Raw genomic sequence first — 56157 nt, 5'->3', positions numbered from 1 at the left:
GGTCGGCCCGGTCACCTACCTCCTGCTCGCCAAGCCCGCACCGGGCGTGGCGGCGGACTTCGAGCCGCTGACCCTCCTGGACCGGCTGCTGCCGGTGTACGCGGAGGTGCTCGCCGACCTGCGGGCCGCCGGCGCCGAGTGGGTCCAGCTCGACGAGCCGGCCCTCGTGCAGGACCGCACGCCGGCGGAGCTGAACGCCGCCGCCCGGGCCTACCGCGAGCTGGGCGGCCTCACCGACCGCCCCAAGCTGCTGGTCGCCTCCTACTTCGACCGGCTGGGCGAGGCCCTGCCCGTCCTCGCCAAGGCACCCGTCGACGGGCTCGCCCTGGACTTCACCGGGCCCGCCGCCGCCAACCTCGGCGACCTCGCCGCCGCGGGCGGGCTGCCCGGCAAACGGCTCGTCGCCGGCGTCGTCAACGGCCGCAACATCTGGCTCAACGACTTCGAGAAGTCCCTGGCGACCCTCGGCACGCTCCTCGGCCTGGCCGGCCGGGTCGACGTAGCGGCCTCCTGCTCCCTGCTGCACGTCCCACTGGACGCCGCGGCCGAACGGGACATCGACCCGCAGATCGCCCGCTGGCTCGCCTTCGCCCGCCAGAAGACCACCGAGGTCGTCACCCTGGCCCGGGGAATGGCACGGGGCACCGGCACCATCGCGGCCGAGCTCGCCGCCAACCGCGCCGACCTCGCCTCGCGGACGGGCTCCGCCCTCACCCACGACCCGGCGGTGCGCGCCCGCGGCGCGGCCGTCACCCCGGCCGACGCCCGCCGTCCCCAGCCCTACCCGGAGCGGGCCGCCGACCAGCGCGCCCACCTGCGGCTCCCGTCGCTGCCGACGACCACCATCGGCTCGTTCCCGCAGACGACCGAACTGCGCACCGCCCGCGCCGACCTGCGCGCCGGCCGCATCACGGACGCGGCGTACGACGAGCGCATCGAGGCGGAGATCCGCGAGGTCCTCGCCTTCCAGGAGAAGGCCGGCATCGACGTCCTGGTGCACGGCGAGCCCGAGCGCAACGACATGGTCCAGTACTTCGCCGAGCGGCTCACCGGCTACCTCGCCACCCAGCACGGCTGGGTCCAGTCCTACGGCACCCGCTACGTCCGCCCGCCGGTCCTCGCCGGCGACATCTCGCGCCCCGGCCCCATGACGGTGCGCTGGACGTCCTACGCGCAGTCGCTCACCGACCGTCCGGTCAAGGGCATGCTGACCGGCCCGGTGACCATGCTCGCCTGGTCCTTCGTCCGGGACGACCAGCCGCTCGCCGAGACCGCCCGCCAGGTGGCGCTCGCGCTGCGCGACGAGGTCGAGGACCTGGAGGCGGCCGGGAGTTCGGTGATCCAGGTAGACGAGCCCGCCCTGCGCGAGACCCTTCCGCTGCGCGCCGCCGGCCACGCCGCGTACCTGGCCTGGGCCACCGAGGCGTTCCGCCTGACCACGAGCGGCGTGCGCCCGGAGACCCAGATCCACACCCACATGTGCTACGCGGAGTTCGGTGACATCCTGCGGGCCATCGACGACCTGGACGCCGACGTGATCAGCCTGGAGGCGGCCCGCTCGCACATGCGGGTCGCCGACGAGCTCGCCGGCGCCGGCTACCCGCGCGAGGTGGGCCCCGGTGTGTACGACATCCACTCCCCGCGCGTCCCGAGCGCGGAGGAGGCCGCGGCCCTGCTGCGCAAGGGCCTGGCCGCCATCCCGGCCGAACGGCTGTGGGTCAATCCGGATTGCGGTCTGAAGACGCGCGGCTGGCCGGAGGTCAGGGCCTCGTTGGAGAACCTGGTCACGGCGGCCCGCGAGGTGCGGGGCGGGCTGCCCCCGGCCGCCTCCTGACACGACCGCGGCCGGGGCGGGCCCTCGGTGCCCGCCCCGGCCGCGGGGCGGGCGGTCCGGTGCCCGGACGGTTCACCCTTTCAGGAATGTCTTGATCTCAAGTTTGGTTGAGGTTCTAGAGTCCGAGTTCACCGCGCTCGACGACTCCGGAGGAACCTCATGGACATGGAAGTCACCGCCTGGACGTCGCTGCACAGCGCGATGAACGCCCAGCGGCAACAGCGGCCCTTCTCCCGCGAGACCCTGCGCCGCGTCGTCGCGTTCGCACGGCCGCACCGCCGGCGGCTGGGCCAGTTCCTGCTGCTGAGCATGCTCATGGCGCTCCTCGCGGTGGCGACCCCCGTCCTGGCCGGCCGCGTCGTCGACGCGATCGTGAAGGGGGACGACGCCGGCACGGTCACCCGGCTCGCCCTGCTCATCGCCGTGATCGCCGTGGCGGAGGCGGGGCTGGGACTGCTCACCCGATGGCTCTCCGCCACCCTCGGCGAAGGGCTCATCCTCGACCTGCGGACGGCGGTCTTCGACCACGTCCAGCGGATGCCCGTCGCCTTCTTCACCCGCACCCGGACCGGTGCGCTCGTCAGCCGCCTCAACAACGACGTCATCGGCGCGCAGCGGGCCTTCAGCAACACCCTGTCCGGCGTGGTCTCCAACATCGTCACCCTGCTGCTGACGCTCGCCGTGATGCTGAGCATCTCCTGGCAGATCACCCTCCTCGCCCTCGTCCTGCTGCCCGTGTTCGTGGTGCCCGCTCGCCGGATGGGCTCCCGCATGGCCGGACTCCAGCGCGAGGCGGCCCACCACAACGCCGCCATGGGCACCCAGATGACCGAGCGGTTCTCCGCGCCCGGCGCCACCCTCGTCAAGCTCTTCGGGCGGCCCGCCGACGAGTCGGCCGAGTTCGCCGCCCGAGCCCGCCGGGTACGGGACATCGGGGTGCGCACCGCGATGACGCAGTCGGCGTTCATCACCGCCCTCACCCTCGTCTCGGCCCTGGCCCTCGCCCTCGTCTACGGGCTCGGCGGCTTCTACGCGCTGCGCGGCAGCCTGGACCCGGGTGCCGTCGTCGCCCTCGCCCTGCTCCTCACCCGCCTGTACGCCCCGCTGACCGCCCTCGCGGGCGCCCGCGTCGAGGTGATGAGCGCCCTGGTCAGCTTCGAGCGGGTCTTCGAGATCCTCGACCTCAAGCCGCTGATCACGGAGAAGCCGGAGGCCCGCCGGGTGCCGGACGGGCCCGTGTCCGTCGAATTCGACGGCGTCCGGTTCGGCTACCCCTCCGCCGACAAGGTCTCGCTCGCCTCCCTGGAGGACGTCGCCACCCTGGACACCCGCGGCGGCACCGAGGTCCTGCACGGCGTCTCCTTCCGCGCCGAACCCGGACAGATGGTGGCCCTGGTCGGCTCGTCCGGCGCGGGGAAGTCGACGATCGCCCAGCTGCTGCCGCGGCTGTACGACGCCGACGCCGGTTCCGTACGCCTCGGCGGCACCGATGTGCGCGACCTGAGCGCCGCGTCCATCCGCGAGACGCTCGGCATGGTCACCCAGGACGGCCACCTCTTCCACGACTCCGTACGGGCCAACCTGCTCCTGGCCCGTCCCGAGGCCACCGAGGACGAGGTCTGGGAGGCGCTGCGGCGGGCCCGGCTCGACGGCCTGGTGGCCTCGCTGCCCGACGGACTGGACACGGTCGTCGGCGAGCGCGGCTACCGGCTCTCCGGTGGTGAACGGCAGCGGCTGACCATCGCCCGCCTGCTGCTGGCCCGCCAGCGCGTCGTGATCCTCGACGAGGCGACCGCCCACCTCGACTCCACCTCCGAGGCCGCGGTCCAGGAGGCGCTGGCGGAGGCCCTGGAGGGCCGTACCGCCGTGGTGATCGCCCACCGTCTGTCGACCGTGCGGGCCGCCGACCTCATCCTCGTGATCGAGGACGGGCGGGTCGTGGAGCGCGGCACCCACAGCGCGCTGCTCACCGCGGGCGGGCGGTACGAGGAGCTGTACCGCACCCAGTTCGAGCGGCCGGGTGCCGAGGAGAAAGGGGAGGCGGAGCCCGTCGGCTGACCTCTCGGGTCCGGGGGGCGGACTGCCGGCGGCCCGGCCCAGGGGGTGTACCGGGCCGCCGGGAGGGGATCCGAGGGGAGCGGACCGCCCGAAAGAACACCCCGGGGCGATGAGGAGGTGGTCGCCCCTGGCGTTCGAACCACACGTAGTAAATATATTTACTGCCAAGTAAGCAAGCGCATGAAAAATTTCATGCGTCCGGGGTCCGAAAATTCCTGACATCCCCGGCTCCGGGGACCGCTCAGGGCTCAGAGATCGAGGAAGAAGTCGTGCTGCTCGGCCGCCTGCTCGTACTTCTCCAGCCGCAGCTGCGTGCGCTCGGGGTCGGCGTCGGCCATGGCCTGGAGGATGGCCGCGGACAGGATCCCCGGCGCGGCGTAGGAGTCGAAGACCAGGCGTGATCCCGTGCCCGCGGTGAGCGCCACGTCGGCCTCCTCCACAAGCGGTCCGAGCGTCTGGTCCGTGATCAGCGCGACGCGCAGCCCGGTGCTGCGGGCGGCCCGCATCGCCGCCAGGGTCTCCTTGGCGTGCCGGGGCATGGCGAACGCCAGCACCCACGTACCGCCCGCCTCGCGCGACTGGAGCAGCGCGTCGTAGGCCACGCTGCCGCCGCGCGAGACCAGCCGCACGTCCGGGTGGATCCGCTTGGCCGCGTACGCGAAGTACTCCGCCAGCGAGACGGAGATCCGCAGGCCCAGGATGGTCAGGGGGACGGACCTGGCAAGTTCGCGGCCGAGTTCCAGTACGTGATCGGTGTCGGCGAACACGCGGCGCATGCTCTCCAGGTTCGCGATCTCCGCGTCGACGGCGGCCTGGAGGGCGTTGCGGCGGTCCTCGACCCTCGTGCCCGGGGAGCCGGCTACCGAGCTCAGCGCGAGGGGCTGCAGCGCCTCCCGGAGGGCCGGGTACCCGCTGAAGCCCAGGGAGGTCGCGAAGCGGGTCACCGAGGGCTGGCTCACGCCGACGCGCTCGGCGAGGTCGGTGATGGACAGGAAGGCGGCCTCGGTGAGGTGGTCGGTGATGTACTGCGCGATGCGCCGTTGCGCGGGCGACAGCCGGTGGCCTCCGAACAGCGCGCGCACCGAGTCCGCGGGGGGAGCCTCCGCCCCCGGGGCCCGCCTCCCCGGCGTGATGGCGGACGCCTGCGCGCGTGCCTGCTGCCGTTTTGGCACCGGTGTGCCTCCTTCTCGCCTGTCCGGCTCAACATAACGGATGCCGGACGGGGTGCCCGGCGGCGGCCACCGGGCGGGTTCCGGGCGGCTCGTTGTCAGTGGTGCCCTGCATGATCGGCCCATGACCGAGACAGCGTCCTCCCCCGCCGCCCACTCCCCCGCGACGTCCCTGGCCGGCATCGCCCGCGAGCACCTGCCCTCCGACACGGCCGAGCGCTGGACCGGCCTGCTGCGGCCGGGCGCGCGCCTGTCGGCCGCGGAGGGCACGCGACCCGTCGTGGGCCGGCTGGGCGGCTGCCGGAGCTGCCGGGCGACGTGGAATGGCCCCGGTGGGAAGGGCACGGCCCGCTGTCGTTCGTCGCCTCCGTGAACTGCGCGGCGCTGCCGGCCGACTCCCTGGACATCCCGCTGCCAGCGGACGGCACGCTGGCGTTCTTCTACTTCGACGGACAGGTCGACGACGGCGAGGCCCTCGTCCTGCCCGACGACCCGGAGAGCCGGGCCGGCGCCCGGGTGCTGTACCTCCCCGCCGGTGCCCCGACCACGGAACGTGCCGCGCCGCCGGAGCTGGAGCCCTACCCCATGGTGCCGCTGACCGCCGGCGTGGTGGCCACGGCTCCCGACCCGTACCACCCGCTGATCGAGGAGACGTTCGCCCACACCGGTGATGCCGACCATCCCGTGTACGGGGACGCGTTCCTCGAAGCCCTCTGGGAAGCCGCCGGCGAGGGCGCGGACCACCGCATCGGCGGCCACGCCGACGCGGTGCAGAACCCGGTCGAGGCCGAGGTCGCCCACGCCGTTCTGGGCAAGGGGACGAGCTGGGACGACCCCCGGCTGGCCGAGGAGACGCGCGGCTGGACCCTGCTGGCCCAGTTCGACAGCGACGACGGCGCCGGCATGATGTGGGGCGACTGCGGCACCCTCTACTGGCTCATACGTCCCGAGGACCTCGCCGAACGCCGTTTCGACAAGGCCATGTTCATCTGGCAGTGCTGCTGAACGACGCCGTCGGCGGGACATGACACCGGCACGGGACATGACCTGATTCCCCCTCGGTCACCCGGGCCGGGGGCACGAGGATGCTCATTCGTTCTCGTCGTTCGCGGGACAGCGCGTGAGTCCGCGGCCGGCGTGCCCAGTGACCGGGAGGGTGGTCGTCGACCATGGGGAGATCGATACGGCGTGGCGCGGGCGGTGCCGTCGCCATGGCCCTGGCCTGTGCGGTGGCCCTGGTGGCGGCCCCGGCCGCGCCCGCCGCGCCGGTGACGAGGGCGGGGACGGCCGCCGGATGCAGCATGGACGACCAGGCACAGGGTCTGCCCGGCCGGGCGTCGGGCACCCCCGTCCAGGTGCCGCGCCGCGACGGCCGGGTCGACCAGTTCCAGGCGTTCCACGACACGACCGGACGGAGCGGCCTGCCCTTCGTGTGGCACCGTTCGCAGCGCGAGCCGGGCGGCGCCTACGGTGACTGGGAGCGCGTCAGCGCCGGTACCGTCGGCCCGAAGGCCGTCTTCATCACCGGCATCGAGAACGCCGCCGGAGGCCTGGAGCTGTTCTGGCTGGATCACGGCGGGTTCTGCCACACCGCCCAGGGCCCGGACGGCGGTGCCTGGTCCGCGCCCGAGGGCTTCGGCCTTCAGCCGGCCCCGTACCACGGCTTTCTGACGCTCTTCAAGAGATCGAACGGGACACTCGTCGCCATGGCCTCGTCGACCCTGTGGGACCGCAGCATGGAATCGCGTACGCAGCTGAGCTCCGACGGCGTCTGGCAGCGCGCGACCGGCATGGGCAAGGTGCCCGAGAGCGGGGTCGGGCTGAGCGCTCCCGGCACCGTCACCGAGCTCCCGGACCGGCGACTGAAGGTCACCGCCCATGAGTGGAACGCCGACAGCCGCTACTGGCAGCTCACCGAGGTGGTCCCCAACGACGGGAGGCCGAGCGGATGGTGGGGAGCACGGTGGGAGCGGTGCGCCACACCCGCGTGCGACTGACCGCGTCCCCCGGCCCGCCGCGTCGCTCCGCGGGAAACCGGTGGTGATGTTGGCAGGCGGGTGACTGTCGGGGCCGGAGGTGAGCCGATAGAACGAGGGGCATGCGCATACGACGTTCCATGGCAGTGGTGGGAAGCATGCTGGCCGCGTTGACGGTGGGCGGTCCGGGGGTGTCGACGGCGGCGTCCGGGCCACCCGCCGCCGCGGCCCTGGACCGGTGCCCGGAGCGGGCCTCCGTGACGGTGTTCCGTGAGGGCGGCATCCCGCTGCTCGACTGGCGGGAGAACCTGGAGTTCGACGGGCGCGGCACGCTCTGGGTCTCCCATGTGACCAAGCACCGGGTCGAGGGGTACGCCCCTGACGGGACCTTGAGAACCAGCTTCGCGGTGCCTGGTGCCGGCGGCATCCGGCGCGGCCCGGACGGGATGATGTACGTCAACTTCGGTGTGAACCAGCTGACACCGCACGGCGGCATCATGCGGTTCGACCCGGCCGCCGCCCAGCCGAGGCCGGAGAAGGTCGTGGAGGGGATATCCGGCATCAACGGCCTCGCCATCGACGCCGCCGGGAACTTCTACGTCAGCCGGGAGCTGGCCACCGGCGTCCTCAAGTTCCGCCCGGACGGCACCAAGGACGAGGAGTGGACGAGGAAGGCGAACGTCTTCGGCACCAACGGCCTGGAGATCGTTGGCGATCAGCTGTACGCGAGCGTCATCACCGACACCGCCTCCCCGGTCGTACGCATCCCCTTGAACGACCCGGCGCGGCACACCCGGGTCGTCGAGCTCAGCCCGAATCCCCTGAAGCTCAAGCTCCTCGACGACCTCACGTACTTCCGCGACGAACTGGTCGTCGCGAGCTTCCGCGACGGTGAGCTGATCCGCGTCGACCCGGCGACCGGCCGGTCCTGTGTGCTGGTGAGCGGTCTGCGGATGCCCAGCAGCGTCCGGGTCGCCCGCGGGTTCGGCGACCACGACCCCCGGCGCGATCTGTTCGTCGTCGAAGCCTCGGGCCGCGTTCTCAGGGTGACGGTCGGCTGACGGGCCGCCGGGGCGCCGGCACGGTGCCGGCGGCCGGGGCCGGCCCGGGCCGGTCGTGCCGTTCCGAGGGCGGTGAGGTCAGATAGGACGCCGGGTGCAGGGGCTGGTCGGTGAAGAAGCGCAGCGTCAGGTCGGCCACGTCCTCCGCACGTTCCATGATCACCCAGTGGTCGGACTCCGCGATGGTGGCGAAGCGGCTGCCCTCGATGGTCGCCGCGAAGGCGCGTTGCGTCGCGGGCGGTACGACGGTGTCGTGTTCGCCCGCGAAGGCCAGGGTCGGCACCCCGGTGAGGCCGTGGTCGAGGCCGAGCCGGTTCGTCAGGGTGCGGCCGAGCGCGTTGGCCATGTGCGGTGAGTGGCGGGCGGCGTGCAGGAGCGAACGCCGGACGTACCGGTGCACCAGGTGCCGGTGGCGTACGGCCCGCTCCTCGTCGAGGCAGATCATGCTGTCCGCCGCGAGGGCCGCGAACTCCTCGGCACGGCCGGCGGCCAGGATGTCGGCGGCCCGCCGCAGGCCGGAGTACTGGTCCTCGGTCAGTGCGCAGGGCATGCCGCCCAGCACCAGGCGGGCGACGCTCTGCGGGTACCGCTGCGCCTGCCGGAAGGCCAGGACCGCGCCGTAGGAGTAGCCGAACAGATTGACGCGCGGCACGCCGAGGTCTTCGACGATCCGGGCGACGGCGGTGTGCAGCACCTCCCCGTTCTCGTCCGCGGGGCACAGTGAGCCGGTGCCCATGCCGGGCAGGTCCGCGGTCACCAGATCGGCCACCGGTGCGAGGCGGTCCTCCATCTGGGGCCAGCCGAACATGCCCTGCAGCGCGCCACCGAACACGACGACGGGTTCGGTGACGGCGTCGGGCTGCGGCATCACCCGGTAGGCGTACCGCAGGTCGCCGACCGTCAGCGGCCGGATGATTTCCTCGGGCAAGGGGACTCCTTCACGGCGGCTCACTCGCGGATCAGCACAAGGGCCGCATTGTGTCCGCCGATACCGAGCGAACTCTTCACCGCGCAGTTCGCGGCCACCGGGCGGGCCTCCTTGCGCACGACCTCGACAGGGATCCGCGGATCGGGCGTCTCCAGGTTGACGGTGGGCGGGACGAGCCGGTGCTCCAGCGAGAGCACGGTCAGGGCCGTCTCGATGCCGCCGGACGCGCCGAGGGTGTGGCCGGTCATGGACTTGGTGGAGGTGACCAGCCCGTGTTCGCCCAGGACGCGGTGGATGGCGTTTCCCTCGATGAGGTCGTTGAGCACCGTGCTCGTCCCATGGGCGTTGACATGGCCGACGTCCGCCGCGGTGACGTCCGCCTCCGCCATGGCCGTGCGCAGCGCGTACTCGATGCCGATGCCGTCCGGGTGAGGGGCCACCATGCCGTACGCGTCGCTGGACGCGGCGTATCCCGCGACACCCGCCCGGACGCGCGCCCCGCGGGCCGCGGCGTGCTCGGGGCGCTCCATGACGAGCAGCCCGGCGCCCTCGCCCATCACGAAGCCGTCCCGGTCGATGTCGAAGGGGCGGCAGGCCCTGGCGGGGTCGTCGCGACGGGTGGACAGCGCCCTCATCTGGCAGACACCGGCGATCAGGAGCCGGGACCGCACGGACTCAGCCCCGCCGGCCAGGGCGATGTCGCACACTCCGGCCCGCAGGAGCTGGTAGGCCGTGCCGATGGCCATGGTGCCGGAGCAGCACGTCGCGGACACGGCCATGCTGGGGCCGTGGACACCGAGGTCCGTACAGACGTTGCTGGCCGCGCCGTTGACCGCGCTGAGCGGGGCGACCATCGGGGAGACACGGCGGGCGCCCTTGCGGGCCAGGACCTCGTGCTGGGCGTCGTAGAACGGCAGTCCGCCGTGCGCCGATCCGATGACGACGGCGACGCGCCCGCTGTCCCAGGCGGACGTGTCCAGGGCGGCGTCGGCCATGGCCTCACGTGCCGCGATGACGGCGAGCCGGGTGAACCGGTCCATCAGCCGTGCCGCGGCGGCACCCAGGATGCCCTCGGTGTCCAGGTCCGCGATGGTGTACATGAAGTCGCAGGTCAGGCCGTCGAGTTCGGGGAGGGGGCCCACGGAGTCCGGGGCGTCGGAGTGGGTGACGGTGTGCCAGGTCCGGTCCGCGCCGATCCCCGCGGCGGAGACCACGCCGAGGCCCGTGACCGCGGCGACGAACGGCCGCCGGTTCGGCCCCGTCACGCGGCGAGCTGACCGTGGACGGCGGCCACCAGCTCGCCCACCGTGCTGCGGGAGCTCAACTGCACGTCGTCGAGGTCGATGTCGAGCCGGTTCTCCAGGATGACCCGCAGTTCCTCCAGGGCCAGGGAGTCCACCCGCAGGCAACGCAGTGGCGCTTCGGGCCGGACGGCACCGGGGTCGGCGCCGAACTTCCTCACGAGCAGGGAGTGGATCTCGTCATCGATCCCCATCCGGTCGTCCTCCGTCGTTCCTGGGTACGGCAGCACGGTCGTGCTTCGCCGAACCTAGCGGTGCCATCAGCCCCCTGATGCCCGCCGGGTATCGCTCGTCAGGGTGGTGCGCATGGACATGTGATCGAGTCATATCCGTACGTACGGGACATCACTGCGGTGAGGAGGCGGGGTTTCGAGGCCGCGCCGGCGGCCGCCGGGCCGGACCGCGTGCCTGTCAGTGCCGCGGTCTACCGTGACGTCATGACCTCCTTGGGCTTCGACCGCCTCTGCTCGGAGATCGTCGCGCAGACCGATCTGCTGCGGTGCCGCGTCGAGGGAGCGGACCTGAGCGTGCCCGTGCCCTCGTGCCCCGGCTGGAACGTCGGCCAGCTGCTGCGGCACGTCGGCGGCGCGCAGCGCTGGGCCGAGGAGATCGTACGGACCCGGGCCGCGGAACCGCTCCCCGACGAGCACTTCCCTGACCTCGCCGCGCACACCCACGAGGATCCGGCCGTGCTCGGCCCCTGGCTCGCCGAGGGCGCCACGCGGCTGGCGGACGCGCTGCGCTGCGCCGGACCCGGCGCGCCGCTGTGGACCCCGGTCCCGGGCGGGACGGCCGAGTTCTACGCGCGCCGGTTCACCCACGAGACGGTCGTCCACCGGGCCGACGCGACCTTGGCGCTCGGCGCGGAGTTCGTTGTCGACGAGCAGGTCGCCCTGGACGCCCTCGACGAGTGGATGGAGCTCGGCTCGCTGCCGATGCACTTCGAGGTCCACCCCTGGACACGCGAACTGCTCGGGCCCGGCCGCACCCTCCACTTCCACGCCACCGACACCGCGCCGGAGGCGGCGGCGGAGTGGCTGGTCGACCTCACCGGAGACGCCATCGTCTGGCGCCGCGCGCACGAGAAGGCGGCGGTCGCCGTGCGCGCCCCGCTGACCGAGCTCCTGCTGATCGTCTACAAGCGGCGCCCCGCCCGGGGCAAGGGCGTCGACATTCACGGCGACGCCGGGCTGCTCGACTTCTGGCTGGAGCGCGTCGACTTCGGATGAAAGGGTGAAACATGTCCTGGCCAGCGGGAATGGGGGCACCTCTGCCGAGGTTGAGTACGCCGTTACGTGTACGCCGTGGAGGAGTGGGATGTTCGCGATATCGCTGGGTGACGACGGTGCCGAGCTGCGGCCGCTGGAGCCGTGGAACGCCGAGGAATACCTCGCCCACATCGACCGGTCGCGTGAGTACATCGGCCGTCATATCGCCCTGGCGGAGCGGGCCACCGACCTGGTGTCCGCGCGGTCGTTCCTTCAGTCGTACGCGGACAAGAAGGCCGCCGACAGCGGGCGGATCTACGGCATCTGGGTGGACGGCACGCTCGTCGGAGGCGTTCTCTTCCGCCTCTTCGATGCCGAATACGGCACCTGCGAGGTCGGCTGCTGGCTGGAGGAGTCCGCTGCCGGCCGGGGGCTGATCACGCGCGCGATGCGGATACTCATCGACTGGGCGGTCGACAAGCGCGGAATCCACCGGGTGGAATGGATGGCGGATTCCACCAATACCGCGAGCATCAATCTCGCCAAGCGGCTGGGGATGGTCCGGGACGGCGTGCTGCGGGAGAGCTACCCCTACCGGGGAGTGCGACGCGACATGGAGGTCTGGTCGGTGCTCGCCCCGGAATGGCGCGAGCACCGCGAGTCCGGCCGCTGAGCCCCCGCCCGTAGCTCCGCCGGCGCCTTCCGGGACCGGGTTCCGGCGTCAGCCCCGTGCGCCCGCCGCGCGCAGGACGGCCTCGGTTTCCGGGTGGGGCTGGAATTCCTTGGTGGCCCAGGCCAGGGGGGACATGCCGTGTCCGCCGTCCTCGCGGAGGTTCGGGTCGGCTCCGTGAGCGAGCAGTACGCGCACGGCGTCGCTGTGTCCCCAGGCGGCGGCCGCGCACAGGGGTGTCCCCTCGTCGCCGTGGCCGCTCTCCCGGTCGGGCGCGGCACCGGCGAGGAGGAGGACGCGGACCGTGGCCGCCGCACCGTGCACGGAGGCCGCGTACAGCGGCGTGGTGCCGTCGGGGTCGGCGGTGTCCGGGTCGGCGCCGGCTCGTAGCAGCGCCGCCACCTCCCCGGCCGTGCCGGACATCGCGGCCCATACGAGCCGCTTCGAGAGTTTCTTCCGCCGTCTGCGATTCATGCCACCTCATCATGGCGACGGGCACCGGAACGTCAATTCCCGGTCCGCCGGAGTCCCTTGAGGACCTTTCCCTCCGTGCTGAGGTATCCGTGGCCGTAGTCGAAGCGCGAGGTGCCGGAGAACGTGAGGTAGAGCCACTTGAAGTTCTCGGCGAAGACGTACGCGGGGCAGTGGTCGCCCTTGCGCATCGGACGCTTCGTGATGTCCGTGATCACTGTGTAACCGTCCCGCACACGGTGGTGCTTCCTGAGGTTCTGGAAATAGCGCCAGGCTGTCGTGCGGTAGTACGGGTCCGCGGTCTCCCAGTACAGCTGGAAGGCACAGTTCGCGTATTCGGGCCGCAGTTCGTTGCCGGGGTTCAGGACCGCCAGCCGCGCGTAGTCGATCTCCTCCGGGATGACGTCGTACTTGTCCAGGACGGCCGTCCACGACTTGTAGTAGTCCGCCGCCAGTTCGTCGTCCCCGCCGACCGGCAGGACGGCGACGGCCAGCGAGGACTGATGCCTGTCGAGCAGGGCTCCGGTGCGGAAGTCGACGTGCTTGAACCAGAGCAGCCCGCCGGCCCGCTCCCTTTGGTGCCGCTTCAGCGCGGCGGTGAACATTTTGAACCAGTCCCGGCAGTCCTGGTCGCGGAACATCTCCCACGCGCCCCACAGGTACTCGTAGAAGGAGTCCACCGGCGGGTCCACGCCGAGGGCCGCCCGGTCGGCCCACTGGCCGCTCTCCACGTTCATGCGGGAGGCGAGCAGGTCGAGCGAGGACCGCCGCTCGACGACCGCGCGCAGGGCGCGCTTGGCGGCGCGCTCGTACCGCGTGTCACCCGTGAGCCGGGAGAGGACACCGAACTCCAGGATGTTGGTGCCGATCTCGGCCACCGGCAGCGTGGCGCCCGATACCCGTCCGGTCCGCAGATTGACGTACCGGTAGGGCATGCCGGTGGGAGAGGCGGTGAAGGCGGGCAGCAGCCGGTCCGCGAGGTCGGCGCAGCGGTCGAGGAGCGCCTTCTCCCCGGTCGCCAGATAACCCGAGAGGAGGCCACCGACCAGCCGGATGGTGGCTTCGAAGACCTGGAAGTCGGCGTTGATGTCGAAGGAGAGATGTTTCTTGATCCACGCGACACAGCGGTCGGTCTCGGTGTCGAGCTCCATGAGGTGGTGCGTGTCGAGCGCCTCGATGATCGACAGCCCCACGGGGTGCCCCTTGGCGAAGAACTCGCGGCGGCCGCCCGAGACCGGCAGCACCTCGTCATGGCCCCACGCCAGGCGCTTGTACCCCTCCCAGGCGTGGACGAATTCCTTCCGGATCTCGTCCGCCTTCCGGCGGTCCGGCCGCGCGGGTGCCGCCCGTGCATTACGCCGGGCCCCCGCGTCCGCCGTGGCGTGCCGTACGCCGCCGAGCCCGCCGGTCGCGGTGAGCCCGCCCGTGGCGGCCAGCACGTACAGCAGACGACGGCGGGTCGTGCGCGCGGGGAGCGAGTCGTACGTCATGACGGGCAGGACCTCCTGGCCACCGGTTCCGCCCCCGGACACTGATCGCAGTATGCGACCGGGCGGCCGTTCCCGGCGGCAGGCGCGGCTGCAGGCCGTGTCGTGCGCACCACCGCTGCGCGGTGGTGTCCTCAATCTCCCCCCAGCTACCGCTGGGGGTTCCCCCAACGGGCTGAAATTGGCCGAGCCCAGCCGAATCAAGCCCGTCTGGGGGCACCTCCCAGCGGTAGCTGGGGGAGTTTGAGGACGCGCCCGCAGGGCGCCCGCCGCAGGCGGCAGAGACGACCCGTCAGCCGACCGGGGCGGCCGGTGAGCCGACGGTGCCCGCGGAAGCGGAGTGCTTCGCCGCACGCGTCAGGAGATCCTCGTAGATCTGCGGCCGGTCCTCCTCGATGTACGGATATCCGGTGCCGAAGCCACCGCCGATCCAGCGGGCCGTGATGCCGGGGTTGGCGCTGTGGCTGCCGTCCCGCAGGAAGATGTGCGGGCTGCACGTGACCCGGTCGTCCCGCGACGCCTCGTACTGCGCCATGACGGCCGCGCGGGCGGACCCGGTGTCGAGGGCGCCGGCCAGCCGGTCCACGTCGACCGCGCCGGTCCCGCCGGCCACGTCGAGGATGACGTGGCGCAGCGAGATGCACCTGCCCTCGGCCCAGAAGGCGCGGCGCAGGGCGCGGTCGAGCTGTTCGCTGGCGTGCCAGCTCTGGGCCTTGGCCGCGTGCACGGCCTCCAGTGCGGGCAGGGTGGTGACGGGGTACGTCCAGTCCGGGCCCTGCCACAGGCGCCAGCCGGCGTCGGGCTCGACGGCGCCGAGCACCGATATCTCGGAGTCGACGCCGGGTCGGGCGTTGACCTCACGGTTGAACAGTTCCAACGGGAAGGCGCGGAAGTCGAACCACACCCGGCCTTCGAGGCCGAGGCGGCGCCGGGTCTCGTGCAGGCGGTGGACCGCGACGTGGGCGAAGGAGCAGTTCAGGTCGGTGAAGACGACGATCGTGTCGTCGCTGTCCGGCAGGCGCGGGTCGTCCGCGGTGCGGCCGGTGTCGGCGGTGTCCGTGTGGTGTGCGGCACTCATGGTGTCTCCGATACGCGGATCAGACCCCACCAGCCCTCACTGACTCCCCAGTGCAGGTTGCCGGTGCGGTAGGCGTAGTCGCCGGGGTACTGGGCCCGGAAACGGATGGTGCGCGTGCTGCCCGTGGCCAGAGCGCCGATGGTGGAGACGTACGTCCCCCGGCCGGTCTCGGAAGCGTCCCACACCTGTCCGTGCACGGTGAAGCACTGGTTGCGCATGCGTGACGCGCCGACCGCCAGGTGGACGAACACCAGGTCGCCGGGGCGGCAGTGCAGCAGCGGTGTGGGCGGCTCGGGGTCGGAGAGGGCGGGGTCGAGGGGATGCAGGGCGGCGGTCCGGTAGTTGTAGGCCTTCTGCCCCGCGTCGTCGGGGCTGTCGGAGAACAGGTCGGTCACCGGCTGGGTGAGGTCGCCGTCGTGGTAGAGCCGCAGCCCGTCCTGGGTGATGAGCACGAGCTCCCGGACCGGTTCCGCATGGGCCCTGCGCACCACTGCCTGCTCCCCGGACCAGCGTTCGCGGCCGGTGACCGGATCGTAGGGGGTGGCGTCGGCCTCCTCGACGACGAGGGCGCCGACCAGGCCGCGCCGCATGTGGCTGACGACGTCCGCCTGGTCGCGCAGCAGGACGACGCCGGGCTCGTCGGCGTACCAGCGGTAGGTGCGGGCCCCGCCGGGCTTGACGGTGCTGTCCTCGTTGCGGCCGACGTGGGCGCCGTCGTGGTGGCGGACGTCGTAGCGCAGCAGGGTGGGGTGGAGGGACACCCGGCCGGACAGGGTGCGTGCGCCCGGGTCCTCCTCGGCCATCAGGGCGGGGTCGAGCGGACTGGCCGGCGGCGGCCCGTCCAGCTCGTTGACCAGCGTGACCTCGACCCATTCGCCCGCGCGGCAGCGCAGCACGAGGGGACCGCCGTCGTCGGGGGCACCGTCCACGGTGTAGACGAGGCCGTAGGGGTCGGTGCGCCGGTCGTTGTAGGCGATGACGCGGGAGCGCGCCCGTACGGTGTAGCGGCGCGGGGCGCGCCGGGGCGGCAGCGGGTCGCGGCCGAGGAGGGCGCCGGGCAGGGCTGGCAGGTCGCGTTGGGGCCGGTCGTGCAGGCGCAGCAGTCCCCAGCAACCCAGCCACAGGTCATTGCTCGCGCCGAAGGCCCACAAGTGGTCGCCGGGGCCGGCCGTGGGGTCGAGGCGCAGCTCGGCGACGTTGGAGATGCCGAAGGTCTGCTGGTCGCGCCAGGCGGTGTCGGTGCGGCCGGGCCACTCGCGCCAGCGGCTGCCGCTGACCGTGAAGCTGTGCTGAAGGTCGTGCGAGCCCTGCAGGACGCGCAGGCGCACGTCCTCGCCGGGGTAGGCGCGCAGCAGGGGGGTGCCCGGGTCGCCGTGGACGTCGCTGGCGAACCAGTCGGCGGGGTCTCCGCCGCGTTCCGACAGCGGCTCGCTGCGGTAGTTGACGCCCATGACCCCTTGGTCGTCCGGTGCTCCGGGGCTGGGTGGGGGGTTGATCGGCCCGCCGTCGTGCCCGCCGGCCGTCGCGCCCGCGGCCGTGGCGTGCCGGACCATCGGGACGAAGTCCCCGATGGCGAGCACGATCTCGCGGTGGGCGCTGCCGTCGGCGCGTTCGATCACGGCCTGCGTGCCGCGGCGCAACGGGGCGGCGCGGTCGTGGGGCGAGACCCACGTGGCGTCCTCGGGCTCGGCGATGAGGGCGCCGAAGAGGCCGTGCCGCTGCCGGTAGTTGGCGAGCAGGTGGTCGTGGAAGAGGACGGTGCCGAGGTCCTGGTCGAGGAACCAGCGGTAGGTCCAGGAGTTGTACTGGCCGTACGCCTCCTCGCCCTGGTCGGCGGTGGTGGTCGCGGAGATGTAGTTCCAGCCGATGGCGGAGCCGTCGGAGATGAGGGGGTCGTATTTGACGAGGTGGGTGTGCAGGCCGCATTCGGGCTGGAACGGCAGCTCGTAGTCGAACGCGGACGCCGCCTGCTTGCCGGGCGGGAGGGCGTTGGTGAGGGTCATCTCCAGCACTTCGCCCTTGCGGGCGCGGATGACGAGCGGTTCCAGCGTGCGCTCGCCGCTGGCCAGCTGCCGCTGGAAGGCCTCCAGGCCGCCGGCCTCCTCGATCTCCTCGGCGAGGGCGTAGAACATGCCGTGGTGATCGTGCCAGGTGGTGCCGTGCGGCTTTGTGGCGTCGCCGTGGTAGTAGAGCGTGCCGGTGGCGGCCACGAGGTGGTAGCGGCGCACCGGGGCTCCGGCCGGGCCGATCTTGGTGAACGCCTCGCCGGGCTGCGGGTCCTCGCAGAAGGCGTTGGCCTCCAGCGCGGTGGGTTCGCGGCCCATGCCGGCCGGCTGGTGCGGTGTGCGGGGCGGGCGCGGGTTCTTCTGCGGGAACGTGGCGGTGTCTGCCAGGAACGCCGGGAAGCCGGGCCGTTCGGGTGTGGGGGCCGGGGGCGCGGCGCGGCGCGGCAGCGGGAGGAGGCCGGTGACGGGGGTGCCGTCGGGGTAGGTGCCGGTGCCGTCCTGGAGGGTGTCGAAGATGCGGAACATGCCCCACATGCCCATGTGGAAGTGGACGTACATGTGGCAGTGCCAGATGGAGTCGCCCACCGCCCGCTGCGTGGAGCCGAGGCCGCCGATGAGGTCCAGCGTCATGCCCTCCTGGGGGCTGATGCTGACGGAGTCCACGATGGGCGAGTTCTCGTCGGTGGGGTCGAGCCGCCACTGGTGGAGGTGGGTGTGGAAGACGTGGGTGTCGCGCATGCCGCCGTGGACGAGGCGAATGACGGCGGGGTCGCCCTGGTAGCCGCGGAAGACCGGGGTGGTCGGGTCGCCGAAGAGCCAGGAGCTGTGGTGCATTTCCTCGCCGGTCTGCGCGTCGCGGACCGGGTCGAGCACGCCGTCCGCGAGCATCTTGTGGTACTGGTACATCCGCCATTCCATCGGCTCGATGCGCAGGTTGACCGGCAGCATGGCGTTGTTGGGCGGCGCCAGGTCGTCCAGCGTGTCGGAACCGTCCGCCCCGGCGACCGGGGCGGCACCGCTTCCCGAGGCGGCCGCTGACCCGTGTCCGCCGCCATGGTCACCGCCGTGGCCGTCGTCCCCGTGGTCCCCGCCGTGCGATCCGTGGGCCGGGGGCGCCACGGGGTTGTCGTTGCTCGGGTACTCCATCATGACGACGACGTACTCGCGAAAGCTGCGGTCCGGCAGGTGGATGTCGGCCTCCAGGCCGGACGCCATGCGGTCGCCGGTCACGGGGTCGGTCCAGATGGCTTCCGGTGCCTCGACGACGAGGGCCCCGACCAGGCCGTGGCTCTGGGCGCCCTCGCCGCGCGCGTCCGCCATGTCGCCGAAGTGGAAGACGCCCTCGTGCTCGCACAGCCACTCGTACTCGCGGGCCTCCCCGGGCGGCACGCTGCTGTCCGGGTTGGCGCCGACGGCCGTGCCGTCCGTCGTCCGGGCGTCGTAGCGCACGCCCTGGAGCGTGATGCCGACGGGTCGGGGCAGTTCGTTGGTGAGCCGGACCCGCAGTCGCTCGCCGCGGCGTACGCGCAGCACGAGCGGCCTGGCCTTGGGGTGCGGGGCCGGCACGCGCTCGGGTTCGCGCGTGTAGTCGGGGAACGGCTCGGGCCAGGTCGCGGCGACCGCGCGCAGCTCTTCGGCGTCGCGGGACAGCACGTACAGGGCACCGTTGCGGTCGTGGTCGCCGAAGGCGTTGTAGGCGATGGGGACGTTGAGTGCGACCACGTCGTAGGTGCGGGTGCGGGGACCTCCGGTGGCGGCCGGGGCCGTCACCGTGCTCTCGGTGGTGTTGTCGGTTTCCATGTGTTTCCCCCGTTGGCGCTGTTGCGCTGTTCTCGATGGCTGTACGGGATCACGGACGGGCAGGTGTGCGGCGGTCCGTGCCGTGCGCGAAGCGGGCCACGGTCGTGCCCGCCGAGACGACGCTGCCCTCCCAGCGGTAGACCTGGCCGAAGGCGTGGCCGCTCGCGTCCGTGCCGGGGGACGCGGCGGCGGGCCGCGACCGGCTGAACGTGACGGCGACCCGGTCGCCACGGCGCAGGGGCACCGGCTCGGCGATCGGCAGGTAGCAGTGCTTCCAGCTGTCGGACGTGGTACGGGCGCCGATGTCGTCGCCGGAGATGTCCAGCGCCACGGTGTCCGAGAGCGTGGCGACGAAGTAGCCCTTGAAGCCGGTGAGCACACCGTCCCGCCGCGCGGTGTAGACGAGCGGCACCCGGTAGTCGGGCCGCCCCGTCCCGCCGGGCGTCGAGAGGTCGTACGTCCTGACGACCCGGGGCGCGGCCAGGTGCTGCCGCCGCGGGACGATCACGTCGTAGTAGAGGTCGAAGGGGCTGCCGGCGCCCCGGCGGTGGAGCAGGCGGGCGAAGGCCGCCGGCCCGCCGGCGTCCTGCGGCCCTTGGCCGGTGAGCTGGGCGTGGGCCCGTTCGGCGGCGACGGGGACGAGGTAGCTCTCGACGTGCCGGGGCAGCATGGTGCCGCCGGGCCGCAGGAAGCGGCGGCGGGCGTCGTCGAGGATCTCGGCGAAGTTCTCGTTGTCGGCGAGGTTTCCCATGATCTCGGAGACGACGACGTCGACCCGCTCGGGCAGTTCGAGATCGAAGGAGAGCCCGCACAGCGGCTGGAAGCGGTCGCCGTGGCCGGCGTCCTTCAGCCGGTCGACGGCCTCCGCGAGCACGGTCTCGTTGAAGTCGATGCCGTAGACCCGTGAGGCGCCGGCCTCCAGGGCCCAGCGGGCGAGGATGCCGGTGCCGGTGCCCAGGTCGAGCACGGTCGTGCCGGGCCGTACCGCCTCGGCGATCGCGGCCCGGTAGGCGTTCATGCGCAGCTCGTCGCCGAGCATGAGGGAGTGGAAGCCGTCGCCCCACTCCAGGAGTTGTTCGGAGGCCGGCAGCCAGACCTGTTCGGGGCCGTAGCCCGGCGCGCCGGTGGCGGTGGTGGCCGTCATCGTGTCGCCCGTCCTTTCCGCCGCCCGTCGTCGGCCGGCCCGTCGCTGTACACCTTCAGCGCTTCGGTGGCCGGCCCTGCGACCGCGCAGCCGGTGGTGAGGTCGAACGAGGAGCGGTGCAGGGGACAGATGATGCGCAGGGTCCGCGGGTTGACGTAGCCGTGGACGAGGCGGCCCTTGCGGTGCGGGCAGGCCGCGTCGATCACGAACTCGCGCCCGGCGACGCGCACGCGCACCCGTTCGCCGTCCGCGAGCTCCTCGACCACCGCGTCGTCGCCGCTCACGCCGCCTCCCGGGCCCGCTCGACGGCCGCGTCGAAGGCCGTGCCGATCAGGTCGGACAGCAGCAGGGCGCCGATCCAGAGCCTGGTCGGGTCCAGTCCCCGCGCCGCCTCGTACTCGCGTATGGCGATCTGCATCTCCTTCATGTGGAAGGTGTCGATGTGCAGGTGTTCGGTGTAGTAGCGGTCGTGCTCGATGCCGAGCCGCTCGCAGGCCCTGGCCTGGGTGCGGAAGGCGTGCGGGATGCTGGCCTCCAGGTAGGCCAGGGCGCCCAGGAAGTACTCCACGTGCGGGGCGCGCTGGGTGAGCCAGTAGAAGACATTGAGGAAGGCGTACGTCTCGTCGGACGTCGTGTCGAGGAAGCTCTCCAGGTCCTGCGGGAGGCCGAGTTCCGCCAGCAGATCGAGGTAGAGCCGGGAGTGCGCCTGCCGGAGGTTGCCGCAGCCGAACTCGTCGATGAGGACGCGCATCACCGCCATCTGCGCCTTGAGCGGCAGGCGCGGTACGGCGGGGAAGAAGTTCTGCGCCTCGGTCAGGCCGTCGAGGGCGAACTCGCGCACCACCGCGGCGAACTGTGCGCGGGTGGCCTCCTCCGCCAGGTAGTGGGCGGTGCCGGAGCCCTTGCGCTCCTCGGCGAGGAGGTCCTCCAGCTTCTCGACCCACTGGGCGCGGGAGGCGACGGCGGGCGTACGGGCGCTCAGCTCCGCGACACGGGCGACGATCCAGTCCCGTTCGAGGTCCTCGATGGCGGTGACGACCCGCGCGTCCTGCACCGACCGGTTGTGGACGAACAGCGTCCTCAGCGCGCTGTCCGCGAGGGCGGGCGTGGTCACGAGACTCCTCCCGTCCCGATGGTCCGTTCGGTGGTCAGCACGCCGCGGCGGCACAGCTCGCTCTTGAGCGCGCGGTACCAGTCGGGGCGGTCCAGGCCGTGCCGCTCGCAGGCGGCGGTGAGTTCGGCGGTGTACCGCGACACCGGCCCGGCGAACAGGGCCGCGCACAGGGCGGGTTCGACGTTGGCCAGTGCCGCCACGTGGCCGTCCACGCCGCCGGTCTCCGGCACCAGGTGCTCCAGGCCCTGGAGCACGGGGACACCGGGGCGGGCCGCGACGAGCTCACGGGTCGCCGCGGGGTCACCGGCGGAGTCCTTGACGGCGGCGACCCCGGGCAGGGCGCAGATCCGCAGGAGGGTGTCGGGGCGCAGGTCGTTCCCCGAGACCTCGCGCTCGTGATAGACGATCACGGGCAGTCCGCCCTCGGCGCCGAGCGTCTCGTAGTGCCGGTACATCTCCTCCTGGGTGACGTCCGGACCGTACGGGGTGGGGGCCACGACCGCCGAGGCGCCCAGCTCGGCGGCGAGCCGCGCCCGGGCCACGGTCTCCCCGGTCGTCGGGCACTCGATCCCGGCCAGCACCGGCAGACCGTCGCGGCAGCGGACAGTGGCGGCGACCATCTCACACCACTGCCGCTGCGAGAGCGCCCACCCCTCGCCGGTGCTGAGGGCGGGCAGGAGGGCGTCCACGTACGGCCGTACGCCGGCGACCAGCCGGGCGACGTCCTCCTGGGCCACCTCACCGGCGTCGGTCAGCGGTGTCACCAGCGCCACGGTCACACCGGTGTACCTCTCCTCGCGCCTCGGCCGTCCCGCCGTGCTCACAGTGCCTCCACGGGCAGTCGCAGGGCCAGGGAGGCGCGGTAGAGCCGTTCGAGCGGCTCGGGGAACAGGGGCTCGGTGCCGGGCGCGGCGGGCGCCCGCACCGGCAGGTCCTCCCGGTCGCTCAGCCGCGGGCTGGCCGAGTACAGGACACCCCGGCGGTTGCGCACCATGCCCAGCAGCAGCCTCTCGTGTGTGGGCAGGCCGGCCCAGGCCGGTGTCTCCAGGCCGCAGCGCAGGTCGTCCGGCTCGTAGGCCTGCCGCTCGATCCGCATGTCGGTGTGGAGGTTGTCCATGAACGGGTAGTAGGCGTCCTGGAGTCGGCGCGGGAAGTGCCAGACGAGGTCGTCGCAGCGGCCGACCTGCTCCCAGCTCATCCGCACGCGGCCGCCGAGGCGTTCCGCGAAGAACGCCTTGCAGGCGATGCGCACCCGGTCGTCCGCGCTGTTCATGCCCATGAACAGCGCGGCGTCGGCGTAGGCGTCGTGCGGGTCGGTGGGGTCCGCGCCCTGGGTGTCGTGGGGCGCGGCGTGGAGGTCACCCGGCATGGCGGTCGAGGACCTCCCGCGTGCGGGCCATGGCCTTGGCGAACATCTTCGGCTCGCGGGCCAGGGCGATGCGCACGTACGCCTCGCCCTTGCCGGGCTGGCTCCAGAAGAAGTACCGGCCGGGCAGCACGTAGACGTCCTCGGCGGACAGGAGCCGCTGGAGCCCGGTGGCCGTCAGCTCGGGGTGGTCGATGCGGAACCAGGCGACGCTGACCTTCACGACCGGTTCCTCATACCGCAGAAACGATCCGTCAAGGGTCTTTCGCGCTGCTTCGCGGTTCTCGTCGAGCACGTCGCGCACCGAGGACAGTTGGTCGCGCGTGGAGTCCTCGATGTACTGGGTGAGCATGTTCAGCACGAACGGCGAGACGTTGAGCAGCACGCTGGTGTGGAGGTTGTAGACCTCCTTGCGGATGTCGTCGCTCGCGGTGATCATGGCGCATTTGGCGTCCTGCACCGGCCACGTCTTCCCGGTGTCCTCGATCGCGAGGTACCGCACTCCGGAGCTCTCCAGGAGCTCGTACATGTCGAAGCGGGCGACCTCCGGGTCGAAGAGGGTGAAAGCGGCGAAACAGAAGTCGATGAGCAGGAGCTTGTCGTGGTCCTTGCAGAAACGCACGACCTCCTCGAATCCCTTGCGCCCGTGTTTCAGCAGGCTGAACCCTGTGGGGTTGTTCGGGTCGACAAGGAAGAGCGCGTCGGTGCGGACCTGGCGACTCAGCCGCTCGTAGAGGGAATCCGGATCGTGCAGTACCGCCTCGTCGATCGGATACAGCGGGACGTCCATATTCCGCAGCACGTCATAAAGATTGTCGAAGCACGGCTCGATGAGCGTGACGTCCATGCGCTGCTTTTTGAGGTACATGCCGGCGACCATGGTGGATATCGACGCGGCGTAGGAGAGCAGGGTCTTGTTCTTGGCGAGCGCGGTGGGCTGCCCGTGGAGGCGGAAGAACGCCTCCGTGAATCGCTGCTCGTAGGTGGCCTGGAGGCCGTTCTCGGCCTCGTACCACAGCTCGGGGAGCCGGGAGACGATCTCGCGCTGGGCGGCGGACTGCCGTTGGTGGGTATGGGCGTCGGCCAGGTTGAAGTGCGTGCGCAGTGCCTGTATCTCGTGTTGCGTGAGGTCCGGGAGCAGGCCGGGGCCGTGGACGCTGCCAGGGCCGGCCGTGGTGCCGTGCGGTTTCATGCTTCCTCCGGTCACACACGTCGATGTGGTGGTCTGCCTGGGAACCCGCCGGTGCGCGGCGGCCGCGGAGACGGCCGGGACATCGCGGCTGTCGGCGGGAACGGTTCGTCCGGGGCGCGCCCGGGGCAGCGCGGTGCGGTGCGCGCCGTCGCGCGACGGCGGCCGACAAACGCGGCGCGGGCGTCGCGGGAGCCGCCGGGCGCACTGCCGCCGGGGCTTATACGAGGTGAGCGGGTTGCCGTGCGCGGCGCGTTCCGCGGGCGGTGCCGGTGCGCCGGATCACGATCCGGCGATCATTCGGCCGGTGAATGCCGTGCTGGCATATTTCACCCACGACCAGGGCGTCCTGAGCGGACGACAGCACAGCTGCTAAAGCTGGCATATGCCGGTGGCGGTGATTCGGCGGCATACCGACGACAGCGATTTCCCGCATGCTGTCCGCCGCCTTGATGTGCACACGAATGAGCCGTGCAGACAAGGTGCTTCCTCCCCCGTAACCCGGGCCGGAGCCCGTTGACCGGACTATGGCACACCCGCCAGCGCGAAACAAGGCTGAAATACGGGTCCGCATTACCTAGGGAAGAAGGGAAGTCGAATGACCATGGAAAAGCGGAATGCGGCGGCGGAAGCGGCGGGCTCGCCCGGACTTGGGCCGACTTCGCGGATCCGGGTCGCATGAGGAAGGCCGCCGACCGGTGGTGCGCGTGGGGCCACGGACATGACGGAAGGTGTGCACGGCGGGAGCCCCGCCGTGCACACCGCGGCCCGCCCGTACGGGACGCCCCCCCAGGGGCCTGCACCGTCCTGTACGGGCATGAGGTCGATCCCGACCCGGGCGCTCCGGACCTCAGACCTGCCTGATCGTTTCGAGGTCCAGGCTCAGCTCGATCTCCTTCGACACCAGGATGCCGCCGGTGTCCAGGGCCATGTTCCAGGTCAGCCCCCAGTCCTCGCGGTTGACCTTGCCGCTGGCGGAGAACACCGCGCGGTCGTTGTCCCAGGGGTCGCGGGCATAACCGAGGTAGTCGACCGCCAGCGTGACGGAACGCGTCACGTCCTTGATCGTCAGATCGCCCGTCATCGTCCCCGTGGTGCCCTTCCAGGTCACCGAGGTGGACGTGAAGGTGGCCTTCGGGAACTGCTCGACGTCGAAGAAGTCGGCCGACCGCAGGTGATCGTCACGCGTCTTGTCGCCGCTGTCGACGCTGGTCATGTCGATGACGGCGGTGACCCGGCTCTCCTCGGGCCGCTCCCCCACCACGACGGTGGCGTCCACGGAGGTGAAGCGCCCGCGGACCTTGGTGAGCATGAAGTGCCGTCCGACGAAGCCCACTTCGGTGTGACCCGGGTCGACCTTCCAGACTCCGGCGGACGGCACTACTGCGCCGTTCACCTCGCGCGTGGGTGCCGTTTCCTTGCTCATGGGCTGGTGTCCCCCCTTGTTGGTGATGTGCGGCGCGCTCAGGCGCCGGACTCGGTCGGCAGGCCGGCGCTGATCCAGTCCTGCTTGCCGGCGGCGTACTTGTAGACGTTCGCGTAGCCCAGCTCGGTGAGCCGCTGGGCGGCGATGCCCGAGTTCGGGCAGTCGTCGTTGGAGCAGTAGACGATGATCTCGGCCTGCTTGTCGGGCAGCAGCCCGGGCGCGAGCTTGTCGACCGCGTCGTGCGGGAGGTTGAGCGCCCCGGGCAGGTGCGCCTCCTCGTAGTAGGAGGCGGGCAGCGCCTCGACGGCGACGGCCTTACCGCCGTTGATCTTCTCTTCCACCTCGGTGCGGGTGATGGTGCGAGCCATTGCCGGGTCTCCTTCTGAAGGGTGCGTTTTCTGCACCTGCTCCTCATTGCGTGCGTACGCACATTAACAGGTGCGTGCGCGCGCACACAAGCACGGTTACACTTGCCCCGTGAACGACAGGGGAACCGGACTCAACGCATGGCGAGCACTGCTGCTCGCCCACAGCGCCGCCGTGCGCGCCATCGAAAGCGACGTGCAGCGGGACGCCACCATCCCCTTGACGTGGTACGACGTCCTCCTGGAGCTGAAGGGCGCCGGCGCGGACGGCCTGCGGATGAACGAACTGGCCGAACGCGTCGTGCTCAGCCGCACCCGCGTCAGCCGCCTGGTCGACGAGATGGCCCGCTCGGGCCTGGTCCGCAAGGAGCAGGACACCGCGGACAAGCGCGTGGTGTGGGCCCTCGTCACCGACGACGGCCGCACCGCGCTGCGCGAGACCGCACCCGTCTATCTGCGGGGCATCGAGCGGCACTTCTCCACGTACCTGACGGACGACGAGGCCGAGGTCATCGCCTCGGCCTTGCTGAAGGTCTCGCGAGCCGGCCGCGACGAGGTCGATTTCCGCTGAGCGGAGGGGGCGAGCGCCTGACGTCGCCGCTCCCCCCGTCCCGCTCGGCGCGCACGGATTTGCACACGATCGAGTGGAATTTGGCGATAACCGTTACCTTATGGGTTCTTTTGCTGTGTGCCCTTTCAGGAGGGAGCGGCCAGGTCAGGCCCGGCCCCTCCGGCATGGCAGGAGGGCAGCGCTGTGCGGGTGTTCATCGCGGGAGTCGACGGATATCTCGGCTGGGCGCTGGCCCAGCACCTGTCCGCACGGGGCCACGATGTCGCCGGTGCCGACGCCATGCTCCGGCGGGCCTGGGTCGCGGAGATGGGATCGGCCAGCGCCGTTCCGATCGCCTCGATCGACGAGCGGCTGACCGCCTACGGTGAGCGTTTCGGGACGTCCCTCCCCTTCTCGTCCCTGGATGTGCGGGATCATGACGCGCTGAGCCGTGCGCTGGCCGCCTTCGCGCCGGATGCCGTGGTGCACCTCGCCGAGTGCCCGTCCGCCCCGTACTCGATGATCGATTTCCGGCACGCCGACTTCGTGCAGCACAACAACGTTTCGGGCACGCTGAGCCTGCTGTTCGCGATGCGCGAGCACTGCCCTGACGCCCATCTGGTCAAGCTCGGCACGATGGGCGAGTACGGCACGCCCGACGTGGACATCCCGGAAGGGTTCTTCGACGTCGAGTTCCGCGGCCGGCGCGACCGGATGCCGTTTCCCCGGCAAGCCGGATCCTGGTACCACTGGAGCAAGGTCTTCGACTCGCAGAACGTCGCTTTCGCCTGCCGGCTGTGGGGACTTGGCGCCACCGACGTCATGCAGGGGATCGTCTACGGCAGCTGGTGCCCGCCGGACGATCCTCGGCTCAACAGCCGGCTGGACTTCGACGAGGCGTTCGGCACTTCGGTGAACCGGTTCTGCTGCCAGGCGGTGATCGGCCATCCGATCACGCCGTACGGGAACGGCACCCAGCGCCGCGGGCTGCTGTCACTGGCCGATTCGATGCAGTGCCTCACCCTCGCCCTGGAGCACCCGCCCACCCCCGGCGAGTACCGCGTCTTCAACCAGCTGCGCGACGTCGTGTCCATCGGCCGGCTCGCCGAACTGGTGCGGGATGCCGCCCGTTCGCTGGGGATCCCCGCCCGGATCGCCACCGTCGACAATCCGCGGGCCGAGGCGGAGGCGCACTACTACAACCCGGACAGCGAAAAGCTGCGTGCGCTGGGATTCCGGCCCTCCGCCCCCATCGGCAAGGAGTTGCGGCAGATGATCCTCGATCTGCTGCCGCACGCCGACCGCGTCACGGCGCACGCCGACCGGCTCCCGCCCACCGTCCGCTGGCGGGGCGGCACCGGGCCGGCCGAGAACCTCACGGCAAACCCTCTACAGGAAGAAGGAAAGCGACATGAGTCCCAAACTGCGGCAGATCATGCTGGCGGCGGCTGAAGACACCACCACCCTGCGTGAACTGCGTGACGATCCCCAGGCCCTGGCCGATCGCTTCGGCCTGTGCTCCGGCGAGCGCGACCGGCTGGCCCAGGCAGAGCGCCTGAGCCCCCGGCCGGCGGGCGAGTTCCTCACGATCACCATCCCGATCACCCTCACCCACACCCAGGGCATCGGCCTGTGACACCGCCGTCGCCCGGGATCAGCGTGGTCATGCCCGCGCGCGACGAGGGCGACAGGGTCGGGGCGACCGTCGCCTCGGCCCTGGAGGCCGGGGCCGGGCCCGACGACATCGAGTTCGTCGTCGTGGACGACTGCTCGGCGCCCGGGGGACGGCCCGTGATCGCCGACGGTCCGGACCGGCGCCGGGTGCGGATCATCCGCTCCGACCGGCATCTCGGAGTGGGCGCCGCGCGCAATCTGGCCGCGCGGCACGCCCGCGGCCGGGTGCTCTTCGTGACGGACGCGCACACGCGCTTCTCCGACGGCTGGGACCGTGAGGCCCAACGGCTCATCGGTCCGGACCGGATCCTGTCCGTCACCATCCGGGACCGGACGTCGGCCTGGCGCGGCTACGGCTGTCGCCTGGTGATCCCGCACATGGGCACGCACTGGAACACCAGCCCTCCCGGCCCCCTCCCCCATGTCCACGTCGCCTCCTCCGCCGGAACCGTCATCGAGCGGGCGCGCTTCGCACGCATCGGCGGCTACGACGAGGGGATGGTCCACTACAGCGGATTCGAACCCGAATTCAGCGTCCGGGCATGGCGGTCCGGCGCCGAGATCGTGCACACCACCGACATCGAGATCACCCACCGCTTCAAACGCAGGGAGGAGGTCACCGCGTTTCTCGGCGTGGCACGCACCGCGATCGTCCACAACTGCCTGCGCTTCGGCACGGCCCACCTGCCCGAATCGATGATCCCGGAGATGGTGCGGCTGCACGCCCTGGAGTTCCCGGACCACGTCCGGGAAGCGCTCGTCATGCTCGAACAGCGCGGCGCCTGGCGCCGACGCGAGGAGCTGGCGGCCTCGCTCCCGTACGACTTCGCGTGGTTCGTCCGGCGCCTCGGGCTCCGCGATCAGATCGACCGGCCCATCCCGAGCACCTGACGTCGTCGCGGTACCAGGGCGAAGCCGGCCTCATCGTCCAGTACCCGTACTTGCGCAGGATGTCGTACGGATTCTCCTGTGCCTGGCGCTCGCGTGCGTACGCGGATCGGTGACCAGCGGGTACGGGTAGGCCATCGCTCCGGCCAGGACGGGTGTGTTGCTTTCGGGCGTGGGCTTGGCGTAGCCGGTCAGGCGGACGTGATCCCTTCGACGATGCGGCGGTGGTCGGCGAACGGGCGCCCCGCCTTCCACGAGTTGCGGGGAAGGCAGGGCGCCAGGCGTGCCCCCTGTTCGTCGGTCAGCAGGCGCGTGCGCCGCTCGTGGTCACCGAGGCCGGTAGGCGGTGGCCAGCACGGAGACGGTGGCCTGGTCGGGCAAGGGGGCACCTTCGCGCAGCTCCGCGCGGTTCAGGTGGCGTGCGCTTGGTGTCATCCCCACCAGGTCCAACGTCTCCGGCTCGGTCAAGGACGTGGCGTACTCGACCAGTTCGGTGCCGGCGTCCTCGAAGAAGGGGGCCAGGGCCTGATGCAGGCGCTGTTCCTTGGCCGGGTCGACAGTGACCATCGCGGGCACCTGGCCGCGCAGCTCGGTCAGGTGCCGCCCGGTAGGACGCACCACGACCAATCGGCCGGTCGGGCGCAGCACCCGGTGGAACTCGGAGGGATTGCGCGGGGCGAACACGTCCAGCACGACGTCGACCGTCGCGTCGGCCAGCGGGAAGGGGCGGAAGATGTCCCAGGTCGCCGCGGCGGCTCGCTCGTGGGAGCGGGTCGCCGATCGCAGGGCGCGTATCGAGGTGTCCAGCACCAGGCCACGGGCGTCGGGCAGTTGGTCGAGTACACCTGCCAGGTAGTAGCCCGTGCCACCCCCGACGTCCACGACTGTGCCGTGTTCCGGCACGGCATCGGCCACCCGGCGGGCCAGAGCCTGGCGGATGGGCCCGTACTTGCCGGTGGTCAGGAACCGGTCCCGGGCCCGTGCCATGTCCGCGTCGTCGCCGCTGGTGGCGCGGGCGCCGGTCAGGAGGCTGACGTAGCCGTGGCGGGCGATATTGAAGGTGTGGCCCGCTGGGCAGCGCAGTGCGCCGGGGTCGGGGCGGAGACGGGCGCGGCACATCGGGCAGCGCAGCAGGCCGAGAAACGGTTCGAGGGCAGGGGGAAGCGACACGGGCACAAGGCACTCCTGGCAACGGTGGAGGAAGGGACCGTGCCTGCACGCGCTCAGAAAATCGCCGTCCCGGATAGCAGAAGGAACGGGCCCGGCGTCCGGCGACCCCGATGGGGGGGCAGCGCCGGGAACGTGGTTCACGCAGCAGGCACACCAAGGAGGGCGACGCCGTCCGACGTCGCCCTCAATCGCTCCCGGTCACAGGAAGCAGTAGTGCGGGGTGCTCGTGAATGCCACGCCATGATTCTACGAGCTCCGACGGAAGCCCTTCGCACCGCCGGAGTCACGAGACACGCCCTGGTCCGGGTCACCGTCGTCGTCCCGGTCCGCGGGCGGCGCACCGCGGATGCCCGCCGGGTGTCGAGAGTTCCATGGTCACCCAAGATGCTGGATCATCGAGCGCAGGACCGACCGACCCTCGCACCACCCGAGACCAGCGAAACCCACCCGTACCACTCCGATAGCATGTTCGGGCTCGCGGCGATCACTCTCATCGCCCACCCTTCACCGGAAACCATGCCATCCGGCCCGAAGGGTGACCCATTTAGCTAAAAACTAACAAATCGGCCAAACAATTGATATCTAGAGCATCTCGGGTATTTTCGCGAACAAACTGCAAAAGCATGTTCGCCGCGTGGCGTCAACCACGGGTGATGCTGTGGGCCGCGGTGGGTGTGGTGGCCCTCGGTTTTCTCATCACCCTGGAGATCGCCGCGCGTCACTACGGCCTGCCGGGGCCGATGACCAACCAGGCGCGAGAGGTGATATTCGCCCCCAAATCGGGGCCGCTGTTGTACGCCAGCATGGCGTTGATGATGGTGGTGCTCACCTGGCGGCAACGGTTCATCGCGGCTGGTGTCGCGGTCGGCATCGACGTCGTCTTCTTCCTCGTGCGGTGGGCGGTCGACGCCAAGATGATGTTCGGCAACGGCGCGTTGTGGGTGTTGTTGGCCTGTGCGGTCATCGCTGTCACGCGCCGCACCGGCCGGGAACGTGTCCTGCTGCTGAAGGGCGTCGGGCTGGGCCTGCTGCTGGTGGCCGGCCGCAAGACCGGCGATACCTGGCTGCTCATCACGTCCAAGACCCGCCCGGCGGTCCTCGACCAGTACGTGGCAACCGCCGATCACGCGCTGGGCAACCCGTCGTGGCTGGCAGGCCGGATCGTCAAGGCCACCGGCCCGGTCGGCACCCATGTTCTCGACTACGTCTACATTCAGCTCGCGGTGGCCGCGGTCGTCGTCGCGCTGTACCAGCTGCGTAACGTGGCGGACGAGCGCCGCTTCCCGGGCCATCATCTGGTGCGCACCTTTCTGGTCATCGGCCTCCTCGGGCCGGCCATCTACATGATCTTCCCCGTGGTCGGACCGATCTTCGCCTACGGCGCCGACGGCGGGCACTGGGCGGTGGCCGACCTGTGGCCGAACACGCCGGCGCCGATCAGTGCCCCGCACCAGATGTCGTTCGACGAGATCACCCCTCGCAACTGCATGCCCAGCCTGCACACAGCGTGGGCTACCACGATCTTCATCCATTCCCGCAAGGGCCCACGCATTCTGCGATGCGCGGGCACGTTCTGGCTGATCGCCACGCTCGGCGCCACGCTGGGCTTCGGCTACCACTACGGCGCGGACATCATTGCCGGCGTGGTGTTCGCCTTCACGATCGAGGCAGCGCTGCGCTCGCTCGACCGTGGCTGGGACCGGCAAGGAATCCAGCTGGTGGCATACGGCACCACGGTCTTCGCCGCGCTCCTGGTGTCGTATCGCTATCTGCCGATGGAGATGGGCCAGCATCCGTGGGTGTTCGGACCACTCCTCATTCTGGCGATGACCTCGGTGGTCTACGGCTACGTACGGACCACCAAACTGTGGGAACCGAAGGCCGCACCGGCGCGGCAACCGGAACCGCAATTCGAACTGGTGTGAGTCGTGCTGCATCAGGTCGCGGGCTGAGCGCTTCCCGGGTGGGGCCGGGAAGCTGAACGTGGGCGGGCGAAGACCTTGACCGGGCCGCGGGTGCAACAGTTCGCTTACCCGGCTGGGGCTCCGGTCCAGGTGCTCAATGCGTGGGCCCGTTCGGTCCGGCGGATGTGGGGGACGGTGGTTCGGGTGGCCCAGGCGATGTGGCCGTCGGGACGAATGAGGACTTCCTTCACGCCGCCGAGATCCGGATGGGTGTCGTGCGCGTGAGCGGTGACCGTGCGGAGGGGTCCGAGCCGGCCAGGACCGTCCGCCACCCGCGCCCGCATGAGGGATTCGCCGTTTCCCTCCAGGTTCAGCAGGACGAAATGGCCGTCGTGCAGGAGCTCGAAGACGCGGGTGTTGTCTGATGTGGTGAGGGCGATGTCCGGCATGCGCCGGCCGCTGAGGGGGCCGGCGCACGAGGGGGCGAGGGGCGGATAGGCGGTGTCGAGTCCGGAGACCCGGCCGGCCAGCTTTCGGTTGACTTCCTCCATGCCCAGAAGGGTGTCGAGCAGCTCGCACAGGATCCGGCCGGGACGCCCGTACTGCTCGGTGAGGGGCAGTTCCACCAGCAGCGTCTGGGCCCGGGTGCCGGTGGTGACGATATGGCCCACGGCGTGGCGCTCGGTGTGGTAGCTGTCCAGGAGCATGGGCGGCGCCCATCCGTTGATGTGAGCGGCGAGTTTCCATCCCAGGTTCATCGCGTCCTGCAGCCCGGTGTTCAGGCCCTGAGCCCCGACGGGGAAGTGGATGTGCGCGGCGTCACCGGCCAGCAGGACGCGGTTGCGCCGGTAGCTTTCGGCGAGGCGGGTGGTGTTGCCGAAGCGGGAGAGCCAGCGGGGCTCGTCGATCGCGCAGTCGGTTCCGCACACCCGGACAAGTGAGGTGCGGAACTCTTCCAGTGTCACCGGCTCGGTGGAGGGCACCCGGATCCTGTGCGGGTCCATGACCACGAACCGGGTCAGCCCGGCCTCCAGCCGTGCGACGAGGACGCCGTGCCGGCGGGCCCGGTCGATGCCGGCGTGGTCGGCGACGGCGAAGTCGCCCACCACCGCGGTCATCGACTCCGGCGTTCCCGGGAACCCGATGCCGGCCGTCTGCCGGATGACGCTGCGCCCGCCGTCGCAGCCGACCACGTACCGGGCCCGGGTGGTGACCGGGCCGCCGCCGGAACCGCGCAGTCCACTTCCGCACTGTCCGCGTGCTGTCGCAGAGCGACGGCTTCGTAACCGCGATGGATCTGGGAGGAACTGTTCCTGGCCGGCGCAGCCGAGGTTGGGAACGGCGATGTCCGCGCCGTAATGACGGAGCAGCCGCAGCAGGGTCCCCTCACGCAGTGCGGTCGGCAGCACCCCGCACTCCACACCGGGTCCCAGAAACGCTTCCAGCCCGACGAACGCCAGCACGACCACGTCAGCACCGCCCCGTGCGAGCGGCGGAACGAGCCTGTCCACCCGGAACTCGCCCAGGACCACCACCCGCATCGTCCACACCCCTGCCGCACCGCCCCACCCGAATCCCGCCACTGGCACAGATAGCAGCCCGGCACAGGTATCCGGTAGGTCGCCTGCACCCAGTGCCGGCCATCGGTGACCGGTGGGGAGGACGCCCTGCATGGATCACATCGTGGTCGGCCTCGGCACACCGCCCGGCGAGGTGCACGAGTTCATCTCCCGCCCGTCCCCGATGCCCTCGAACCAGGTGGGTCCACCCGCCGTGGCCTGCTTGATCCGGCTGACGGCGAACTCTTCCATGGGCGGCAGGGCGTCCACCTCGAACCACCCCACCTCCAGCGACTCGTCGTCGTTCACCCGCGCCTCGCCGCCCACCGCGCGGCACAGGAAGCAGATGTCCATGTACTGGCAGACGTCGCCATTGGGGTAGGTGACGGGCATCAGCGCCTGGACGAGCAGGACGCGTTCGGCGACGCAGCGGACCGCGGTCTCCTCGTACACCTCGCGCACGATCGCGGTGCCGGGCTGTTCGCCGGGGTCGGGGATGCCTCCGATGATCGACCACTCCCCCGTGTCCGCGCGGCGGCCGAGGAGGACGCGGCCGGTCTCGTCGAGGACGATGGCGCTCACTCCGGGCATCCACAGCAGGTGGTGGCCGACGGCGGCGCGGATTTCTCGGATGTAGGGGGGCGTGGCCATGCGCCGAGCCTAGGCCGTGTCCGGCGGATCTTCGGCCGCGGGCTGTCTTTGCCGCCTGCGGCGGCGGGCGCCCTGCGGGCGCGTCCTCAATCTCCCCCAGCTACCGCTGGGGGTGCCCCCAACGGGCTTGATTGTGGCTGAGCTCAGCCACAATCAAGCCCGTCCGGCGATTGAGGACACCGCCGCGCAGCGGTGGTGCGGACGACACGGCCCGCTGCCGCCCACTCACATGATCCGCCAGACACGGCGTAGTGGGCCCGGTGGTGCCCCATGACCGGCGGCCGGCCGGTCAGGCGGTCGCCCCGCGCCGCGCGGCCAGGCGCAGACCCTCGCGGATCACCTGGACGGCGGCCTCGGCGTCGTCCACGGTGACGGTGAAGGAGCGGCCGTCCCCCAGGCGGAGCACGAAGCCCTCGCCGCGGCGGACGACGACGGCGGTGCCCTTCTCGGGGCGCCAGCGGTAGCCCCAGCCGCCCCACTGGCGGGGGGTGACGCGGGGCGCGAAGTCCGCGCCGACGACATGGGCGAGCGGGATGCGGGTGCGCGGCAGGCCGATGTGGCCGCAGCGCACTTCCAGGGCCTCGTCGTCGACCCGTACGGCCACATGGACGAAGGCGAGCGTGCCGTAGAGCATCAGCAGCCCGGCCGCGACGCAGCCGACGACCGCCATGACGAGAGGGGCCAGACCCGAGGTCCATGCGCTGTCGACGGCCAGCTCGACGCCGAGCGCCAGGCAGGCGGCGCCGGCCGCGGCCAGCAGCCACTGGATCCGGTTGGTCGCCCGGCCGGTCCAGACTCCGAGCCCGCCGGCTCCGTCGGCCGGGGAGGCGGATCCGCCCGCGTCCGGCTTCTCATCGTCCTCGTGGCCCTGCGGGCCCTTGGAGTGGTCCCTCATAGCACGCAGCGTACTCATCTTCCGGCACAGCGGCAGGAGTGCGGACCGGACGCTACCGGATCGGGTCAAGAACGCGCGGCGGAGACCTCGATGAGCGACCGGCCCTCGGCGTAGGTCAGTGCGGCCGGCTCCATGGCGGACTCGCGGCCACCGAGCAGGACGGTGAGACCGCCCGTCGGCTCGGCGTCGGGGGCGGGCACCGCGCCGATGCGGCGGAGCGCCTGGGCGACGACGGCCGAGGCGGAGCCGTACAAGGCGACCTGCGGTGCTGCGGGGCCGAGGAGCGGCTGCACGGCGGCCTGGACGCGCTCGGCGACCAGTTCGTAATGGGTGCAGCCCAGGACGACGGCCCTTACATCGCCGGGGGTGAGGGCGGCGGCGGCCGCCACCGCCGCGTCGATGGCCTCGGTGTCGGCCCACTGCACGGCGTCGGCGAGACCGGGGCAGGGCACCTCGGTCACCTCGACGCCGGCCGCGAAGTCACGGATCAGACCGCGCTGGTACGGGCTCCCGGTCGTGGCCGGGGTGGCCCAGATCGCGACCGGTCCACCACCGGCCGCGGCGGGCTTGATCGCCGGTACGGTCCCGATGACCGGCAGCTCCGGTTCCAGCTCGGCCCGTATGGCGGCCAGCGCGTGGACGGAGGCGGTGTTGCAGGCGACGATCAGCGCGTCGGGGCGGTGCGCGGCGGCGGCGCGGGCGCAGGCCAGGGCGTGCGCGATGACGTCGTCGGGGGTACGGGGGCCCCACGGCATGCTGTCGGGGTTGGCCGAGAGGACCAGATCGGCGTCGGGTCGCAGCCGGTGCGCGGCGGCTGCCGCCGCCAGTAGGCCGATGCCGGAGTCCATGAGCGCGATCTTCACCCGATCACTTTAATGGATGAGCGTCGATCCCCCGCGCGAAGGGGCCGGGTGCGGCAGACTGCGGCGGGTGAGCGCGCTGACTTGGATCACGACGGGTTCTCTGGCCGCGTGGGCGTGGCTGCTGCTGGGACAGGGGTTCTTCTGGCGTACGGACGTCCGGCTGCCGGACCGGATGCCGCCCGGGGAATGGCCCGCGGTGGCGGTCGTGGTCCCCGCCCGGGACGAGGCCGGGGTGCTGCCGTCGAGCCTGCCGTCGCTGCTCGCCCAGGACTATCCGGGACCGGCGCGGATCTTCCTCGTCGACGACGGCAGTACGGACGGGACCGGTGAGCTGGCCCGCGCCCTGGCGCGGGAGGCGGGCGGGCTGCCGCTGACGGTGGACTCCCCCGGTGAGCCGCCTCCCGGCTGGACCGGCAAGCTGTGGGCGGTGCGGCACGGCATGGCGCTGGCCCGTGCCCGTACGGACGCGGAGTACCTGCTGCTCACGGACGCGGACATCGCGCACGCCCCGGACAGCCTGCGCCGGCTGGTGTCGGTGGCGCGGTCGGACGGCCTGGACCTGGTGTCGCTCATGGCGCGGCTGCGGGTGACGACCTTCTGGGAGCGGCTGGTCGTTCCGGCGTTCGTGTACTTCTTCGCGCAGCTGTATCCGTTCCGCTGGATCAACCGGCCGGGCGGGCGCACCGCGGCGGCGGCCGGCGGGTGCGTGCTGCTGCGCCGGGAGGCGGCGGAGCGGGCCGGGGTCCCGGACAGCATCCGCCAGGCGGTCATCGACGACGTGTCGCTGGCGCGGGCGGTGCGGCGGACCGGGGGCCGGATCTGGCTGGGACTCGCCGACCGGGTGGACAGCGTGCGCCCGTATCCGGGGCTGGGGCCGCTGTGGCGGATGGTCGCGCGCAGCGCGTACGCGCAGCTGCGGCACAACCCGCTGCTGCTCCTCGGGACGGTCGCCGGGATGGTGGTGATCTATCTGGCACCGCCGGTGGCCGTGGTGGCCGGGGCCCTGACCGGTGACGTCGTCCCGCTGCTGACCGGCGCCGCCGCGTGGGCCGTGATGACCGGGACGTATCTGCCGATGCTGCGCTACTACCGGCAGCCGGTGGCGCTGGCGCCGCTGCTGCCGTGCACGGCCCTGCTGTACCTGCTGATGACCGTGGACTCGGCGGCCCGGCACTACCGGGGCCGGGGCGCGGCCTGGAAGGGACGGACGTACGCCCGTCCCGAGGCCGCGCCCTAGCCGTGTCCGGCGGATCTTCGGCTGCGGGCCGGCTTTGCCGCCTGCGGCGGCGGGCGCCCTGCGGGCGCGTCCTCAAGCGCCGGACAGGCTGGATCGTGGCTGAGCTCAGCCGATCTCAGCCCGTTGGGGGCACCCCCAGCGGTAGCTGGGGGAGACTGAGGACACCACCGCGCAGCGGTGGTGCGCACGACGACGGCCCGCAGCCGCCCGCTCACAATGATCCGCCGGACACGGCCTAGCGAGGGCTACTTGCGGCCGGGCGTCCAGTTCATGCCCCAGCCGTAGGCGCGGTCCAGCGTGCGCTGCGGGCTGACACCGCGGTCCGGCACGAGGTAACGGGCCTCGCGCTGGACGACGAGGTCACCGTCGTGGTTGGTGATCAGGGCCAGCGCGCAGACGGTGGAGGGCACGGTGCACTCGTCGAGCGAGAAGTCGACGGGCGCGCCGTGCTGCGGCTGGAGGGTGACGGTGGCGTTGAGGTTGGCGAAGCTCCGGGCGCCCTCGTAGATCGTCACGAAGACGAGGATGCGCCGGAAGTCGGCGATGTGATCGAGGTTGACGGTCAGGTTCTCACCGGCCGCCGACGCCCCGGTCCGGTCGTCGCCGTCGAGGTGGATGAACGGTGGCTGGTGCAACGACCCGAAGGAGTTGCCCAGCGCCTGGATCACGCCCTTGCTGCCGTCGCGGAGCTCGAAGAGCGCGCCGAGGTCGAGGTCGAGGTCGGAGTGCATGGCCATGGCCTTGCCGATCCGCTGGCTCCAGCCGGTGAACTGCTTGCGCACCTGCCAGTTGAGGTTGACGCGCAGCGCCCCGGACGTGCCGCCCTGCTTGGTGAGGGAGACGGCCGGCGCCTCCTTGGTGAGCGTGACCTTCGTCAGGCGCACGGGCTGGGGCGGGGCGGGCGGTGCGGCCGGCGGGGGCGGCGGTACGGGCGCCTGCGCGGGCCGTACGGGCTGTGGCGCCGGCTGTCCCGGCAGCTCGTGGGTGGGCGCCGCCTGGGGTTCGTCGACGGTGATGCCGAAGTCGGTGGCGAGCCCCTCCAGCCCGCTGCTGTAGCCCTGGCCGACGGCCCGGAACTTCCACTCGCCCTGACGGCGGTAGAGCTCGCCGAGCACGAAGGCGGTCTCGACCGTGGCGTCGGTGCTGTCGAAGCGGGCGAGTTCGGCGCCGCCCGCCGCGTCGAGGACCCGGATGTGGAGGCCGGGCACCTGGCCGAACGCGCCGCCGTCGGCGGAGGCGGCCAGGACCACGGTCTCGATGGCGGGCTCGACGGCGGCGAGGTCGACGGACAGGACGTCGGTCACGGTGTCGCCGGCCGGCCGCTTGCCTTCGTAGCGGACGGCGCCGGAGGGGTGGGCCGCCTGATTGTAGAAGACGAAGTCCGCGTCGGAGCGGACCTTGCCGGCCGACAGGAGCAGCGCGGAGGCGTCGACGTCCGGTGTGCCCGGGGCCGGACGCCAGCCCAGCTCGATCCGCACCGCCGATGCCGGAATCCGGACATTGGTGCCCTTCTGCATCCCCATATTCCACCCCTGTGAACTGTCGCGTCCTTGCAAGGGACCCAACGTACCCTGGCGGCTTTTCCAGGGATTCCCCGGTTTCCCGGGGCCCTGCCGGATCGCTCGCTCAGGGGCCGGAGGCGGGCGGCGGCTTCGCGGCCGACTGCCGGGGAGGCTGGGCGGGTTCGGCCGCGGTCGGTGGGTGGACGGGGGGCTGGGGCACCGTGGGCGGGGCGGGTTTCGCGACGGACGGCGGCACGGCGGGCCTCGCCATCGAGGGTGGCGGGGCCACGGTTCGGGCCTCGCTCGGTGCCTGCGGCCTGGGCTCGGACGGCGGAGGCTTGGGCACGGTCGGGGTCTGCGGCTTGGCCGCGGGGGTCGGTGGCCTGTCCGAGGTGGGCGGAGGCTTGACCGTCGTCGGCGGCTTGACCGTCGTCGGCGGCTTGACCGTCGTCGGTGGCTTGACCGTCGTCGGCGGACGGGTCGGCACGATCGTCCGCGGTGGCGACGAGGGCGCGTTCGTCGTCGGGGGCCGCACGGGGCTCGTCGGCGGCTTCGTCGCCGTGGAGGGCGACGACGTCCGCTCGCCGCTGCCGGACGCCGACGGATCGGAGGACTGCCCGGGCGAGGACGAACCGGACGCCGAAGGCGAGGACGAGGAGGAGGACGAGGACGACGAGGCGGAGGGCGAGCCCGAGGCACGTGGCGGTGGGTCCCACTTGAAGACCTTGGAGTCCTCTGTACCGTCACTGCCGACCGCCCGGTCGAACGCCTTGTCGCCCGCGAACGGGTCGACGAGCGGATACCTCTTCACCGGGCCCGCGTCCTTCGGCCTCGGCTTGATGACGGTGACCTCGGTACTGCTGAAGGACTCCCAGTGGATGCCCTTGTAGGTCGACGCCCGCAGATCCACGTCGCGGTCGGGGGGCGTGAGGGGGTTCCCGCAGGTGCACTTCACCGCGGGTCCCCGGAAGGGGTCGTTGAGGACGACCACGCCCTTCTGCAGCACCGAGAGGTACTCGGTCGTGCGGCCGTCGCCCTGGTAGTTGTGGTTCTTGACCAGGGTGTCGTACTCCAGGTTGACCTCGGTCAGGCCGTTGATGTGCTCGGCGATCCGCTGTTGTCCGATGCCGCGCACCTCGGCCCACGCCTTGGCCATGGCGGCGTCCTTGGTGATCTCCTTGATCAGCAGTGCCTTGTCGCACCGCGTGGTGCCGCGGGTGCCGCCGAACGCCCCGCGGGCGTCCACCGCCACCTCACCGCCGCCGCGCGACGGCGGCGTGACGCCCCGGACGTCGACGTCCGGGTGCCGGAGGAACGGGTCGACGCCGATCACGCCGACGGCCTCCAGCACGAGCTGGGCCACCTTCTTCTTCTGTGCCGAGCCGCAGCCGGCGGCACCCGCGCCGCCCAGCAGAGCGGACACGGTCAGCAGCGAGACGACCCGGAGCCTGCGGCGCCGGGCCGCGAGGCGCCGTATGTCCGGCGCGACGCGCTCGCGCTCCGCTCCCGCGGACAGGACAGATTTCAGCCGCATGTACGCACCCCCGATAGCCGGTCTGTGGTTCTGACGAATCTCTGGTTCTGACGAGTCGCACGGATTTGGGTGGGTCGGACGGATTGGATGGGTCGCACGGATTGGACGGGTCGGACGGGTCGGATCGAACGGACGGATCGCACGGGCGGCGCTCACCTCGTCAGGCAGGTCGCCACCCAGCCGCCGCCGCAGGAGCCCGCGGTGCTCCCCGCCGATGACGGCGGCGTGGGCTCCGTGGACGGATCGGCCGACGGGTCCGTGGCCGGAGGGGAGGTTTCCGCCGTGGTGTCGTCGCCGGTGGGCCCCGGGGTCCCGGTGGACACGCTGCCGCCGCTGGTTCCCGGGTCCTCCGCGCCCCGGGCGGCCAGTACGGCGACGGCCCCGCCGCCGATGAGCAGGAGCGCCAGCAGCGAGCCGAAGAACAGGGCCACCAGGCGGCGCCGTGTGGGCGGCGGCACGGGGACCGCCGGCGGGCGGCCGGTGACCACCACCGCCTCCCCGCCGCCCGGCCCGGCGCCGGGCGCGCGCAGCGAGCCGGACTCCGTCAGCCTGCCGTACAGCGGCAGGGCGGGCCCGGACCCGTGAGCGGCCGGCCCGGGCGTCGGAGAGGGCGATACGGGCGTCGGCCGCGCCGGTGCCGTCACGGGCGCGGGCGTGGGTGCGGGCGTGGCGACCGCCGTCGGTACGTACCCCCGGCCCGGTATCACCCCGGCCCCGCCGTGCTGGGTGGTCGGGTGCCCGGCGGCGACGGCGTCGAGCATCCGCAGTGCCTCCTCCGAGCCCATGCGGGCCCGCGGGTCCTTGCGGAGCAGCCCTTCGAGCAGCGGGGTGAGCGGGCCGGCGCGGCGCGGCACCGGCGGGTCCTCCTGGACCACGGCGTGCAGCGTGCTCAGCGCCGAGGTGCGCCGGAAGGGGGAGACGCCCTCGACGGCCGCGTACAGCGTCGCGCCCAGCGACCACAGGTCCGACGGGGCTCCCGGCCGCTCCCCCAGTGCCCGTTCCGGCGCGAGGAAGTCCGGTGAGCCGACGAGGTCGCCGGTGCGGGTGAGCGTGCCGGAGCCCTCGACCAGGGCGATGCCGAAGTCGGTGAGGACCACCCTGCCGTCGGGCTGGAGCAGGACGTTGGCGGGTTTGACGTCGCGGTGCAGCACTCCGGAGGCGTGCGCGCTGCGCAGGGCCTGGAGGATCATGGAGCCGACCTTGGCCGCCTCCCTGGGATCGAGCACCCCGTCGTGCTGGAGGACGTCGGCGAGCGACCGGCCGCGTACGAACTCCATGACGATCCAGGGGCGGCCCTCCTGCTCGACGACGTCGTGCACCGTGATGACGCACGGGTGGTTGACGCGGGCCGCGGCGCGCGCTTCCTGCTTCAGGCGCGCGTAGAGGACCCGTACGTCCTGCTCGCTCAGGTGGTCCGGGGCCCTGACCTCCTTGGCCGCGACCTCGCGGTCGAGGAGTTCGTCGACGGCGCGCCAGACCACCCCCATGCCACCGCTGCCCAGTTGGTCGACGAGCCGGTACCGCCCGGCCAGTAAGGAATTCCGTCGCTCCCCGTCCATGTCGTACGCCCCTTCCCCCTGCGTCCGGCACCCCCCTGGGCCGTGCGCAATCGGGCCACGTTGGCTGAGACGACGCAGCCCTCCGTCCCGTTCCCCGATGCGCGGCATCCGATGCGTTCCGCGGCGATGGGACTCAACTCGCCTTTTCAGGCGTGCGGCTGACGGTGCGTCCGAGGTGGGAGGCGATCCGTGCGAACGCGGCGGCGTCGTGGACGGCGGCTCCGCCGGGGTCGTTGTTGAAGTAGGCGAACACCTCCGCCCGGTCGGGCCACCGCTCGGCGATCCGCCCCACCCAGGTGGTGAGCGCCTGGCGCCCGTAGCACGGCCAGGGCCGGGCCCGGCCGCTGTGGAAGCGCACATAGCCCCATCCGGCGGTGCGCCACAGCGGGGTCACCGGCCGTGAGCCGTGATCGGCCCAGCAGAGCGCGGCTCCGCGGTGTTCGAGGACGGAGCGGATCTCGTCGTTCCACCACGACGTGTGCCGGGGTTCGACCGCCACCTTCCGCCCCGCCGGGAAGCAGGCCAGCGCCGCGTCCAGGAGTCCGGGGTCGGCGCGGAGGGTGGGCGGCAGCTGGAGCAGGACGGGGCCCAGCCGGTCGCCCAGGCCGGCGGCGTGGCGCAGCAGGCGCCCGACGGGTTCCTCGGGGTCGCGGAGCCGCTTGATGTGGGTGAGGTAGCGGCTGGCCTTGACCGCCATGACGAAGCCCTCGGGGGTGCGCTCGCGCCAGTCGGCGAAGATCTCGGGCGTGGGCAGCCGGTAGAAGGCGTTGTTGTTCTCCACGGTCGCGAAGTGCCGGGCGTACTCCTCCAGCCACAGGCGCTGCGGCCGGTCCGCGGGGTAGAGGACGCCACGCCAGTCCTTGTACTGCCATCCCGAGGTTCCGACGAGGAGGGGCATGCGATGATCCTTGCCCCGGGACAGCGGATCCGCCACCAGCGGGGGTGCGATGACGTGAACTGTGTCTTCTGTGCGATCGCGGCGGGCGAGTCGGCCGGGCACCGGGTCTTCGCGGACGATGCGGCGGTGGCCTTCCTGGACGTCCGGCCGCTCTTTCCCGGCCATGTGCTGGTGGTGCCGAGGCGGCACGCCGAGACGCTCACCGATCTGCCGGCGGCGGAGGTGGGCCCGTTCTTCACGCGGGTGCGGTGGATCACGGGCGCGGTGGAGCGGGGCATGGGCGCGACGGGGTCGTTCGTGGCCGCCAACAACCGGGTGAGCCAGTCCGTACCGCACTTCCATGTCCATGTCGTGCCACGCAACCACAAGGACGGGCTGCGGGGCTTCTTCTGGCCCCGGGGGCGCTATGCCTCGGACGAGGAGGCGGCGGAGGTCGCGGCGCGGGTGAGGGCGGCTCTGGAGCGGGGCTGACCCGGCGGCCGGGCGCGACGCCCGCCCCGGTCACTTCCCGTGGACGATCCGCCAGAATCTGGCCATATTGGATGTAGAACAGATCCGTATGGGTGAAGCGCGGACGCGGAGCGGACGCAGGACTCCCTCGTCCTCCGGAGCCGGCTGCCGGGACCAGAGGTGGATCATGGAATTCCGTGACCGGGTGGACGCCGGCCGCCGGCTCGCCGAGCGGCTGGGACACCTGCGTGGGCCGGACACGGTGGTCCTCGGGCTGCCGCGCGGCGGCGTCCCGGTGGCCTACGAGGTCGCCCGCGCCCTGGCGGCCCCGCTCGATGTGATCCTCGTACGCAAGCTCGGCGTGCCGCTCCACGAGGAAGTGGGGTTCGGGGCGCTCGGCGAGGACGGGATACGGGTCCTCAACGCCGACATCATGCGGATGAGCAGGGTGGACGAGGACGATCTCGCCGAGGTGCAGGCGCACGAGGAGACCAAGCTGGCGCGGCAGGCGGAGGCGTTCCGCGCCGGCCGTCCGAGGGTGCCGCTGGACGGTCGTACGGCCGTCGTGGTCGACGACGGGGTCGCCACCGGCTCGACGGCCTCGGCCGCCTGCCGGGTGGCGCGGGCCCATGGCGCGGCGCGGGTCGTCCTGGCCGTGCCGGTGTCCGCGACCGACGCGGCACGGGCACTGGCCGCGGAGGTCGACGAACTGGTCTGCCTGATGACGCCGCCCGTCTTCTTCGCGGTCGGCGAGTGGTACCAGGACTTCTCCCAGACCGAGGACGAGGAGGTCGTCGATCTGCTGCGGCGCGGCAACGCCGCACAGGGGGCCGGGCCCGGCGGCGGGAACCGGGCGGGACCATGAATCGCTGGAGGTGTGATCGCCATGGAGACGATCGTCAAGTGCAATGTGGAGATCGAGTTCCGTGAGGCTGGTGCCCTGACACAGGCGGCGGCGGTGCTGCGGATGCAGGACGGTACGGAGCTCACGGCGCACGGCGTCACCAACCGCCATCCGGACGACCCCGGCCAGCAGCGCGTCGGCGAGGAGGTCGCGGCGGCCCGCGCGCTGCACGGCCTGGTCGAGCAGCTCCTGGAGAAAGCGGGCGTCGACATCGAGGAGGTCACCCACACACCGGCGCATCTGACGCACTGACGCGCCGGTGCGCGTTCCCGTAGGGGCGCCGGGGTCGTCCGGCCCCGCGCTTCGTCATGTGCCGGTGTCCGGGGCGCCTTGGTGGGCGACGGCCCTGATCGTGGCTCCGTGGCGGTCGGCCCAGGCGACGAGCGCCGTGCGGCAGGCGTGGTCGAGGTGGCGCAGCTGGGAGAGATCGAGTTCGACGGGGCGATTCCCGGGGAGGGCTTCGAGGGTTTCGAGCATCCGGGGCAGCCGGAGGAACGTCGCGTTGCCGGTGATCGTGACGGTGAGCCCTCCGTCGGCCCGCGGGTGGACCTCCACGTGGATGTGGGAGGTCTCCCATGCCGTCTTGACGACGGCGAGCACCAGGCCGAGGAGGACACCCTCGAACATGTTGGTGACGACGATGGCGAGGGCGGTCACGGCGAGGACGACGGCCTCGCCGCGGTGGTCGCGCCACAGCGGCCACAGGTCCTTGACGGGGATGAGCTTGCAGCCCGCGTGGACGAGGACGCCGGCGAGGGCGGCCAGCGGGATGACGCCGATCGCGGCCGGCAGCAGGGCGGCGAACAGCAGGAGCCACAGTCCGTGCAGGAAGCGGGAGAGGGCGCTGACCGCTCCGGCCTGGACGTTGGCGGCGCTGCGGAGGATGACGGCGGTCATGGGCAGCGAGCCGAGGACACCGCACAGGGCGTTGCCGACGCCCTGTGCCATGAGCTCCTTGTCGTAGTCGGTGCGGGGACCGCGGTGCATGCGGTCGACGGCGGCGGCGCTGAAGAGGCTTTCCGCCGAGGCGATGAGGGTGAAGGCCAGGACGGTGCTGAGGCAGGCGAGGCCGGTCAGCGCGGTGAAGTCGTCCGGGCCGGGCGGCTGGACCGCCCCGAGCAGCCCCTCGACCTCGACGCGGGCGACGGACAGCCCGGCCAGGGCGGTGACGGCCGTGGCCAGCGCGACCGCCGCGAGGGGCGCGGGTACCGTGCGGGCCCGGCGCGGGAGTTTCTTCCAGAGGACCAGCACGGCGATGGTGGCGGCACCGACCGCGAAGGCGGTCAGGTTGTCCCGGTCGGTGGCGATCCTGGCGGACAGGGCCGGGATTCCCGCGATCTTCTCCGGGCCGGAGCCGGGCTGTTGGTGGCCGGACATGGTGTACAGCTGGCCGAGGAGGATGACGAGCCCTATGCCGGCGAGCATGCCCTGGACGACGGCGACCGATATCGCCCGGAACCAGCGGCCCAGCCGCAGGGCGCCGAGGGCGACTTGCAGGACGCCGGTGGCCAGGACGATGACGCCGAGAGCGCCGAGTCCGAACTCCTGGACGGCTTCGGCGACCAGGACGGTCAGACCGGCGGCCGGGCCGCTGACCTGGAAGGTGCTGCCGGGCAGGGCGCCCACGACCAGGCCGCCCACGATGCCGGTGATCAGGCCGAGTTCGGCGGGCACGCCGGAGGCGACGGCCACCCCGACGCACAGCGGCAGGGCCACGAGGAAGACGACGAGTGAGGCCAGGGCGTCCCGGCGCAGGCCGCCGGGATCCTTGAGAGTCGGGAACATGAGGTCCTTCCGAGCGGAAGGGAGGAGCGGGCAGGGGAGCGGTGGAGCGGGCCGGGACGGTCGCGGCGGCCCGGCGGAGCGGGCGGTGCCGGGCCGGACTCCCTTGAGCGGGCGGGCATGCGCGTCGGACACGGGAACGCGAAGGAGGAACGGAGGACCACCACGGGGTGGTGCGGTGCACACTCGTGCGTCCGGAACCCGCGGCGACCATACGCGCTCCCGCGCGGCGGCCACAGCGGCCCTTTACCCTCACATTACCTTGACTTGGGAGGTAAAGACTCCTCCTATCATGTTCTTGACTGCTTAACGGGTGTGCGGCCTGCGGCGGACTACGGGGGCGTGCGCCCATCGTCGCCTCCGAACGCTCTCGCGCCTGCCGCACACGGTGAACTGACAAGCCCTCAGCTCCGCTCAACTTCGCCTCCCGTGTGCCCGGCCGGGCAGGCATGCGGCCCGCCTGCGGCCGGCACGGGGGCGGCGGCCCCGGCGGAGGACGTACGCGGCGGACGCGCGGCCAGGGCGAGTACGGGCACGACCGCCAGCGCGAGGAGTGCCCCGCCCGCCGCCAGGACGGAGAAACCGCTCGCCGCGACCACCACACCGGAGGCAAGGCCACCGGTGGCACCGGCGAGCGCGATGCCGACGTCGACCATGCCCTGTGTCGAGGCACGGTGGGCGAGCGGTACGGCGTCGGTGACGATGGCGGTGCCGCTGATCAGCCCGAAGTTCCAGCCGAGGCCCAGCAGCACGAGTGCCGCGGCGAGGGTCGCCATGGAGTGCGGCGGCGCCAGGGCGGCGAGGACACCGGCGGCGAGCAGCGTGACCCCGGACGCGACGGCGACCCACACCCGGCCGAGGCGGTCGACGAGCAGGCCGGTGAGCGGTGAGGGCAGGAACATGGCTCCCACGTGCAGGGCGATGACCAGCCCGGCCGCCCGGGTGTCATGACCGTGGGCCCGCATGTGGACGGGCGTCATCGTCATGATGGCGATCATCACGAGCTGGGTGAGGACCATGACCGCCGTGCCGGTGGCGATGCCGCGCCTGTCCGTCCGGGCCGCCGGCGCCTCCTCGGCCGCTGCAGCGGGTCCGGCGGGTCCGGCGGGTCCGGCGGCCAGGGCCCGTGCCAGACGCAGCGGGTCGGGGCGCAGGAAGCCGCCGAGGACGGCCGCGGCCGCCGTGAACGCGACCACGGCCAGCATGAACGGTCCGGTGAGGCGGGGCACGCCCCAGGCGTGTGCGACCTCGCCCGTGGCGCTCACCAGCGTCGGGCCGATCACCGCGCCGAGCGTCGTGGCGAACAGGACGGTGCTGACCGCGCGGCCGCGCCGGGCGGGCGAGGCCAGGTCCGCGCCGGCGTAGCGGGCCAGCAGATTGGTGGCGGTCCCCGCCCCGTACACCAGGAGGGAGAGGAGGAGCAGCGGCACGCTGTCGACGGCGGCGGCCAGGACGACGCCGAGGCTGCCGAGGGCGCCGACGCCGTAGCCCACAGCCAGCCCGGGTCGGCGTCCCCACCGCTGGCAGAGCCGGCCGACGCCCAGCGCACCGAGCGCGGACCCGGCGGTGAACAGGGCGCTGGGCAGCCCCGCGAGGCCCGTCGAGCCGAGCATCTCCTCGGCGAGCAGCGCACCGACCGTGATCCCCGCGGCCAGGCCCGCGCCGCTGAGCACCTGGGATATCACGAGGACGGTCAGGACCCGCTTCTGCTCGGGGACCTCAGGGGCTTCGGGGGTCTCGGAGACCTTAGGGGTCTCGGATACCTCGCGGAGCACGGCGCCCTCGGAAGGCTCGGAGGCGTCAGCGGCCCCGGCAGTCCCCGCGGCCCCGGCAGTCCCCGCGGTCCCGGCAGTCCCCGCGGTCCCGGCGGTCCCGGCGGCCTCGGTTGCCCGTGGGGCGCCGGCCGCCGGTGTTCCGCGTCTGTCGTGCGCGTCCGGTTCACCGGGCTCTGCGCTCATGGTTCCTTCCCCTTGTCTTCCAGGAGTCCGACGGGTCTCCCGGTGTCCGCGGGAGGACGCGTGCTGCCGGACGCGCCGTCGCTATGCCGTGCCCAGCGGTTCTAGTGCGGCGATGTCACCCAGCGACATGCTCATCCGCTCGTGGAGGAAGCGCACGATCGTCCAGTGCGGCAGGGCACCCTCGTCGAACGGGCCGAACGCCGCGCGGTACAGGGGGATCCAGCGCAGGGCCTCCTCGATGGCCTGTTCCCGGCCGGGCTCGCGCTGGTAGTCCTCGTAGCCGATGCTGCGGTGGTGGATGAAGAATCCGCCGGGCAGCCGCTCCTCACACAGTTCCCGGTATTCGCGGGTCTGGAGGATGAGGTAGTGCCAGATCTCGTCGATGTCCTGCTCGACCGGCAGGAAGAGGCCACCGAGCTGCTCGCGGTGGCGGGAGATGAGGTAGAGGTACCGCAGGCATTCGAGGACCTGGCGCTCCACGTACGCGGCGTCCGCGTCCGTGCTGTCGGTGAAGTGGCCGACCACTTCGGTGTGCAGGCGGTCGCCGAGGAGCGACGTCAGGTCGTCGGCGGAGACGAGGGGCTTGGTGGTCATGACTGTCCCGTCCGGGTGGGTCCGACGTCCTTCGCGAGCCAGGCGTACTTCCCGGACTTCCCGATGGCGATATGGGTGCGGTGTTCGAGCCGGCACCGGCGCGCGGTCAGTTCCCCGACGCCGCTCGCCAGCGCGGCGGACTCGGCCGCCCCGAGGGGCCGGCCGTCGAACGTCGTGTAGTGCAGCGCGGCTTCGGTGTCGCCCGTCAGCCGCAGCTGGTGGAGGAAGATCCGCGGCGACGCGGCGGCGACGCGTTCGTCGAGGTCTCCCTGGGCGACGGGGCCGTGGGGCGTGGGCAGGAGCTCCTTCTCCCGGCCGCAGAAGCTGGAGATCTTGTCCGGATCCGGGCTGCCGTCCAGTGTGCGGACGCAGTCTCCCGAGCGGTACCGGATCAGCGGCATGTACGGGTTGCGCACGCTGGTCACGATGAGGTTGTGGATGGTGCTGCCGGGAGCGACCGGAAGGAGTTCGACACTCATACGGTCGAGATAGGGCCGGTAACGGCCGCGGCGGTCGCTGTAATAGAGGTACCCCAGCTCCGTACTGCCGAACAGATCGATGATCGGGCAGGCGAAGTACTGGCGCAGGAAACGGCGGACGTTGACCGGGGTGTATTCGTAGGCGTGGACAATGCTGGCGGGCTGCGGGAATTCATCCCACAGGCCCCACTGATTCACCTTGTTCAGGAGATGCGCCAGGTGATTCCCGGAGCAGTCGAGGTGGTACCGGCCGCGGGGATGCGCCCGCTCGGCCGTCCGCATCTCGGCGAGCATCCGTTCGACGTCCTCGCGCTCCCAGAGGGCCGGGTCCAGGCGGAGGTTCACATAGAACGTGCGCGCGTCGAGCCGCCGGGCGGCGAGGCCCGGCTCCGCGTCCGGTTCGGCGCCGCGCTTCCGCGCGTTGACCCGTGCGACGTGCTCGGTCGCCAGCACGGTGGTCAGGGAGACGCGCCGGCAGCCCTCCTCCCAGGTGGCGGAGATGTCGGGGTGCTCGCTCCACAGCCGGTAGTAGGAGTTGAGCAGGAAGTACGGGGGGCGGATGATCTGCATGCGGGCGTGATTGGTGCCCGTCGAGAGGACGAACTCCGCCTCACCGGCGGCCAGTGCCTCGGCGAGCCGGGGCGTCATCCAGTTGTCCGGGAACCCGCGGGCAATCTCGGATTTTTCGAGCAGGGGGAAGTGACCGCGCTCGATCGACGACCGGTAGATCGGGATGTCCCGGACGCGGTCGAGGACGTCGGCGGACGGCTGACCATTCATTGCCACCTCGAGTGGTGCCGGAAAGGGACGGAAGCCTGCGGAAGCGGTGCCGGAGCGGAGAGCTCGGTGCGGAGGGCGGCCGGCCCCGGGCGGAACGGGCCATCGGCGGGGAAACCGCCGGCGGCCCGCTCCGCGAGAACTACCGGACAGCGGTCAGGAGATACAGCCGGCCTTGGTCACGCTGATGCAACCGGACTTGGCGACACTGATGCAGCCGTCCTTGGCCACGCTGATGCATCCGTCCTTCGCGGCATTCGAGGAATTGGCCGCGACCCAGCCCTGCCACACGCCGTCCTGAGCCATCTTCTTGATGAGACTTTCCATTTCTGGACCTCCGAAAGGTGAAGAACACGGCAATGCAAGTGCGCGGGTGTCGCACCATCAGACAGTAAAGGCAAGGCCAAGGAAGTGTCAATGATTGATAATTGGACGGTCACCCAATGCGCCGTTTGGCCCGCGAGTTGACCCACGACGGAGTCAACCGCCCGCACCGCACCGCGAGTCGGCCGTCACAGATGCATGACGGCCTGGACCGGCAGGTGATCGCTGGGGAACTGACCCCGTACGGCGAACGTGTTGATGTCCGCACGCGCCGTGCGGACCGACGGCGACGCGAGGATCCAGTCGATGCGGTCCCCGTCGGGCACCAGGGGTCGGTAGCCGTGGAACGTGGCGTACTGGGGCCCGCGTTCGGCCGCCGTGTCCCACGTGTCGGTGAGGAAACCGCCGTCCAGCATGGCGTCGTGGACGGGGTTGCGATGGGCCGGGACGTTGAAGTCACCGGTGACGATGCGCGGAAGCGCCGTGTCCGGTACGTGCAGCCGGCTGACGATCAGGCCGGCGGAGCGTTCGCGCGCGTACTGACGGCTGTGGTCGAGGTGGGTGTTGAGGGCGAGGAACCGCGTGCCGGTCCGGCGGTCGGCGAAACGCACCCAGGTGGCCATGCGGACGACGGTGTTGCCCCAAGTGGTCGAGCCGATCAGCGAGGGCGTGTCGGACAGCCAGAAGTGGTCGTACTCCAGGGGGTCGAGCCGGCCGGTGTCGTAGAAGACGGCGGTGTGTTCACCGCGGCTGCCTCCCTCCCTGCCCAGGCCGACCCACGCGTAGCGGGACCCCAGATCGTCGGCGATGTCCCGCAGTTGCCCGTACAACCCCTCCTGGGTGCCCAGCAGGTGCGGCGCCTCGCGACGGAGCAGGCGTCGCACGACCGGCCGGCGCGCGGACCAGGGGTGCGGCCCCTCCTCCGAGGCGAACCGGAGGTTGAAGGTCATCACCCGCAGCCCGTCCTGGGCGCCGGCCCCGCCGCCGCCGGGGCGGGCCAGGGCGGTGGGGTCCGCACCGGCGACGCGGGGCACGCCCGCCGTCACCGTGCCGGCCGTCGCCCGCAGGGCCGAACGGCGGCTCGACGCACCGTGCCCCGGAACGCCGTACCCGGGAAACGGAGCGGATGCGGCCACGGTGCCCCCAAGAGTCGCGGTACGGGCTCGACGACGCTCGCGCGGATGCCGCACGACCGCCAGGGCCGGGTACCGCGCGGCATCACCCACCGGCACCGCGGCTCTGCGCCGACATCTCCGGCCATTAGCACATGCCGGTGAAGGACGGCTGTCAAGTGGTCCGAAGGACAGCCGGATGACACCCGCGCAGAGAGCCGACCTGCCGGTTCCCGGGCGGGCGCGAGAGGGGGCTCGTCCACCCCGGTGTCGAACGGGGCCTTCACCGGGCAGCGGTGACCGGCGGGCCGCGCCGCTCCCACGGCCGGTTTCCGGGGTGTTCACCCACACGTCATGGGTAGGCGGCCCGTGGGTCCGGCCGTGGGCCGGGCCCGGACACGACTCCAGCCCGCCGTCGAAAGGACCTCGTCGTGATACGCCCCACCGCCACGAAGCTCGTCGCCACCGCCGCCGCTGTGGGCACGGCACTCGTCGTGACCGCCGGCGCGGGAGCCGCCCAGGCCGAGCCGGCGCGACCGTCCGCCGAGCCACGGGCGGTCGCCACCTGCGGCACCCCCGACCTGAGGATCGGCTTCCACGAACGGCTCGGCGGAGGCATGAGCCACGCCGGTGGCACCCTCGAATTCCGGAACGCCTCGGACCACGCCTGCGCGCTGCGCGGCTACCCCGGCCTGGGGCTGGAGAACGCCCGCCACTCCTCGCTGCCCACGCGCACGGTGTGGGGCAGCACCTGGTACGCGGACGACCCCGGCAACAAGGTCGTCCGCCTCCAGCCGGGCGAGGCCGCGCAGGCCAACGTCGCCTGGACGCACTCCGGCACCGAGGCCCACCAGGCCGACTATCTGCGCGTGACCCCGCCGGGAGCCAGGACGTACCACGTCATCGCCCTGGGCGACATGGTCGACCGGGGCGAGCTCCACGTCACGGCGGTGGCTCACAAGGTCCCGGTACGCGGCTGACGAGCGCGGACGCGGGGGTGAAGAGCCGGTGGACGGGCGCCAGTTCGCCGGTGGTGCGGTCGGGGTCGGCGCGAGTGTAGCGGTCGACCTGGTGGTAGTAGTCGTAGCAGCCGCGGACGAAGGTGCCGTACGCGGCGGCGCAGGCGAGCACGTCGGCACGGGTCCGCCCGCCGATCCCGGCGGCGTCGAGCTGTCCGGGCAGAACGCGCCGGGCCGCGGCCATCCGCTCCGCGCAGTCGGCGAGCAGACCGGCCAGCCGGTCGACGGCGTCCTGGAGGGTGCACCGCTCGTGGTGCTCGATGAGCATCACCGCGTTGTGGAAGACGCCCACCGAGCGGTCCTTGGCGACCGACCAGAGGTCGTTGTTGAGACCGGTGTACTCGGCCGCGGCGTGGCGCAGGTCCACCAGGGCGGACACATGGCGCACCGTCTCGGGCAGGTCGACGCCGGCGCCGAGTTCGGCGAGCGTGAGGAACATGTACGCGCCGACTCCCCGCGCGCGCTGGCGCCGGTAGGCGGCGAGGCGGGGGTAGTGGTCCGCGGCCCGGTCGACGGTGTCCTCGTAGTAGGACCAGAACCAGCCCTCGACGTCACGGCGGAAGGCCCGGCGCCAGCTCGGTGACCTTCCGCTCAGCAGCCCGTGCCAGATGTCGGCCAGGGCCCGGGTGGCCGGTGTCCGGCCGGCCTCTCCCTCCAGGACGCGCAGGAGGGAGGTGAGGGCGGCCTCGCAGCGGACGGCGTCCCGGCCGTCGGGGCCGTCGTCGAACTCGTCGTCCATGATGAACGTCCAGTGCAGCCACCGGGCGAGGCGCGCCAGGGTGTCCCGGTCCGCGCCGGGGTACGCCATGGCGGTGGTGAGGGTGATCCGGGCCCGGCGCAGATTGCGCTGCGAGGCGGGCGACTGGCAGATGCCGTAGGCGTCCAGCCAGGACCACACGGTGGCGTCCGCCTCCGCCAGGAAGGGACTCGGCGGGTGCGGGGAGACGGGCATGCGGGGGTCGGGGACGGTGATGCCGTCCAGCCCGTAGGGGGACGGTCGTTGCGGTGCTCCTGCTTCTGCTCGCACATGCGTCCTCTCGTCGACATCGGGCCGAAGGCGGTGCCGCCGCCCGGTCAGCCGGCCCTGGGCAGCCCGTCGGCGCGCTGCCGGGCGGTGAGGGCGGCCAGGGCGTGAATGCTGGCCAGTGCGGGGACTTCGTACGGGATGGGGCGCGGCCCGACCTGGTCCGGTGGGCCGGCGTAGCTGCCGTCGGTCCGCTGCGCGGCGACCAGCCAGGCCAGGCCGCGGGCGGCGGCCGGGCCGGTGGCGGGCCGCAGCGGCAGGCCGCGGGCGGAGGTGAGGGCCCCGACGGCGCGGGCGGTACTGATCGGGTCGCTGGCGGCACCCGGTGTCTGGCCCCAGCCGCCGTCGGGGTTCTGGGTGCGGTGCAGGCGGGCGGCGGCCCGCCGCAGGGAGTCCCCGATCCGGGGGGCGAGGGCGGTGGCGAGGGCGGCCGGCAGACCGGTGAGGGCGTGCACGGCGCGCTCGATGACGCTGGACTCGCTGATGGTCCAGCTCCTGGGCCAGGTTCCGTCGCGGCACTGCTGGTCGAGGAGGCACAGGACGGCGTCCCGCAGGAGGGGGCGGTCCGGCCGGCGTCCGGGGCTGAGGGCGATCAGCGCACCGGCGGTCATCTCCGCCTCGGACGGATCGCCGGGCCGGTAGGTGGGGAACCCGCCGTGGGGGCCGGCCATGCCGAACAGCTGTGCCTCGCCCCGGGCGATGTGCGCGGCGTACCGGCGGGCTCCCGCCGTGCGCAGGAATTCCAGGCAGACGGCGGTGGAGTCCACGTCGGTCTGGTGCACCCCGGAGGCGTAGGGCCAGCCGCCGTCCGGCCGCTGGCAGGCGGCGACGAAGTCGCCCATCCTCCGGACCACCGCTCGCGGGCGGCCGGCCCGGGCCAGGACGAGACCGGCTTTGGCGGTGAGGAACACGTCATGGCTGTCGGTGAAGGGGAGGCCGCCGTCGGGGTTCTGCCGCGAGGCCAGCACCTCCAGCCCGGCCGCGATCTGGGGGTCGCGGGGGCGCACCGCGTGCAGCGCGTGCAGCGCGAGCAGGTGCGCCAGCAGGTTGCCCTCCCATATCTCGCGGGTGCTTCCCGAGCGCATCAGCCGCCACAGTTCGACGATGTCGGACGCGGGGACGCGGGTGGCGCGGCCGGTGCCGTGGAGCTGCAGGATCCGGGTGGCCAGCAGGGCGAGCCGGGTCCAGGTCGCCACCCGGTCGGGGGGCGGCACGGCGATCGCGGCGATGCCCGTGTCGTAGGGCAGCACCCCGCAGAGGGCGAAGCAGGTGCCGAGCAGTGCCCTCTTGCGGGCCCCGGTGAAGTGGTCGAAGGACCGCAGGCGGGCGGTGGCGGTGGTACGGCCCGCCTCGGTGAGGGAGCCGAGCACCGCGCTCGCGAGCACGGGCTGCCAGCCGTCGTGCGCCGAGGCGCCGCGGAGGTAGGCGACGAGGGGGGCGCACCGGGCGGCCGCCGTCCCGGCCGGAGGACGTTCACGGACGAGGACCAGGAAGAGCGCGGATTCCAGGATGCGGCTGCCGCACCGGCCGGCGAGGGCGCCGTCCGGACCGACCAGGGTTTCGAGGTGGCGGGCGAGCCGGTGACGGCAGGTGACAGCGCTCCTGCCGGGCCGGCATAACGAACCTTCGGGTGTCATGTGTCCCTCCCGGTGCGTCGGCAATGTGGCCCGCCGGGGGATGAGGTCCGGCCTGTCATCGTCCGGCGCCGTCGCGAGCTCCGCCACCCCTCGGCCCCAAGTAGTAGACAAATCAACCCGCCCCATGGGAAGGCGGTGCGAACGGGCGCGAGGGTGCACAGGGAGCGCGGCCGCCTGCGAGGACCGTGCCAGTGAGGCTGGTGCGCCCTGTCCGCCGGCCGACGGGCTCGCCGCGCGGGACGCCCGGCGGGGTGCGCCCCGCACGGAGATCCGGCACAAAGTGGTCACACAGCGTTAAGCGCCCGTCCGAATATCGGACATCCGGGCCGGAGTCCTGCCCGGATGCCCATACTCAAGGCTTCCCGATCTCGCATACTGGACAGGCGTGACCATGAGCCGGACACTCACCGCACCTCCCCCGCAGGCCGAGGGCTCCCCTCCGCAGGGTTCCCCCCTGTCGAACGGGCTCAAGCAGCGGCACCTTTCGATGATCGCCCTCGGTGGCGTCATCGGCGCGGGCCTCTTCGTGGGCTCCGGCGCGGGCATCGCCGCGGCCGGCCCGTCGATCGTGCTCGCCTACGCGGCGTCCGGCCTGCTCGTGATGTTCGTGATGCGGATGCTCGGCGAGATGTCCGCAGCCAATCCGGCCTCCGGTTCCTTCTCCGTCCACGCCGACCGCGCGATCGGCCCGTGGGCCGGCTTCACCGCGGGCTGGATGTTCTGGACCCTGCTGGTGGTGGGGGTGGCGATCGAGGCGATCGGCGCGGCCCACATCGTGCAGGGCTGGTTCCCCGGCACCCCGTCGTGGCTGTGGGTGTTGGTCTTCATGGCGTTCTTCTGCGGCAGCAACCTGGCCGCGGTCTCGAACTTCGGCGAGTTCGAGTTCTGGTTCGCCGCGCTGAAGATCGCCGCCATCGCCCTCTTCCTGGTCCTGGGCGCGCTCGCGGTCCTCGGCGTCCTGCCCGGCAGCGACTCCCCCGGCGCCGCGCACCTCCTCCACGACGGCGGTTTCCTGCCCCACGGCATGGACGGGCTGATGGTCGGGCTCCTGGCCTCGCTCGCCGCGTACGGCGGGCTGGAGACGGTGACCATCGCGGCCGCCGAGTCCGAGGACCCGGTGCGTGGTGTGGCCAAGGCCGTGCGGACGACCATGTGGCGGATCGGCATCGTCTACGTCGGCTCGATGCTGGCGATCGTCACGCTGATCCCGTGGAACGACGAGGCCGTCACGGAGAGCGGCCCGTACGCCGCCGTCCTCGACCGCCTCGGCGTCCCCGCCGGCGGCCAGATCATGAACGTGGTCGTCCTGATCGCCCTGCTGTCCGCGATGAACGCCAACATCTACGGTTCCTCGCGCATGGCCTACTCCCTGGTCTCGCGCGGCCAGGGCCCCAAGGCGCTCGCCAAGGTCTCCGGCGGGGTGCCGCGGCGGGCGGTGCTGGCATCGTCGGCGTTCGGCTTCTTCGCCGTCCTCCTGTCGTACTGGTACCCCACCACCGTCTTCGCCTGGCTGCTGAACATGGTCGGCGGCGTCGTGCTGGTGGTGTGGGGCTTCATCGCCG

At 72.0% G+C, this 56157-nt stretch carries 51 protein-coding genes and 2 pseudogenes (1 of these 53 only partly in view); 19 read left to right on the top strand and 34 right to left on the bottom strand.

Annotated features, from left to right (window positions below; translation table 11 throughout):
* Together metE and J7E86_RS04775 are read left to right on the top strand one after the other, a co-directional pair.
* A protein-coding gene (gene metE / locus J7E86_RS04780) for a 5-methyltetrahydropteroyltriglutamate--homocysteine S-methyltransferase (RefSeq protein WP_215080073.1) crosses the window boundary here: on the top strand, window positions 1-1834 show its 3' portion. Its footprint begins 491 nt before the window's first position; 1834 of the gene's 2325 nt are visible here — the last part of the coding sequence; its start codon lies beyond the left edge, outside the window; it ends in the stop codon at window positions 1832-1834.
* Window positions 1835-1993: 159 nt separating this feature from the next.
* The gene (locus tag J7E86_RS04775; RefSeq protein WP_215080071.1) at window positions 1994-3892 is read left to right on the top strand and encodes an ABC transporter ATP-binding protein; all 1899 of its coding nucleotides are present in this window, start codon (window positions 1994-1996) and stop codon (window positions 3890-3892) included.
* A gap of 248 nt (window positions 3893-4140) precedes the next feature.
* Here the strand turns inward: J7E86_RS04775 and J7E86_RS04770 are convergent, their stop codons facing one another.
* Window positions 4141-5064: a MurR/RpiR family transcriptional regulator gene (locus tag J7E86_RS04770; RefSeq protein ID WP_215080069.1), complete on the bottom strand. Its 924-nt coding sequence runs from the start codon at window positions 5062-5064 to the stop codon at window positions 4141-4143.
* Between the two features lie 121 nt (window positions 5065-5185).
* Here J7E86_RS04770 and J7E86_RS30725 point away from each other — a divergent pair, with 121 nt between their 5' ends.
* From J7E86_RS30725 to J7E86_RS04755, 4 genes are all read left to right on the top strand, one after another.
* On the top strand, window positions 5186-5434 hold the full coding sequence (locus J7E86_RS30725) for a hypothetical protein (protein ID WP_251018657.1): 249 nt from the start codon (window positions 5186-5188) through the stop codon (window positions 5432-5434).
* The gene (locus tag J7E86_RS04765; RefSeq protein WP_308312470.1) at window positions 5380-6066 is read left to right on the top strand and encodes a YwqG family protein; all 687 of its coding nucleotides are present in this window, start codon (window positions 5380-5382) and stop codon (window positions 6064-6066) included. Before J7E86_RS30725 ends, J7E86_RS04765 begins: the two co-directional genes overlap by 55 nt.
* A gap of 164 nt (window positions 6067-6230) precedes the next feature.
* Window positions 6231-7058, top strand: a complete 828-nt coding sequence (locus J7E86_RS04760; RefSeq protein WP_215080067.1) for a hypothetical protein — start codon at window positions 6231-6233, stop codon at window positions 7056-7058.
* A 101-nt stretch (window positions 7059-7159) separates the two neighbouring features.
* Complete coding sequence (locus J7E86_RS04755) at window positions 7160-8098, top strand: hypothetical protein (protein ID WP_215080065.1); 939 nt, start codon at window positions 7160-7162, stop codon at window positions 8096-8098.
* Here the strand turns inward: J7E86_RS04755 and J7E86_RS04750 are convergent.
* From J7E86_RS04750 to J7E86_RS04740, 3 genes are read right to left on the bottom strand one after another with little or no spacing between them, the layout of a single operon-like run.
* Window positions 8079-9026: an alpha/beta fold hydrolase gene (locus J7E86_RS04750; RefSeq protein WP_215080063.1), complete on the bottom strand. Its 948-nt coding sequence runs from the start codon at window positions 9024-9026 to the stop codon at window positions 8079-8081. The genes J7E86_RS04755 and J7E86_RS04750 overlap by 20 nt on opposite strands.
* 20 nt (window positions 9027-9046) lie before the next feature.
* Window positions 9047-10291, bottom strand: a complete 1245-nt coding sequence (locus J7E86_RS04745; protein WP_215080062.1) for a beta-ketoacyl synthase — start codon at window positions 10289-10291, stop codon at window positions 9047-9049.
* Window positions 10288-10521 carry an acyl carrier protein gene (locus tag J7E86_RS04740; protein WP_215080060.1) on the bottom strand — a complete coding sequence of 78 codons (234 nt, stop codon included), beginning with the start codon at window positions 10519-10521 and terminating at the stop codon, window positions 10288-10290. The genes J7E86_RS04745 and J7E86_RS04740 overlap by 4 nt, the downstream gene beginning before the upstream one ends.
* Window positions 10522-10764: 243 nt before the next feature.
* Between J7E86_RS04740 and J7E86_RS04735 the strand changes: the two genes are divergently transcribed.
* Together J7E86_RS04735 and J7E86_RS04730 are read left to right on the top strand one after the other, a co-directional pair.
* Window positions 10765-11556 carry a maleylpyruvate isomerase family mycothiol-dependent enzyme gene (locus J7E86_RS04735; protein WP_215080058.1) on the top strand — a complete coding sequence of 264 codons (792 nt, stop codon included), beginning with the start codon at window positions 10765-10767 and terminating at the stop codon, window positions 11554-11556.
* Between the two features lie 88 nt (window positions 11557-11644).
* Window positions 11645-12208, top strand: coding sequence for a GNAT family N-acetyltransferase (locus tag J7E86_RS04730; RefSeq protein ID WP_215080056.1), 564 nt, complete (start codon window positions 11645-11647; stop codon window positions 12206-12208).
* Between the two features lie 48 nt (window positions 12209-12256).
* On the opposite strand, the gene J7E86_RS04725 is transcribed toward J7E86_RS04730, so the two are convergent.
* The 12 genes from J7E86_RS04725 to J7E86_RS04670 form a co-directional block, all read right to left on the bottom strand.
* Window positions 12257-12679, bottom strand: coding sequence for an ankyrin repeat domain-containing protein (locus tag J7E86_RS04725; RefSeq protein WP_215080054.1), 423 nt, complete (start codon window positions 12677-12679; stop codon window positions 12257-12259).
* Window positions 12680-12711: 32 nt separating this feature from the next.
* Entirely contained in the window at window positions 12712-14208 is a 1497-nt protein-coding gene (locus tag J7E86_RS04720) for a glycoside hydrolase family 47 protein (protein ID WP_308312469.1), read from the bottom strand.
* A 247-nt stretch (window positions 14209-14455) separates the two neighbouring features.
* Complete coding sequence (locus J7E86_RS04715; RefSeq protein WP_215080052.1) at window positions 14456-15241, bottom strand: DsbA family protein; 786 nt, start codon at window positions 15239-15241, stop codon at window positions 14456-14458.
* The gene (locus tag J7E86_RS04710; RefSeq protein WP_215080050.1) at window positions 15238-19047 is read right to left on the bottom strand and encodes a multicopper oxidase domain-containing protein; all 3810 of its coding nucleotides are present in this window, start codon (window positions 19045-19047) and stop codon (window positions 15238-15240) included. Before J7E86_RS04710 ends, J7E86_RS04715 begins: the two co-directional genes overlap by 4 nt.
* A gap of 49 nt (window positions 19048-19096) precedes the next feature.
* A complete protein-coding gene (locus J7E86_RS04705) occupies window positions 19097-20191 on the bottom strand; it encodes a class I SAM-dependent methyltransferase (RefSeq protein WP_215080048.1) in 1095 nt (364 codons plus the stop codon).
* Window positions 20188-20475, bottom strand: a complete 288-nt coding sequence (locus J7E86_RS04700) for a Rieske (2Fe-2S) protein (RefSeq protein ID WP_215080046.1) — start codon at window positions 20473-20475, stop codon at window positions 20188-20190. The genes J7E86_RS04705 and J7E86_RS04700 overlap by 4 nt, the downstream gene beginning before the upstream one ends.
* A complete protein-coding gene (locus J7E86_RS04695) occupies window positions 20472-21305 on the bottom strand; it encodes an iron-containing redox enzyme family protein (protein WP_308312468.1) in 834 nt (277 codons plus the stop codon). Before J7E86_RS04695 ends, J7E86_RS04700 begins: the two co-directional genes overlap by 4 nt.
* Window positions 21302-22129, bottom strand: coding sequence for a dihydrodipicolinate synthase family protein (locus tag J7E86_RS04690; protein ID WP_215080043.1), 828 nt, complete (start codon window positions 22127-22129; stop codon window positions 21302-21304). The genes J7E86_RS04695 and J7E86_RS04690 overlap by 4 nt, the downstream gene beginning before the upstream one ends.
* Window positions 22126-22674, bottom strand: a complete 549-nt coding sequence (locus J7E86_RS04685; protein ID WP_251018656.1) for a DUF6190 family protein — start codon at window positions 22672-22674, stop codon at window positions 22126-22128. Before J7E86_RS04685 ends, J7E86_RS04690 begins: the two co-directional genes overlap by 4 nt.
* The gene (locus J7E86_RS04680; RefSeq protein WP_215080041.1) at window positions 22664-23863 is read right to left on the bottom strand and encodes a pyridoxal phosphate-dependent aminotransferase; all 1200 of its coding nucleotides are present in this window, start codon (window positions 23861-23863) and stop codon (window positions 22664-22666) included. Before J7E86_RS04680 ends, J7E86_RS04685 begins: the two co-directional genes overlap by 11 nt.
* An 847-nt stretch (window positions 23864-24710) precedes the next feature.
* Complete coding sequence (locus tag J7E86_RS04675; RefSeq protein WP_215080039.1) at window positions 24711-25286, bottom strand: YceI family protein; 576 nt, start codon at window positions 25284-25286, stop codon at window positions 24711-24713.
* Between the two features lie 38 nt (window positions 25287-25324).
* Window positions 25325-25654, bottom strand: coding sequence for a rhodanese-like domain-containing protein (locus tag J7E86_RS04670; protein ID WP_215080037.1), 330 nt, complete (start codon window positions 25652-25654; stop codon window positions 25325-25327).
* Window positions 25655-25763: 109 nt separating this feature from the next.
* Between J7E86_RS04670 and J7E86_RS04665 the strand changes: the two genes are divergently transcribed.
* The 4 genes from J7E86_RS04665 to J7E86_RS04650 all read left to right on the top strand — a co-directional run bounded on the left by J7E86_RS04665 (window position 25764) and on the right by J7E86_RS04650 (window position 28766).
* Entirely contained in the window at window positions 25764-26222 is a 459-nt protein-coding gene (locus tag J7E86_RS04665) for a MarR family winged helix-turn-helix transcriptional regulator (RefSeq protein ID WP_215080035.1), read from the top strand.
* A 183-nt stretch (window positions 26223-26405) separates the two neighbouring features.
* Window positions 26406-27653 carry an NAD-dependent epimerase/dehydratase family protein gene (locus J7E86_RS04660; RefSeq protein ID WP_215080032.1) on the top strand — a complete coding sequence of 416 codons (1248 nt, stop codon included), beginning with the start codon at window positions 26406-26408 and terminating at the stop codon, window positions 27651-27653.
* Entirely contained in the window at window positions 27613-27837 is a 225-nt protein-coding gene (locus tag J7E86_RS04655) for a hypothetical protein (protein WP_215080030.1), read from the top strand. Before J7E86_RS04660 ends, J7E86_RS04655 begins: the two co-directional genes overlap by 41 nt.
* Before the next feature lie 29 nt (window positions 27838-27866).
* A complete protein-coding gene (locus tag J7E86_RS04650) occupies window positions 27867-28766 on the top strand; it encodes a glycosyltransferase (RefSeq protein ID WP_215080028.1) in 900 nt (299 codons plus the stop codon).
* A gap of 200 nt (window positions 28767-28966) precedes the next feature.
* Here J7E86_RS04650 and J7E86_RS04645 read toward each other — a convergent pair.
* Together J7E86_RS04645 and J7E86_RS04640 are read right to left on the bottom strand one after the other, a co-directional pair.
* A pseudogene (locus J7E86_RS04645) lies at window positions 28967-29071 on the bottom strand (IS5/IS1182 family transposase); the annotation flags it as partial.
* Between the two features lie 19 nt (window positions 29072-29090).
* A complete protein-coding gene (locus J7E86_RS04640) occupies window positions 29091-29939 on the bottom strand; it encodes a putative RNA methyltransferase (protein WP_215080026.1) in 849 nt (282 codons plus the stop codon).
* A 617-nt stretch (window positions 29940-30556) separates the two neighbouring features.
* Here J7E86_RS04640 and J7E86_RS04635 point away from each other — a divergent pair.
* The gene (locus tag J7E86_RS04635; RefSeq protein WP_215080024.1) at window positions 30557-31858 is read left to right on the top strand and encodes a phosphatase PAP2 family protein; all 1302 of its coding nucleotides are present in this window, start codon (window positions 30557-30559) and stop codon (window positions 31856-31858) included.
* Between the two features lie 104 nt (window positions 31859-31962).
* On the opposite strand, the gene J7E86_RS04630 is transcribed toward J7E86_RS04635, so the two are convergent.
* The 4 genes from J7E86_RS04630 to J7E86_RS04615 all read right to left on the bottom strand — a co-directional run bounded on the left by J7E86_RS04630 (window position 31963) and on the right by J7E86_RS04615 (window position 35805).
* Window positions 31963-33378: an FAD-dependent monooxygenase gene (locus tag J7E86_RS04630; RefSeq protein ID WP_215080017.1), complete on the bottom strand. Its 1416-nt coding sequence runs from the start codon at window positions 33376-33378 to the stop codon at window positions 31963-31965.
* Between the two features lie 135 nt (window positions 33379-33513).
* The gene (locus tag J7E86_RS04625; protein WP_215080015.1) at window positions 33514-34047 is read right to left on the bottom strand and encodes an NUDIX domain-containing protein; all 534 of its coding nucleotides are present in this window, start codon (window positions 34045-34047) and stop codon (window positions 33514-33516) included.
* A gap of 289 nt (window positions 34048-34336) precedes the next feature.
* Window positions 34337-34942, bottom strand: coding sequence for a hypothetical protein (locus J7E86_RS04620; protein WP_215080012.1), 606 nt, complete (start codon window positions 34940-34942; stop codon window positions 34337-34339).
* 65 nt (window positions 34943-35007) lie between these two features.
* On the bottom strand, window positions 35008-35805 hold the full coding sequence (locus tag J7E86_RS04615; protein ID WP_215080010.1) for a glutamate racemase: 798 nt from the start codon (window positions 35803-35805) through the stop codon (window positions 35008-35010).
* Window positions 35806-35821: 16 nt separating this feature from the next.
* Between J7E86_RS04615 and J7E86_RS04610 the strand changes: the two genes are divergently transcribed.
* Entirely contained in the window at window positions 35822-37042 is a 1221-nt protein-coding gene (locus J7E86_RS04610; RefSeq protein ID WP_215080008.1) for a glycosyltransferase, read from the top strand.
* 245 nt (window positions 37043-37287) lie between these two features.
* On the opposite strand, the gene J7E86_RS04605 is transcribed toward J7E86_RS04610, so the two are convergent.
* The 4 genes from J7E86_RS04605 to J7E86_RS04590 all read right to left on the bottom strand — a co-directional run bounded on the left by J7E86_RS04605 (window position 37288) and on the right by J7E86_RS04590 (window position 42535).
* Window positions 37288-38565: a TerD family protein gene (locus J7E86_RS04605; RefSeq protein WP_215080006.1), complete on the bottom strand. Its 1278-nt coding sequence runs from the start codon at window positions 38563-38565 to the stop codon at window positions 37288-37290.
* Window positions 38566-38668: 103 nt separating this feature from the next.
* Window positions 38669-40078: a DUF6777 domain-containing protein gene (locus J7E86_RS04600; protein ID WP_215080004.1), complete on the bottom strand. Its 1410-nt coding sequence runs from the start codon at window positions 40076-40078 to the stop codon at window positions 38669-38671.
* A gap of 152 nt (window positions 40079-40230) precedes the next feature.
* Window positions 40231-41637 carry a serine/threonine-protein kinase gene (locus J7E86_RS04595; RefSeq protein ID WP_215080002.1) on the bottom strand — a complete coding sequence of 469 codons (1407 nt, stop codon included), beginning with the start codon at window positions 41635-41637 and terminating at the stop codon, window positions 40231-40233.
* Window positions 41638-41770: 133 nt separating this feature from the next.
* Complete coding sequence (locus tag J7E86_RS04590) at window positions 41771-42535, bottom strand: DUF72 domain-containing protein (protein ID WP_215080000.1); 765 nt, start codon at window positions 42533-42535, stop codon at window positions 41771-41773.
* 3 nt (window positions 42536-42538) lie between these two features.
* Between J7E86_RS04590 and J7E86_RS04585 the strand changes: the two genes are divergently transcribed.
* The 3 genes and pseudogenes from J7E86_RS04585 to J7E86_RS04575 all read left to right on the top strand — a co-directional run bounded on the left by J7E86_RS04585 (window position 42539) and on the right by J7E86_RS04575 (window position 44141).
* On the top strand, window positions 42539-43006 hold the full coding sequence (locus J7E86_RS04585; protein ID WP_215079997.1) for an HIT family protein: 468 nt from the start codon (window positions 42539-42541) through the stop codon (window positions 43004-43006).
* Between the two features lie 166 nt (window positions 43007-43172).
* Window positions 43173-43808: pseudogene (locus J7E86_RS04580) on the top strand (phosphoribosyltransferase); the annotation flags it as partial.
* 63 nt (window positions 43809-43871) lie between these two features.
* Window positions 43872-44141, top strand: coding sequence for a DUF1876 domain-containing protein (locus J7E86_RS04575; RefSeq protein ID WP_215079993.1), 270 nt, complete (start codon window positions 43872-43874; stop codon window positions 44139-44141).
* A gap of 54 nt (window positions 44142-44195) precedes the next feature.
* Here the strand turns inward: J7E86_RS04575 and J7E86_RS04570 are convergent, their stop codons facing one another.
* The 6 genes from J7E86_RS04570 to J7E86_RS04545 all read right to left on the bottom strand — a co-directional run bounded on the left by J7E86_RS04570 (window position 44196) and on the right by J7E86_RS04545 (window position 50837).
* Window positions 44196-45674 (bottom strand): SulP family inorganic anion transporter, encoded by a 1479-nt coding sequence (locus J7E86_RS04570; RefSeq protein WP_215079991.1) that lies wholly within the window; start codon window positions 45672-45674, stop codon window positions 44196-44198.
* 401 nt (window positions 45675-46075) lie between these two features.
* Window positions 46076-47446 (bottom strand): MFS transporter, encoded by a 1371-nt coding sequence (locus tag J7E86_RS04565; RefSeq protein ID WP_215079989.1) that lies wholly within the window; start codon window positions 47444-47446, stop codon window positions 46076-46078.
* A gap of 264 nt (window positions 47447-47710) precedes the next feature.
* Window positions 47711-48223, bottom strand: coding sequence for a hypothetical protein (locus J7E86_RS04560; protein WP_215079987.1), 513 nt, complete (start codon window positions 48221-48223; stop codon window positions 47711-47713).
* Window positions 48220-49482 (bottom strand): hypothetical protein, encoded by a 1263-nt coding sequence (locus J7E86_RS04555; RefSeq protein WP_215079985.1) that lies wholly within the window; start codon window positions 49480-49482, stop codon window positions 48220-48222. The genes J7E86_RS04560 and J7E86_RS04555 overlap by 4 nt, the downstream gene beginning before the upstream one ends.
* 153 nt (window positions 49483-49635) lie before the next feature.
* Entirely contained in the window at window positions 49636-49806 is a 171-nt protein-coding gene (locus J7E86_RS04550) for a hypothetical protein (RefSeq protein ID WP_215079983.1), read from the bottom strand.
* 185 nt (window positions 49807-49991) lie between these two features.
* Window positions 49992-50837, bottom strand: coding sequence for an endonuclease/exonuclease/phosphatase family protein (locus tag J7E86_RS04545; protein ID WP_374223765.1), 846 nt, complete (start codon window positions 50835-50837; stop codon window positions 49992-49994).
* Between the two features lie 509 nt (window positions 50838-51346).
* On the opposite strand from J7E86_RS04545, the gene J7E86_RS04540 reads away from it, so the two are divergent.
* The gene (locus tag J7E86_RS04540; protein ID WP_215079981.1) at window positions 51347-51895 is read left to right on the top strand and encodes a DUF4232 domain-containing protein; all 549 of its coding nucleotides are present in this window, start codon (window positions 51347-51349) and stop codon (window positions 51893-51895) included.
* Here J7E86_RS04540 and J7E86_RS04535 read toward each other — a convergent pair.
* Both J7E86_RS04535 and J7E86_RS04530 read right to left on the bottom strand, forming a co-directional pair.
* Window positions 51858-52961 (bottom strand): terpene synthase family protein, encoded by a 1104-nt coding sequence (locus J7E86_RS04535; protein WP_215079979.1) that lies wholly within the window; start codon window positions 52959-52961, stop codon window positions 51858-51860. The genes J7E86_RS04540 and J7E86_RS04535 overlap by 38 nt on opposite strands.
* Before the next feature lie 47 nt (window positions 52962-53008).
* Window positions 53009-54595, bottom strand: a complete 1587-nt coding sequence (locus tag J7E86_RS04530; protein WP_215079977.1) for a prenyltransferase/squalene oxidase repeat-containing protein — start codon at window positions 54593-54595, stop codon at window positions 53009-53011.
* 391 nt (window positions 54596-54986) lie between these two features.
* Here J7E86_RS04530 and J7E86_RS04525 point away from each other — a divergent pair.
* On the top strand, window positions 54987-56157 hold a 1171-nt coding region (locus J7E86_RS04525), incomplete at its 3' end, for an amino acid permease (RefSeq protein WP_215079976.1).

The organism is Streptomyces sp. ISL-11 (assembly GCF_018614525.1).
In the GTDB taxonomy this organism is placed as follows: Bacteria; Actinomycetota; Actinomycetes; order Streptomycetales; family Streptomycetaceae; genus Streptomyces.
The sequence above is the reverse complement of the archived record's forward strand: the minus strand, read 5'-3'. Positions and strand labels throughout refer to the sequence as shown.

What these genes read in the sequence shown, in the direction of transcription:
- J7E86_RS04775 (WP_215080071.1), top strand. Translation starts at nt 1,994, where the DNA reads ATGGACATGGAAGTCACCGCCTGGACGTCGCTGCACAGCGCGATGAAC.
- J7E86_RS30725 (WP_251018657.1), top strand. Translation starts at nt 5,186, where the DNA reads ATGACCGAGACAGCGTCCTCCCCCGCCGCCCACTCCCCCGCGACGTCC.
- J7E86_RS04760 (WP_215080067.1), top strand. Translation starts at nt 6,231, where the DNA reads ATGGGGAGATCGATACGGCGTGGCGCGGGCGGTGCCGTCGCCATGGCC.
- J7E86_RS04755 (WP_215080065.1), top strand. Translation starts at nt 7,160, where the DNA reads ATGCGCATACGACGTTCCATGGCAGTGGTGGGAAGCATGCTGGCCGCG.
- J7E86_RS04740 (WP_215080060.1), bottom strand. Translation starts at nt 10,521, where the DNA reads ATGGGGATCGATGACGAGATCCACTCCCTGCTCGTGAGGAAGTTCGGC.
- J7E86_RS04735 (WP_215080058.1), top strand. Translation starts at nt 10,765, where the DNA reads ATGACCTCCTTGGGCTTCGACCGCCTCTGCTCGGAGATCGTCGCGCAG.
- J7E86_RS04730 (WP_215080056.1), top strand. Translation starts at nt 11,645, where the DNA reads ATGTTCGCGATATCGCTGGGTGACGACGGTGCCGAGCTGCGGCCGCTG.
- J7E86_RS04725 (WP_215080054.1), bottom strand. Translation starts at nt 12,679, where the DNA reads ATGAATCGCAGACGGCGGAAGAAACTCTCGAAGCGGCTCGTATGGGCC.
- J7E86_RS04715 (WP_215080052.1), bottom strand. Translation starts at nt 15,241, where the DNA reads ATGAGTGCCGCACACCACACGGACACCGCCGACACCGGCCGCACCGCG.
- J7E86_RS04710 (WP_215080050.1), bottom strand. Translation starts at nt 19,047, where the DNA reads ATGGAAACCGACAACACCACCGAGAGCACGGTGACGGCCCCGGCCGCC.
- J7E86_RS04705 (WP_215080048.1), bottom strand. Translation starts at nt 20,191, where the DNA reads ATGACGGCCACCACCGCCACCGGCGCGCCGGGCTACGGCCCCGAACAG.
- J7E86_RS04685 (WP_251018656.1), bottom strand. Translation starts at nt 22,674, where the DNA reads ATGCCGGGTGACCTCCACGCCGCGCCCCACGACACCCAGGGCGCGGAC.
- J7E86_RS04680 (WP_215080041.1), bottom strand. Translation starts at nt 23,863, where the DNA reads ATGAAACCGCACGGCACCACGGCCGGCCCTGGCAGCGTCCACGGCCCC.
- J7E86_RS04675 (WP_215080039.1), bottom strand. Translation starts at nt 25,286, where the DNA reads ATGAGCAAGGAAACGGCACCCACGCGCGAGGTGAACGGCGCAGTAGTG.
- J7E86_RS04670 (WP_215080037.1), bottom strand. Translation starts at nt 25,654, where the DNA reads ATGGCTCGCACCATCACCCGCACCGAGGTGGAAGAGAAGATCAACGGC.
- J7E86_RS04655 (WP_215080030.1), top strand. Translation starts at nt 27,613, where the DNA reads ATGAGTCCCAAACTGCGGCAGATCATGCTGGCGGCGGCTGAAGACACC.
- J7E86_RS04650 (WP_215080028.1), top strand. Translation starts at nt 27,867, where the DNA reads ATGCCCGCGCGCGACGAGGGCGACAGGGTCGGGGCGACCGTCGCCTCG.
- J7E86_RS04635 (WP_215080024.1), top strand. Translation starts at nt 30,557, where the DNA reads ATGTTCGCCGCGTGGCGTCAACCACGGGTGATGCTGTGGGCCGCGGTG.
- J7E86_RS04630 (WP_215080017.1), bottom strand. Translation starts at nt 33,378, where the DNA reads ATGCGGGTGGTGGTCCTGGGCGAGTTCCGGGTGGACAGGCTCGTTCCG.
- J7E86_RS04625 (WP_215080015.1), bottom strand. Translation starts at nt 34,047, where the DNA reads ATGGCCACGCCCCCCTACATCCGAGAAATCCGCGCCGCCGTCGGCCAC.
- J7E86_RS04620 (WP_215080012.1), bottom strand. Translation starts at nt 34,942, where the DNA reads ATGAGGGACCACTCCAAGGGCCCGCAGGGCCACGAGGACGATGAGAAG.
- J7E86_RS04610 (WP_215080008.1), top strand. Translation starts at nt 35,822, where the DNA reads ATGAGCGTCGATCCCCCGCGCGAAGGGGCCGGGTGCGGCAGACTGCGG.
- J7E86_RS04605 (WP_215080006.1), bottom strand. Translation starts at nt 38,565, where the DNA reads ATGGGGATGCAGAAGGGCACCAATGTCCGGATTCCGGCATCGGCGGTG.
- J7E86_RS04600 (WP_215080004.1), bottom strand. Translation starts at nt 40,078, where the DNA reads ATGCGGCTGAAATCTGTCCTGTCCGCGGGAGCGGAGCGCGAGCGCGTC.
- J7E86_RS04595 (WP_215080002.1), bottom strand. Translation starts at nt 41,637, where the DNA reads ATGGACGGGGAGCGACGGAATTCCTTACTGGCCGGGCGGTACCGGCTC.
- J7E86_RS04590 (WP_215080000.1), bottom strand. Translation starts at nt 42,535, where the DNA reads ATGCCCCTCCTCGTCGGAACCTCGGGATGGCAGTACAAGGACTGGCGT.
- J7E86_RS04585 (WP_215079997.1), top strand. Translation starts at nt 42,539, where the DNA reads ATGATCCTTGCCCCGGGACAGCGGATCCGCCACCAGCGGGGGTGCGAT.
- J7E86_RS04575 (WP_215079993.1), top strand. Translation starts at nt 43,872, where the DNA reads ATGGAGACGATCGTCAAGTGCAATGTGGAGATCGAGTTCCGTGAGGCT.
- J7E86_RS04570 (WP_215079991.1), bottom strand. Translation starts at nt 45,674, where the DNA reads ATGTTCCCGACTCTCAAGGATCCCGGCGGCCTGCGCCGGGACGCCCTG.
- J7E86_RS04560 (WP_215079987.1), bottom strand. Translation starts at nt 48,223, where the DNA reads ATGACCACCAAGCCCCTCGTCTCCGCCGACGACCTGACGTCGCTCCTC.
- J7E86_RS04555 (WP_215079985.1), bottom strand. Translation starts at nt 49,482, where the DNA reads ATGAATGGTCAGCCGTCCGCCGACGTCCTCGACCGCGTCCGGGACATC.
- J7E86_RS04550 (WP_215079983.1), bottom strand. Translation starts at nt 49,806, where the DNA reads ATGGAAAGTCTCATCAAGAAGATGGCTCAGGACGGCGTGTGGCAGGGC.
- J7E86_RS04530 (WP_215079977.1), bottom strand. Translation starts at nt 54,595, where the DNA reads ATGACACCCGAAGGTTCGTTATGCCGGCCCGGCAGGAGCGCTGTCACC.